The organism is Enterococcus salsurae (assembly GCF_054784955.1).
In genome coordinates, this window is the sequence record NZ_BAAHWY010000004.1 from 57,672 (window position 1) to 115,342 (window position 57,671).

General features: G+C 39.9%; 58 protein-coding genes and 3 pseudogenes (1 of these 61 only partly in view). 5 read left to right on the forward strand and 56 right to left on the reverse strand.

Features of this window, described 5'->3' with window-relative positions; all coding sequences use genetic code 11:
- The 5 genes and pseudogenes from ACYVRS_RS10400 to ACYVRS_RS10420 all read right to left on the reverse strand — a co-directional run.
- Nucleotides 1–100: the 5' portion of a DUF624 domain-containing protein gene (locus tag ACYVRS_RS10400; protein ID WP_005470262.1), read on the reverse strand. The gene continues 521 nt to the left of window position 1, outside the view; 100 of the gene's 621 nt are visible here — the first part of the coding sequence; its start codon is at nucleotides 98–100; its stop codon lies beyond the left edge, outside the window.
- Between the two features lie 72 nt (nucleotides 101–172).
- Nucleotides 173–1,060, reverse strand: coding sequence for a carbohydrate ABC transporter permease (locus ACYVRS_RS10405; RefSeq protein ID WP_005470260.1), 888 nt, complete (start codon nucleotides 1,058–1,060; stop codon nucleotides 173–175).
- Between the two features lie 20 nt (nucleotides 1,061–1,080).
- Nucleotides 1,081–1,995, reverse strand: coding sequence for an ABC transporter permease (locus ACYVRS_RS10410; protein WP_005470258.1), 915 nt, complete (start codon nucleotides 1,993–1,995; stop codon nucleotides 1,081–1,083).
- 87 nt (nucleotides 1,996–2,082) lie between these two features.
- Nucleotides 2,083–3,747 (reverse strand): type 2 periplasmic-binding domain-containing protein, encoded by a 1,665-nt coding sequence (locus tag ACYVRS_RS10415; protein ID WP_461203319.1) that lies wholly within the window; start codon nucleotides 3,745–3,747, stop codon nucleotides 2,083–2,085.
- 285 nt (nucleotides 3,748–4,032) lie between these two features.
- Nucleotides 4,033–4,594 (reverse strand): annotated as a pseudogene (locus ACYVRS_RS10420) (IS3 family transposase); the annotation flags it as partial.
- A gap of 870 nt (nucleotides 4,595–5,464) precedes the next feature.
- Here ACYVRS_RS10420 and ACYVRS_RS10425 point away from each other — a divergent pair.
- Nucleotides 5,465–6,016, forward strand: coding sequence for a hypothetical protein (locus ACYVRS_RS10425; RefSeq protein WP_461203320.1), 552 nt, complete (start codon nucleotides 5,465–5,467; stop codon nucleotides 6,014–6,016).
- Complete coding sequence (locus ACYVRS_RS10430; protein WP_461203321.1) at nucleotides 6,016–6,393, forward strand: hypothetical protein; 378 nt, start codon at nucleotides 6,016–6,018, stop codon at nucleotides 6,391–6,393. The genes ACYVRS_RS10425 and ACYVRS_RS10430 overlap by 1 nt, the downstream gene beginning before the upstream one ends.
- A 31-nt stretch (nucleotides 6,394–6,424) precedes the next feature.
- On the opposite strand, the gene ACYVRS_RS10435 is transcribed toward ACYVRS_RS10430, so the two are convergent.
- From ACYVRS_RS10435 to ACYVRS_RS10560, 26 genes and pseudogenes are all read right to left on the reverse strand, one after another.
- Complete coding sequence (locus ACYVRS_RS10435) at nucleotides 6,425–6,853, reverse strand: hypothetical protein (RefSeq protein WP_461203322.1); 429 nt, start codon at nucleotides 6,851–6,853, stop codon at nucleotides 6,425–6,427.
- Nucleotides 6,854–7,013: 160 nt separating this feature from the next.
- Nucleotides 7,014–7,199 carry a hypothetical protein gene (locus ACYVRS_RS10440; RefSeq protein ID WP_461203323.1) on the reverse strand — a complete coding sequence of 62 codons (186 nt, stop codon included), beginning with the start codon at nucleotides 7,197–7,199 and terminating at the stop codon, nucleotides 7,014–7,016.
- Between the two features lie 36 nt (nucleotides 7,200–7,235).
- A complete protein-coding gene (locus tag ACYVRS_RS10445) occupies nucleotides 7,236–8,129 on the reverse strand; it encodes an SDH family Clp fold serine proteinase (protein WP_368787025.1) in 894 nt (297 codons plus the stop codon).
- An 874-nt stretch (nucleotides 8,130–9,003) separates the two neighbouring features.
- Nucleotides 9,004–9,228 (reverse strand): annotated as a pseudogene (locus tag ACYVRS_RS10450) (Rha family transcriptional regulator); the annotation flags it as partial.
- 15 nt (nucleotides 9,229–9,243) lie between these two features.
- Nucleotides 9,244–9,486, reverse strand: a complete 243-nt coding sequence (locus ACYVRS_RS10455) for a hypothetical protein (RefSeq protein ID WP_461203324.1) — start codon at nucleotides 9,484–9,486, stop codon at nucleotides 9,244–9,246.
- A gap of 228 nt (nucleotides 9,487–9,714) precedes the next feature.
- Entirely contained in the window at nucleotides 9,715–10,029 is a 315-nt protein-coding gene (locus ACYVRS_RS10460) for a DUF771 domain-containing protein (protein ID WP_422718408.1), read from the reverse strand.
- A 23-nt stretch (nucleotides 10,030–10,052) separates the two neighbouring features.
- A complete protein-coding gene (locus tag ACYVRS_RS10465; protein ID WP_171917909.1) occupies nucleotides 10,053–10,253 on the reverse strand; it encodes a hypothetical protein in 201 nt (66 codons plus the stop codon).
- 194 nt (nucleotides 10,254–10,447) lie between these two features.
- Nucleotides 10,448–13,321, reverse strand: coding sequence for a phage tail spike protein (locus ACYVRS_RS10470; protein ID WP_461203325.1), 2,874 nt, complete (start codon nucleotides 13,319–13,321; stop codon nucleotides 10,448–10,450).
- A 17-nt stretch (nucleotides 13,322–13,338) separates the two neighbouring features.
- Entirely contained in the window at nucleotides 13,339–16,311 is a 2,973-nt protein-coding gene (locus ACYVRS_RS10475; RefSeq protein WP_461203326.1) for a phage tail tape measure protein, read from the reverse strand.
- Between the two features lie 124 nt (nucleotides 16,312–16,435).
- Nucleotides 16,436–16,573 carry a DUF2292 domain-containing protein gene (locus tag ACYVRS_RS10480; protein WP_422718407.1) on the reverse strand — a complete coding sequence of 46 codons (138 nt, stop codon included), beginning with the start codon at nucleotides 16,571–16,573 and terminating at the stop codon, nucleotides 16,436–16,438.
- 50 nt (nucleotides 16,574–16,623) lie between these two features.
- Complete coding sequence (locus tag ACYVRS_RS10485) at nucleotides 16,624–16,881, reverse strand: hypothetical protein (RefSeq protein ID WP_461203327.1); 258 nt, start codon at nucleotides 16,879–16,881, stop codon at nucleotides 16,624–16,626.
- Between the two features lie 724 nt (nucleotides 16,882–17,605).
- Nucleotides 17,606–18,205, reverse strand: a complete 600-nt coding sequence (locus ACYVRS_RS10490; RefSeq protein WP_461203328.1) for a hypothetical protein — start codon at nucleotides 18,203–18,205, stop codon at nucleotides 17,606–17,608.
- The gene (locus tag ACYVRS_RS10495; protein ID WP_461203329.1) at nucleotides 18,205–18,663 is read right to left on the reverse strand and encodes a hypothetical protein; all 459 of its coding nucleotides are present in this window, start codon (nucleotides 18,661–18,663) and stop codon (nucleotides 18,205–18,207) included. Before ACYVRS_RS10495 ends, ACYVRS_RS10490 begins: the two co-directional genes overlap by 1 nt.
- Nucleotides 18,664–18,928: 265 nt before the next feature.
- Complete coding sequence (locus tag ACYVRS_RS10500) at nucleotides 18,929–19,075, reverse strand: DUF2292 domain-containing protein (RefSeq protein ID WP_404997565.1); 147 nt, start codon at nucleotides 19,073–19,075, stop codon at nucleotides 18,929–18,931.
- 87 nt (nucleotides 19,076–19,162) lie between these two features.
- Nucleotides 19,163–19,672: a hypothetical protein gene (locus tag ACYVRS_RS10505; protein ID WP_461203330.1), complete on the reverse strand. Its 510-nt coding sequence runs from the start codon at nucleotides 19,670–19,672 to the stop codon at nucleotides 19,163–19,165.
- A gap of 1 nt (nucleotide 19,673) precedes the next feature.
- Entirely contained in the window at nucleotides 19,674–20,090 is a 417-nt protein-coding gene (locus ACYVRS_RS10510; RefSeq protein ID WP_461203331.1) for a hypothetical protein, read from the reverse strand.
- Between the two features lie 104 nt (nucleotides 20,091–20,194).
- A complete protein-coding gene (locus ACYVRS_RS10515; protein WP_461203332.1) occupies nucleotides 20,195–20,998 on the reverse strand; it encodes a replication initiator protein A in 804 nt (267 codons plus the stop codon).
- The gene (locus ACYVRS_RS10520) at nucleotides 20,995–21,237 is read right to left on the reverse strand and encodes a hypothetical protein (protein ID WP_461203333.1); all 243 of its coding nucleotides are present in this window, start codon (nucleotides 21,235–21,237) and stop codon (nucleotides 20,995–20,997) included. The genes ACYVRS_RS10515 and ACYVRS_RS10520 overlap by 4 nt, the downstream gene beginning before the upstream one ends.
- Nucleotides 21,234–21,434 carry a hypothetical protein gene (locus ACYVRS_RS10525; protein WP_461203334.1) on the reverse strand — a complete coding sequence of 67 codons (201 nt, stop codon included), beginning with the start codon at nucleotides 21,432–21,434 and terminating at the stop codon, nucleotides 21,234–21,236. The genes ACYVRS_RS10520 and ACYVRS_RS10525 overlap by 4 nt, the downstream gene beginning before the upstream one ends.
- Before the next feature lie 2 nt (nucleotides 21,435–21,436).
- Complete coding sequence (locus tag ACYVRS_RS10530) at nucleotides 21,437–21,715, reverse strand: hypothetical protein (RefSeq protein ID WP_461203335.1); 279 nt, start codon at nucleotides 21,713–21,715, stop codon at nucleotides 21,437–21,439.
- Nucleotides 21,712–22,020 (reverse strand): hypothetical protein, encoded by a 309-nt coding sequence (locus tag ACYVRS_RS10535; protein ID WP_461203336.1) that lies wholly within the window; start codon nucleotides 22,018–22,020, stop codon nucleotides 21,712–21,714. Before ACYVRS_RS10535 ends, ACYVRS_RS10530 begins: the two co-directional genes overlap by 4 nt.
- A 50-nt stretch (nucleotides 22,021–22,070) precedes the next feature.
- Entirely contained in the window at nucleotides 22,071–22,199 is a 129-nt protein-coding gene (locus tag ACYVRS_RS10540) for a hypothetical protein (RefSeq protein WP_461203337.1), read from the reverse strand.
- Between the two features lie 17 nt (nucleotides 22,200–22,216).
- Entirely contained in the window at nucleotides 22,217–22,894 is a 678-nt protein-coding gene (locus ACYVRS_RS10545; protein ID WP_461203338.1) for a Rha family transcriptional regulator, read from the reverse strand.
- Between the two features lie 159 nt (nucleotides 22,895–23,053).
- Nucleotides 23,054–23,356 (reverse strand): hypothetical protein, encoded by a 303-nt coding sequence (locus ACYVRS_RS10550; RefSeq protein ID WP_461203339.1) that lies wholly within the window; start codon nucleotides 23,354–23,356, stop codon nucleotides 23,054–23,056.
- A 164-nt stretch (nucleotides 23,357–23,520) separates the two neighbouring features.
- A complete protein-coding gene (locus ACYVRS_RS10555; protein WP_208773475.1) occupies nucleotides 23,521–23,829 on the reverse strand; it encodes a hypothetical protein in 309 nt (102 codons plus the stop codon).
- A gap of 18 nt (nucleotides 23,830–23,847) precedes the next feature.
- The gene (locus ACYVRS_RS10560; RefSeq protein WP_208773474.1) at nucleotides 23,848–24,054 is read right to left on the reverse strand and encodes a helix-turn-helix domain-containing protein; all 207 of its coding nucleotides are present in this window, start codon (nucleotides 24,052–24,054) and stop codon (nucleotides 23,848–23,850) included.
- 145 nt (nucleotides 24,055–24,199) lie between these two features.
- On the opposite strand from ACYVRS_RS10560, the gene ACYVRS_RS10565 reads away from it, so the two are divergent.
- Complete coding sequence (locus ACYVRS_RS10565) at nucleotides 24,200–24,820, forward strand: helix-turn-helix domain-containing protein (protein ID WP_461203340.1); 621 nt, start codon at nucleotides 24,200–24,202, stop codon at nucleotides 24,818–24,820.
- A 98-nt stretch (nucleotides 24,821–24,918) separates the two neighbouring features.
- A complete protein-coding gene (locus tag ACYVRS_RS10570) occupies nucleotides 24,919–26,061 on the forward strand; it encodes a site-specific integrase (RefSeq protein ID WP_461203341.1) in 1,143 nt (380 codons plus the stop codon).
- A 97-nt stretch (nucleotides 26,062–26,158) separates the two neighbouring features.
- Here ACYVRS_RS10570 and sufB read toward each other — a convergent pair whose 3' ends face one another.
- The 16 genes and pseudogenes from sufB to tgt all read right to left on the reverse strand — a co-directional run bounded on the left by sufB (nucleotide 26,159) and on the right by tgt (nucleotide 41,681).
- A complete protein-coding gene (gene sufB, locus ACYVRS_RS10575; RefSeq protein WP_054115912.1) occupies nucleotides 26,159–27,550 on the reverse strand; it encodes a Fe-S cluster assembly protein SufB in 1,392 nt (463 codons plus the stop codon).
- 45 nt (nucleotides 27,551–27,595) lie between these two features.
- A complete protein-coding gene (sufU, locus tag ACYVRS_RS10580; protein WP_461203342.1) occupies nucleotides 27,596–28,087 on the reverse strand; it encodes a Fe-S cluster assembly sulfur transfer protein SufU in 492 nt (163 codons plus the stop codon).
- The gene (locus tag ACYVRS_RS10585) at nucleotides 28,065–29,309 is read right to left on the reverse strand and encodes a cysteine desulfurase (protein WP_461203343.1); all 1,245 of its coding nucleotides are present in this window, start codon (nucleotides 29,307–29,309) and stop codon (nucleotides 28,065–28,067) included. The genes sufU and ACYVRS_RS10585 overlap by 23 nt, the downstream gene beginning before the upstream one ends.
- Nucleotides 29,306–30,610 (reverse strand): Fe-S cluster assembly protein SufD, encoded by a 1,305-nt coding sequence (gene sufD, locus ACYVRS_RS10590; protein ID WP_312542162.1) that lies wholly within the window; start codon nucleotides 30,608–30,610, stop codon nucleotides 29,306–29,308. Before sufD ends, ACYVRS_RS10585 begins: the two co-directional genes overlap by 4 nt.
- Nucleotides 30,611–30,623: 13 nt before the next feature.
- Complete coding sequence (sufC, locus tag ACYVRS_RS10595) at nucleotides 30,624–31,397, reverse strand: Fe-S cluster assembly ATPase SufC (protein ID WP_054115908.1); 774 nt, start codon at nucleotides 31,395–31,397, stop codon at nucleotides 30,624–30,626.
- Between the two features lie 226 nt (nucleotides 31,398–31,623).
- Entirely contained in the window at nucleotides 31,624–32,160 is a 537-nt protein-coding gene (locus tag ACYVRS_RS10600; protein ID WP_461203344.1) for a GNAT family N-acetyltransferase, read from the reverse strand.
- A 35-nt stretch (nucleotides 32,161–32,195) separates the two neighbouring features.
- Nucleotides 32,196–32,678 carry a hypothetical protein gene (locus ACYVRS_RS10605; protein WP_461203345.1) on the reverse strand — a complete coding sequence of 161 codons (483 nt, stop codon included), beginning with the start codon at nucleotides 32,676–32,678 and terminating at the stop codon, nucleotides 32,196–32,198.
- 189 nt (nucleotides 32,679–32,867) lie between these two features.
- Complete coding sequence (gene adhE, locus ACYVRS_RS10610; protein WP_054115896.1) at nucleotides 32,868–35,459, reverse strand: bifunctional acetaldehyde-CoA/alcohol dehydrogenase; 2,592 nt, start codon at nucleotides 35,457–35,459, stop codon at nucleotides 32,868–32,870.
- 239 nt (nucleotides 35,460–35,698) lie between these two features.
- On the reverse strand, nucleotides 35,699–36,193 hold the full coding sequence (locus ACYVRS_RS10615; RefSeq protein ID WP_461203429.1) for an NUDIX hydrolase: 495 nt from the start codon (nucleotides 36,191–36,193) through the stop codon (nucleotides 35,699–35,701).
- Nucleotides 36,194–36,343: 150 nt separating this feature from the next.
- Nucleotides 36,344–36,454: pseudogene (locus tag ACYVRS_RS10620) on the reverse strand (type II toxin-antitoxin system RelE/ParE family toxin); the annotation flags it as partial.
- Nucleotides 36,444–36,773, reverse strand: a complete 330-nt coding sequence (locus tag ACYVRS_RS10625; protein ID WP_461203346.1) for an AbrB/MazE/SpoVT family DNA-binding domain-containing protein — start codon at nucleotides 36,771–36,773, stop codon at nucleotides 36,444–36,446. The pseudogene ACYVRS_RS10620 and the gene ACYVRS_RS10625, both read right to left, overlap by 11 nt.
- 146 nt (nucleotides 36,774–36,919) lie before the next feature.
- Nucleotides 36,920–37,867, reverse strand: coding sequence for a glycosylasparaginase (locus tag ACYVRS_RS10630; RefSeq protein ID WP_461203347.1), 948 nt, complete (start codon nucleotides 37,865–37,867; stop codon nucleotides 36,920–36,922).
- On the reverse strand, nucleotides 37,852–39,216 hold the full coding sequence (locus ACYVRS_RS10635) for a Sapep family Mn(2+)-dependent dipeptidase (protein WP_461203348.1): 1,365 nt from the start codon (nucleotides 39,214–39,216) through the stop codon (nucleotides 37,852–37,854). The genes ACYVRS_RS10630 and ACYVRS_RS10635 overlap by 16 nt, the downstream gene beginning before the upstream one ends.
- A 12-nt stretch (nucleotides 39,217–39,228) precedes the next feature.
- Nucleotides 39,229–39,948 (reverse strand): GntR family transcriptional regulator, LSA1692 subfamily, encoded by a 720-nt coding sequence (locus ACYVRS_RS10640; RefSeq protein WP_312499387.1) that lies wholly within the window; start codon nucleotides 39,946–39,948, stop codon nucleotides 39,229–39,231.
- Nucleotides 39,949–40,105: 157 nt separating this feature from the next.
- Entirely contained in the window at nucleotides 40,106–40,453 is a 348-nt protein-coding gene (gene yajC, locus ACYVRS_RS10645) for a preprotein translocase subunit YajC (RefSeq protein WP_054115891.1), read from the reverse strand.
- Between the two features lie 82 nt (nucleotides 40,454–40,535).
- Nucleotides 40,536–41,681 carry a tRNA guanosine(34) transglycosylase Tgt gene (tgt, locus tag ACYVRS_RS10650; RefSeq protein ID WP_054115890.1) on the reverse strand — a complete coding sequence of 382 codons (1,146 nt, stop codon included), beginning with the start codon at nucleotides 41,679–41,681 and terminating at the stop codon, nucleotides 40,536–40,538.
- Between the two features lie 196 nt (nucleotides 41,682–41,877).
- Between tgt and ACYVRS_RS10655 the strand changes: the two genes are divergently transcribed.
- Nucleotides 41,878–42,585, forward strand: coding sequence for a DUF975 family protein (locus tag ACYVRS_RS10655; protein WP_312542155.1), 708 nt, complete (start codon nucleotides 41,878–41,880; stop codon nucleotides 42,583–42,585).
- Nucleotides 42,586–43,020: 435 nt separating this feature from the next.
- On the opposite strand, the gene queA is transcribed toward ACYVRS_RS10655, so the two are convergent.
- The 9 genes from queA to ACYVRS_RS10700 form a co-directional block, all read right to left on the reverse strand.
- Nucleotides 43,021–44,052 carry a tRNA preQ1(34) S-adenosylmethionine ribosyltransferase-isomerase QueA gene (gene queA / locus ACYVRS_RS10660; RefSeq protein ID WP_312499383.1) on the reverse strand — a complete coding sequence of 344 codons (1,032 nt, stop codon included), beginning with the start codon at nucleotides 44,050–44,052 and terminating at the stop codon, nucleotides 43,021–43,023.
- A 75-nt stretch (nucleotides 44,053–44,127) separates the two neighbouring features.
- Nucleotides 44,128–45,513 carry an alpha-L-fucosidase gene (locus tag ACYVRS_RS10665; RefSeq protein ID WP_461203349.1) on the reverse strand — a complete coding sequence of 462 codons (1,386 nt, stop codon included), beginning with the start codon at nucleotides 45,511–45,513 and terminating at the stop codon, nucleotides 44,128–44,130.
- A gap of 21 nt (nucleotides 45,514–45,534) precedes the next feature.
- On the reverse strand, nucleotides 45,535–47,298 hold the full coding sequence (locus tag ACYVRS_RS10670) for a glycoside hydrolase family 35 protein (RefSeq protein ID WP_461203350.1): 1,764 nt from the start codon (nucleotides 47,296–47,298) through the stop codon (nucleotides 45,535–45,537).
- An 88-nt stretch (nucleotides 47,299–47,386) separates the two neighbouring features.
- Entirely contained in the window at nucleotides 47,387–48,766 is a 1,380-nt protein-coding gene (locus ACYVRS_RS10675; protein WP_461203351.1) for a glycoside hydrolase family 1 protein, read from the reverse strand.
- A gap of 19 nt (nucleotides 48,767–48,785) precedes the next feature.
- Nucleotides 48,786–50,981 carry a glycoside hydrolase family 3 N-terminal domain-containing protein gene (locus tag ACYVRS_RS10680; protein WP_461203352.1) on the reverse strand — a complete coding sequence of 732 codons (2,196 nt, stop codon included), beginning with the start codon at nucleotides 50,979–50,981 and terminating at the stop codon, nucleotides 48,786–48,788.
- A 9-nt stretch (nucleotides 50,982–50,990) separates the two neighbouring features.
- Nucleotides 50,991–54,005, reverse strand: coding sequence for an alpha-mannosidase (locus ACYVRS_RS10685; protein ID WP_461198810.1), 3,015 nt, complete (start codon nucleotides 54,003–54,005; stop codon nucleotides 50,991–50,993).
- Nucleotides 54,006–54,072: 67 nt separating this feature from the next.
- Nucleotides 54,073–55,701 carry an extracellular solute-binding protein gene (locus ACYVRS_RS10690; RefSeq protein WP_461198883.1) on the reverse strand — a complete coding sequence of 543 codons (1,629 nt, stop codon included), beginning with the start codon at nucleotides 55,699–55,701 and terminating at the stop codon, nucleotides 54,073–54,075.
- A 58-nt stretch (nucleotides 55,702–55,759) separates the two neighbouring features.
- Entirely contained in the window at nucleotides 55,760–56,674 is a 915-nt protein-coding gene (locus tag ACYVRS_RS10695; RefSeq protein WP_054115882.1) for a carbohydrate ABC transporter permease, read from the reverse strand.
- Nucleotides 56,675–56,685: 11 nt separating this feature from the next.
- Complete coding sequence (locus ACYVRS_RS10700; protein WP_396174006.1) at nucleotides 56,686–57,624, reverse strand: ABC transporter permease; 939 nt, start codon at nucleotides 57,622–57,624, stop codon at nucleotides 56,686–56,688.
- Between the last annotated feature and the right edge of the window lie 47 nt (nucleotides 57,625–57,671).

Here is a 57,671-nt window from a genome sequence, read left to right on the forward strand (position 1 = left end):
GGATACTCCCTATTAAAATACATAAATTGAGAACGAACAGACTCCACAACTTCATCAAAAGGTTATAGACGGGTCCATCTATTCGAAAAAAAGAATTCATAGGTTTACTTCCCTTCTTCTTAGGTTCTTATCGAATCCATTGACTTGTTTTTCAATTATCTCATGATTAGAATTATTCTTTTACAGCCCCAACAACAATTCCCTGTACAAAATATTTCTGTAAAAAAGGATAAATCACCAACAAGGGGACAATCGCTACAATGATTTTCGCTGCATTCAGATTACGATCTGAAACAGCTAATAAACTTTGTAATTGTTCTGATGTCATGCCGCTTGCATTTTGCAAAGTTTCTGCAATATTGACAGACAGAGATTGAATGTACGTCATTAATGGGTAATTTTCAATTTTTGTCATATAAATCAAACCACCAAAGAAATCATTCCAGCTCCCGACAATACTAAATAATGATACAGTTGCCAAAGAAGGTAAAGATATGGGAATGTATATCTTACGCAGAACATCAAATGCATTTGCTCCGTCTAATAATGCAGACTCTTCCAAAGATTTAGGTACCCCTCGAAAAAAATTCATGACTAAAATGACACTGCCAATAGGCACAGCACCCGGTAATATTAACGCCCAGATACTATTGATCATTCCCAGATTACGTACAATCAAGTAGGTCGGTATCATCCCGCCATTAAAGAGCATCGCAAAAACCATAAATCCCATAAAGAAACGTCTAGTCCGAAACACTTTTTTTGATTTTGATAATGGGTAAGCTAAGGTGACGATCATCACTAAATTAAGGACCAAAGCAACAAATACACGAAAAACAGAGATCCCAAACGAACGCCAAAACTGTGTATCGTTAATGATTCTTTCATATGCTGCCCACGTGAGATCTACTGGCCAAAGTCCTACTTTATTCCCTGCAGCTGCTTGGGAGGAACTTAGGGACAGCGCCAGAACGTTTAATAAAGGGACCAAACAAGATAGTGTTAATAAAATAACGATTAAATAAATCACAAATTGTCGAATACCGAATTTCTCTCTCATCTTTTTCTCCTCTCTATGAATTAAAACATAACCCGATTTGTGGCTTTTTCAGCTGTTTTATTCGAGACATAAATCAAAATCAAACCGATAATCGACCGGACAAGTCCTACTGCAGCCCCTAAACTATAATCACGTCCGATTAACCCAATTCTATAAATGTAAGTATCCAAAACATCTCCACTAGCATAGACTGGTGGTGAATATAAGTTGTAAACTTGATCAAATCCGGCACTTAAGATACCTGGTAAAGCCAAGATGGTCATCAAAATAATAAAAGACATCATGCCTGGAATCGTCACATGTTTTACACGTTGCAACCAACTAGCGCCATCCATTGTTGCAGCCTCATATAACCCTGGATCAATCGATGTGATTGCCGCTAAGAAAATAATAGAGTTATAACCAAATCCTTTCCATACATCTGTCCAAATCAACAAATGTGGAAACACAGCATTGCTGCCCAAAAAGTTAATTCGGTCCAAGCCTAAGCTTTGTAACACTTGATTCACAGTACCATCTAAATTAAATAGATTGAGAATAACTGATGCCAAGATGACCCATGATAAGAAGTGTGGCAAATAAACGATTGTTTGCATGGTTTTCTTCATCCATTTGACGCGAATCTCATTCAATAAAATGGCAAAGATAATCGGAATAATGGTGTTCAACACAATTTTCCCTACTGCGATAAAAACCGTATTGTAGGTTACTTGCCAGATATCAGGCAAATTAAAAATATAGATAAAATTATCTAGTCCAACAAAATCCGAACCCAAAAAGCCACGCGCTGGAACAAAATCTTGAAATGCCATAATTAAACCAAACATTGGCGCATACGAGAAGATTAGTAGAAAAATCATTCCCGGCGCAATCATTGCTAGAAATAACCACTGATCTTTAGAAAACCACTTCTTTTTTGTTGCAAGCTTTTCCATAAACTTTCTCCTTATTTGATAATTGATAATATAGTAGAGCATTTGCAGCAATGAACAAATGCTCTACCCAAAATTTAGAAATGACCTTTATTCATCCGCGAGCTTTTGCATTTCTTCTAAAATCGCTTGTCCACCCTGACTATTCCAAGTCTTCACATATGAATCAAAATTATCCAAAGATTCTTCCCCTGTCACAAATTTGATAAACGTCTCTTCTTCTAATTTTGAAATTTGGGCACCATTCCGCTCACTTGCTTTAATGGTTTCAAATGTCGTAAATGGCGTGATTTCATTATAGATATTCTCTTCCCGTACACCGTTCATCACATTAGTTACAGCCAATAATCTCGACGCATAGACCGCCCAATCTGTTGGATCTGCAGTGCTCGGATCATCAAGATAGGTTTTAATTTTTTGTGCATTGTTTTTTACTGTGAAACTTGAAATATCATCAATATCTATCTCACCTTCAGCCGCTTGAGAAGCTTCCACTGCATCAGATATTTCACTTAAGTTTTCGAACATTTCAATATTCATTGGACGTACTGATCCGTCTACAGATTTTTGCGCATAGGCATATATTTCAGGATACTCTGTTTCCATATCGGTTGAGTTTGGTACTTCATCAAACAATAAATTGATTATTTTTATGGCTAATTCTGGGTTTGCAAAATTTTTATTAACAACTACATAGCCGCCTACACCTGGTTTGCTCACACCATTTACTTGACCATCACTACTCTCAATTGCATAAGGCGTGAATGCTGCATCAGGGTTTGCAGTTTTTGCTTGAACCAAAGCCCAATCAGATAAGTGCCAAGGGCCAGGTATAATACCAAGTTCTCCATTAATCATCATCGCATTGATGTCGTCGTATGTTCGCGTACCAAATTGATCATCTAAAATTCCATCGTCAAATAGTTGTTTTACGTAGCTCAATCCTTCTTTGGTTTTGGCAGTATTTGACCCGTAAACCAACTGACCATCTTCCCCAACTAAATAATTTTTAGGAAATGAATCAAAGGCATTGAATATCGCAGTTGCTGTATACCCAGATCCTCCATGACTATCGGAAGTTAGCCAATTGGCAAATGCGAGACCTTGTGTTTTCCCTGTTCCTCCTGCATCTTTGTCTTTGAAGGTTTTGGCCGTTGATTCTAGCTCTTCCAAAGTAATGGCATGATTGCCATCTTCGTCCAATTGGACATCCAAGTCATCTAACCAATCTTGTCTAATCCAAACCAAATTAGGACCAAAATCATTCGCAGTGCCTGGTAGTCCCATAATTCGATCGCCTATTTTAGCAGAATCAATTTGGACATTGTCAAAAGAATTGTATATATTTTTGATATTATCACTAGCGTATTCTTCATAAACATCTGTTAAATCAGCAATCAAATCATTGTCAGCCAATTCCTCCATCTCATCTCTGCTGACAACCATTACATCTGGTAGATCGCCTGAAGCAATGGCAAGCGACACTTGTCTGGTATAATCATCACCATTTGCCCCAAATGCACTCTCAATACTCACACCTAGCTCTTCTTTTATCAGTCTTCTATAAGCATTATCTGCATAAGAGTCTCCATCAGGGAGTTTGGAGTTTGGCTGCGTCTGTTGACCCACTGTCATGACAATATTTCCATCGGTATCTGTTTTTGCTTCTTTGTCTTGTTCGCCACTGCATGCTGCAAGTAAGACAACACTACTCAATACAACTGAACCGGTCAAAATTTTATGCATCTTTTTCATTCGTAATACTCCTTTTATTTGGTTTACGTAATCGTTTACGTAAATAACTAAAAAAAATGAGAAAATACTACTAACAAAACAACGTAAACGTTTACTCTATAATAGTATCATTGTCTATACGAACTTGTCAATAACGCTTTCATTTTTTTGTTTATTACAGATATATATCTATATCGGTATCACTAGTTAAAAATATAGTGATTTAGAGACTCCATCATCTCCTGTCAAGGGCAGTTTAAAATTGTGGGTTTGGGGGTGCGGATGTTTTTCTGGACCATTTTTAAAAATACATCTTTGTTTCTTCCGATATTGAAGAGGACTTAGTCCTCCTAAAGTTAACTTGATCCGTTTATGATTATACCAGTGGATATAGTTATCCAATTGGTTTATAAACTGATTGATTGTTGTGTTTTTCCAGTCACGTTGATAAAACACCTCGTTTTTTAATCGTCCAAAGAAACCTTCATACACTAAGTTATCTGGTGAGCACCCCTTTTTAGACATGGAGCGAGTCAAGTTTGCTTTGTTCATTCGCTCGATCCAATCTGGCCATCGATAATGAGCCCCACGTTCAGAATGAATGATTGGACGCTCTTGACCTTGAAGGGTAGAGCTCAGCTCGTCCACAATATAGCATAGCACTCACTAATTCTGCGTCAGGATTTGTTTCAATGGTCCAACTAATAAAAGCTCCATCGTAGCAATCGACAAGCGGGAACAAATAGATTTTCCCTTCAGGAATTTTAAACTCAGTAATATCTATTAACTATTTTTCATTTGGTTTTTTTGCTTTGAAGTTACGATTCAATAGATTTGGTTGTACAGGAGAAATCTTCTGAGCATACGAATGGTTCGTGCGTAATATTGGCCATATTCAAAATAATAATCCACGGCTATTCGTTTTTGTTCTTCAGAATACTTTGATTTTTCCGGTGATTATGATGAAGCTTCCCAGATAACAAATATTCATTATACCATTGACGTAGTGCACCAACGGACGGATAGCTTAATTTCCAAATGGTAGCAGCATAAGAACAATGATATTTTATATTTTCAATCTTAAAAAAAGTATCTTATCTTTATTTCCCCTATACATTTTCGTTTTCCTCTGAAAGGTTTTCATTACTTAGATCATTTTTACCATGACAATCTAACTATCCATTTCTCAATGGTGTTACTTTTGATGTTGCTTTCCTCAAGTCCTAACAAAAAAAGCCAGAAACGCCTTCAAATAGGCATTTCTAGCTTAATCAATTCCATTACCCCACAGACCCTTCCATATAAAAGAATGGGTTTTGTTAATCGTGATTAAGTGCAATTAACACTGGTGTAACAGGTTTTAACTGATATTTTAACATCATTAGGAAATTATAAATGTAAGTACATACACTTACAAACGCACTTACAATTTTATCCACCAACGCCAATTAGAATAGATATCAAAAATCCGATATCACAGCTTCGATATTAAATACATACTAATATTTGGCAAACATGTAAAAGTTATGTTTAATATACCATAACCGGCATAGTAGTCAAAGCCTTGCAACGAGCGCTTAATAAAAATAAGCTACCTTGGTAAACAAATAGCCCTTACTCGCTTGAGTAGGGGGCTTTTTTACGTGGGAAATACTACCTTAAAAAAATATTGATTAGAGTGTCAAAAATTGATATGATATATTGAGTATTCCAACAAAATTTATAAAGGATCCTTCTAATGAGCAAATTTAATATTGATGAAATATCAGTTAGTAATACTAAAATTATTTTAACTCTTGTTACTAGCGTAGCTTTAGTTATAAATGCTTTTACTTCAAATAATTTGTATTCTCTTTTTTTTACAGCGGTTTCGCATTGTACTTCCAACGCACTTGCTTTTTATGTTGTTGATCCGAAAAGTGATTCAGGTAATAACCGTAAAGCAAGAATAATTAACATATATATAATTACAGGAGCTATCCTTCTAGTCTTGCTATTTATTCACTCTAACTTTAAAAATGAAATTGCTAAGAATATCTTGTTTTGGATATTCAAGTTATTGGTTATGGGCGTTTCTTTTGTTGCTCCAAGCTATGCAATTAAAGACGATGATGATTTAGAAAGTTCTGAGATAAAGAAAACAAAACACAGAGTACAAAAAATTAAAGAAACAAACGCAAAGGAAAAAAAGTTTGCTAATAGAAATAAAAATGTTAAAATGAATCAAGATACAAAAGAGTTTATTGAAAGCACTGATAATAAGGATACAAGAGAAGGGAGAAGACGTTAATGGAACTGGTTCTAATAACTGCCACCTCTTTACTTGCCTATTTTGTAGTTCTGAGTAGGAAAACTTTTATGCAATTTAAAAAAAATAATATCAAGTCAAATTTTTTTGTTTCTGCTATTTTGACAATATTTATATTTACAGTACATGTACAAATAGCCTGGGAAAAAAAATCGGATTTTAAATTTGTCAAGTTCGTTTTCAAACAATTCTTCCTTAGGTTTGATATAGGTTTAATTGTACTCGTTGAATTAGTAAAAGAAGACTTTGTAGTTAATCGAGTAAGCGAAGATAAAGAGGCTCGTGGACTATTTAGCTGGATTAAAAATTTCTCTATGCGGAATCAATATACTGACATGATTGAGGCATGTTTAGCGTAAAGACCCTAGCGAAAGCTAAGGTCTTTTTTTATTATTTCCATTCACCTGTTCTCAAGTCTAATAATTCTTCCAATTTAAGAACAGATTTAAAGTTTTCATTGTATTCATTATTTCTTGTCTGCTCGTCGAGCTTAAAAGATAAATTGTAATAATCACCATTTTTCTTTTTTGGTATCAAATTATTTTCTATCAAGAAATTGATTATTTTTTTATGCTGATTATAATCATCGATTTCGAGAAAGAAGCATGCAACTCCATTACCATCTTTACGTGGCATACTACTTAATTTAGCAGTCCTAACAATTCTTTCGACAACACTTCTTTCGCAATATGACCTTATCGTCTCTCGCTCATCAAAAAATTTAAAGAAAATCATCCATTTTCCTGTTTTTAATTTATCCATTTTTTCTCCGGAAGTGAAATATTCCCAATTAGCTAAAACTACGTTCTCAATTTCCATGTATTTAACTCCTTATCAGTATTTCAGCCGACCACCGACTGATAAGAAGAGTATAATATTTTATACACACGAACAGAAAGAGAACAAAGAAACCCCTTACTCTTGCGAGTAGGGGGTGTTTCTTTATAACTATAGTCACTCATAACTACAAATTAGCATATTATTTGCTTTTAAAGTTATACGCGTTTGAATTTTGACGATTAGTCAGCGATTGAGCAGCCAGCATATTTGTAAGTGTTCCAGTATTGATGGTACTTCTAACAGTACTAAAAGTTTTTGGACTTGATTTGACATTCACTTTTTTATAAAGAGATAGTATTTCTTCTGTCGATATTAATTTAGTCATGCGGATTCATCCTTCCTTTATTAATTATAACAAATATTAGAGAGATCTTGAAACAAATGACTTACTAGCAGATTCGATTATTTTATCAACATCACCATTCTGTAGCAAAATAATTGTAGCATGGTGTACGGATAATATTCTATCTTGAAGGTCGTTGTCATCTTCCATTTGGACAATTTTTAAACCGATATTTTTACATGTGTCTATATCAAAGTGTCTATCATGCGTTTTCGAGTTTTTGTGCTCATTTAAAAATCTAACAATTGATTCAACTTTTTCAGTATCTTCTCCTAAAAACATATTTGACTGCAGCCACTCTTTTACTAAAACATTGGATAGTTCAATAGCATCAATTGCTGACTTCATGAAAGCAGCAGGATATTGTTGCAACTTTATTGCCCAATATTGTGCACTAGATGGATTAGTTTGCAGATCTTCCTTAGCTTCTTCGAACTCTGATTGAATATTGTAAGCTGGAATACCTTGAAATTGTGGATCAATAGGGCCTAAACTTGATTGATACCCCATAATAATTTCTTTAGAAGCGCAAGCAATCATTGTACCAGCAGACATTGCCATATGAGGAACAATAACACGAATGTCATTTTTAAATAAGAAACGCAAATACTTAACAATTGATTCAGCTGCAGAAGGACTTCCACCGGGAGTATGTAAAATTAAATCTAAGCCTTTACGTCTGTCCATTCCATGTACAGCGTTCATAAAACCTTCCATATCCCCATCTTTTATTGAAAGGTTATTACCTTGCTCTCGCTCGTTAAAAGCTGAATAGTAAGAAATAACATTTCTTCCAGTATACTCTTCAAGCGATTTTATATATTTTCTTCTTATCCCATCAAAATCGGGCGAGTTTGTATTTGGATCAATTGTTGTTAATAGTTCATTTAATAAGTGTTCCCAACTTCCCATCCTAAGTACACCTCTCTTTATTATTATTATTATTATTATATATTGCTAATATGTTATAAAACAATAAGAACTTTTGTTCTTTAAAATACAAAAGAAACCCTAGCGAAAGCTAAGGTCTTTTTATTTGCCAAACATTAATCTCTTACTTTTGCGAGTAGAAGGCTTTTTTGTGAAAAAAATATTTTTTACTAGATTTTCCGGCATTTCACTTGCACAAAGTAAGTAACTACTATAATATTTAATATGCAACATGAACAAAAAAGAAGAATGCTAGGATAAGATGAATTTTTGGGGAAGCCATCTTATCATATCTAGCACTCTTCTTTTTTATTTTAGCACTCTTCTTTTTTAATAGATATTATTTTTTGAAATTATTTATCAATAGGAGTAATATTCTAATTAAGCAAGAATTACCTTTTTATTCCTAAACCACTTTAACGCCACTTCCTTTTGGGAGTGGTTATTTTATTTGTCCATCAGGACTATATTCCAATTCCGGATCATACTTCCTCAGCACTCCCGTCTGCGATCTAAAGTGGTCACTCGCCATCCTTTAGCATAGACACTGCAACGATTAAATGGTCTAACTTTTTCCGCTACACCGGTATACTAAAGTAACGCTCCCCTATGCTGTCCATCTATTTTCAAAATTAGTAGTATGAATGTCTATATTTACAACAAAGAATTTCGCTAATAGATTTTGCCTTCAAAAGATATTGATTGCTGGTCTTCACAACTTTTATTTTCTTAACTTCTAAAGAATCCTAAAGTCTACAAATATTTGAATAAACTAAAAAATGCAACTGATCAAGAGTTAAGACAGGAATTTCCATTTGACGGTTTAGATACAAGAAAAGCGATGAGCGATACCATGAATAGTGAATCCATCACGGTTCATAAAAACAATTCGATATGGCTGTTTATTCTGAGGATGGACATAGGTATCTTCCCAGAATAGGTCTGCATACTTTTGTGCAAGCCCCTCTTTTAGATCATCAATCGCTTTTAAAACTGCTCGGTGTTCTTTTCCGAAACTTTCAACAACTTGTAAACTAGTTGTTACCGCTTGTTGATCTTTCATGATTACTAATTCATTCATTTTGGATCCTACTTTTTATCTCTTATATTTATTTGCCGCCCGCCAGACTAAGAAATTGTCAAATAATTGAATGTTGATGATCGGTAGATTCGAAGTTACCAATCTATAGCCTTCTTTAAAATCTTTGTGTTCCTTGAATTCTTTGAGTAACTTTTGAAATAATGATTTGTGTTGCTGATAACCGAAGTAAACCAAAGCTTCATCTTTAGCCATCCACGCCTGTGGCACCTCGATTGTTCTCGCTAGTGTGATTTGCATATTAACCCTCCTAAAAAATTTTGTTTTGTTTAACATCTCTAGGTGAATTCTATTATTTTATATGTGCTTCATTTTAACACGGGTGATAAACTGGCTTGCCGACAATAGCCAACATTTTGAAAATCATTTTTTGTACTGTCTTTTGTAAATAAGTTCTAGTAAATTCCAACTATTCATCGATATAGATTTGCTACACTTATTTCAAAACTTTCTGCAACGCTCAACGGACTATTTAAGTATGTTTGAAAAATTTTCTTCTAAGAATCTCTTTGTTTCGCTTGCTAAAAACAAATAGCTGTCTTTTCCGCCTGTGGGATATTTGACAAAGCCACCATTTTTAACATCTATTTTTCTTCTGTAACTAGGATGATTAAGGAAGTTTTCGATTAACCAAGATCTTTTCCTGTTGACCCTCTCCATCACATCTTTTAAAGTCCACCATCTACCTAATTCTTCATTAAGTATAAATCTTTCATATTCCACTTTTGAAATGATTACGTAGTCTTCTGGTATAACAATTTTTGCTTCGAGATACTGCGTCATACAAAATCCCTCCTCCTCGCTAATTATTTGAATAAATCCCAGAAACTAAAAGTTGTTTTCTTGTACACTTTGTTTTTGACAGATTTTGTCGGGGATTTAGCAAAACCTACGCCTTTCTTTCCATACATAGGATTAATTGACTTTTTTACTGCTCTTTTAGCTTTGCCTGTGGTTCTGGCAGATATAGATTTTTTGATACTTGGTTTTCTCATTCCCATTTTCATCTTTAAATCCTCCTAAAATCATCTATATGAATACGCCTTTATCTCATTTTTACATGTCAAAACCTTTCTAATTTTAAACGCTTACATAATAACTATACCCTAATTAATGCACATAATCTATATTGCAAATAATTCCTCAAAAATTTATATAAAGAAAAAAAGCAGTTAACGAGTTCTTCGCCAACTGCTCTCTATCAAAAATCAATATGTTCGCGCGGATTGATAAAATCATCCGAACTTGGCCAAGGCCCATTTGTAAAAAACTGGAAATGTAAATGCGGACCAGTGCTAGGCCCCGTTGTACCCATGTTGCCTATTTGCTGTCCTTGATTGACTGTATCGCCTACAGAGACTCTCAATTGGCTTTGATGGGCATAGCCAGTGTAAAGTCCATCAGCGTGCTTGATAACCACGTAATTTCCATACCAATCCGGATAACTACCAGCTATAACAACTTCACCTGCAGCAGCTGCGAATATAGGTGTCGTAGCGTTTCCGTTTACTAAGTCTATACCGTTGTGTAATGAATATGCTCCTGTGATTGGATGTATTCTGTATCCGAACTCGCTTGTAACAGTTACAGGTTTACTGATTGGCACTACATAGCCGGTACTTTCGTTTACTTGCACATACTGTCGGATCATTGCCGCATAGTGGAAATTACCACCGTTTAGATATAAATAAGTACGTCCATCAGCTTGTGACACAGCATTGACATAAGAGTACCTTTCTCCAGTTGTATTACCTAACGAAGGCGCAACTACATCACGAGAATAGACTTCTGCAAGGTCAGTAGTGTTTTTACCGCCTCTGTTTGCTAGCCAAGGTATATACGCGCTACCAAAGTTATACCCTTGCATCACGCCCCAAATATCCACATTTTGATTTTGACCGTTTTTGATTTGTTCGGCTAAATGTTTGCAACCTTGTTTTACGGATGCTTCACCACTCAAAGTGTTCGGTGCTAAACCAGCAGATTCCGAAGATTGCATGATATCGTCTGTTCCGTTTGTGCTAGGGTTTTCAACCATGATTAAGGCATAAGCCAAACCGATATAATCAAATATACCGTATAACTTCGTATATTTCTCTAACCACGCAACTATATTCGCGTTTCCTGTGATATTGCTACCAATGTTTATTGGATCGTATGTTGATCCACTTGGACCCACGCCACCACCAGAACCGCCAGGATAAACTTGTTGACCGTTTAACTTTAATTCTCCACGAATATCAAAGTTGCCGGACAGCGTCATGTTCCCTACAAAACGCATATCAGAATCTATGAAATACATTCCTTTGTCTTTACCTAAAACTATGCCTTTTCCTTCTGACGTAGAGATTAAAATATAATCTCCTCCACTGTCTGAGACAATTTGCAAAGCTTTCCCGTCCATATCAGCCAGAATAGGTTGACCATTTTCCGACCCCACAACTAACTCTGGAAAAGGATTGCCTGCAGTACCTATGGTTCCCACGCTTCTTGAGCCACTCCAAAACTCCATACCACGCTTAGTTAATTCCATGATTTTTTTACCATCATTTTCAACAACTAAAGCACCAGATACCAATTTGAGCATGTCTCCCAATTTGTTGAATGACGTTTCAAAAATTTCTGCCATTATTGTTCCGGCTTGGATAAAATCGGCGTTAAACTTGCCGTCAATAGTCCACGCAGTCTTAAACTCACTCGTGTAGAAATCGCCGTCTATAAATCCAATCCCATCCGAATTAGCAACTAAGAAATGACTTGACGTTTGAATAGAATCGCCATCCATCCACACCATTTGAAAAGGTTGTCTGCTCTCTCCTCGTTGCGGATGATTGGCTGGATAATCAGATGGAGACATCAAAATAACCGCACCGCCATGAGCACCGCGTATGATATCTGATTGCCATTTGCTGATTTCGGTTGAATCATAAAATGTCATTTTGGTTTCGGCTAGATTGGTTACGCTGTTTTGAAGATTTGAAGATTGTCGAATACTCGAGTTATTTAAATTGTCACCAAGACCAGCTTCTGCTTTGCCCGTAATACGGTCTAGTTTCACGCTAAAGACTCTTGTCTTATAGTGGTAACCTTTGTCCGATCGATGTATCGGAACAGTGTTACCGATTGAATCAGCACCTAAAACGGTTGTTTTAAACTGAATCAACGGACGAGAGTATTCAACTAGATTTTCGTAAGTCTCTCGTAATAATTCTTTGGCGTCTTCAATGTCTTCGAGAATCAATACTGTTTCTCTTTTGCGCTTTGTTCCACTTTTGGTAGGCATTCCGTAAAGAGTAGTCATTTCTGGATATTCAAGCCAGTTTTGACCCTTAGGTTTATCTAAAGGATCGCCGTTTGACTTCTTCCATTCAACGTCCGTAAACTCAATACGCCTGCCATAACCGTCTCCAACTTCCTCACCTTTACCACGTCCGATAATAGAGGTGTAGAGTTGAGAGCGATCTCGCTGACGGACTACTTCTAAGGCGTTTGATCCATACACAAAGCGCTTATTACTCACTACACCAATTTGCTTATAAATCTCAATCCACTTATCGGTAATTTTGTTACCAGTTATCGTACATTTAAAAAGAATCTCGCAGCCGAATGTTTGTAATTGCTTTAACGCGTCTTTTACACTGATGTAATAGAACGAGCCAGACAATGCTGGTAAAGTTGGGTCTACATAACCAACTCGCCATTCATCGCTTGTAAAAGCAATTATTTGCTCTGCTACTTGCTTCATACCCTTGTTCTGTGGGCGTATATCATTCACCACAAAGGCGCTTAATTCGTCCACTGCAAAATTGATGCCAACAAAAGATAATCTTCCTCTAGGGTCGCTATCAGCAGTTATCTTGTAGACAGAAAACGAATCGTCCTCTTCACGAACAGCTGTAAAAAAAGCGTCTCTGATTTTTTCGTCGTCTAGAACGCTAACCGACAAAGTATCATTCATCAACTCGCTTTTATCAGCGGTAATTTCTTTCGTTTGGATACACTCAATTATTTTGTCTTCATGAACCACTTTGATCAACGCTTGTTTGTCGTTCAAGAAATAAATACTTTCGCTCAAAACTTATCCCCCTCCTTTTAAAAAACGATGTTAAGATTGGCTCCGCCGCCTTGCGCGTGACTAATATCCTCAACAAAAGCTTGAAACACTTGATTGCCTAACTGGATGTTAAACAATGCTGGTTTGCTGTTTGATCCGTAACTAACTTCGTGCTGCACTTGCGTTTGAATCTGACTATTGACTGCCGAGATACGATTGCCAATGTCCATGTTTGAAGCACGGTCAGCAATTTGAGAAGATGCTCGGTCAACATACCTAGCGCCGTCTAGCATACCGTCAGCTAAACCTTGAGAAGTAAACATACCCAACTCAGCCATAACACGAGAAGGAGAGTGGATATTTAGAATGTCTTTGATCTTCCCTGTAATCGAACCAGCAATATCTTTTACCGCATTCTTGACGTCTTCAATTTTGCCTTTAATACCATTTACTAGGCCATCAATAATATCCTTACCAATTTGTAATAAATCAATCTGCTTGATTTGATCGAATGTTTCTTTTACTTTTTCGATAGCATTGCTAACGCCTGTTTTCAGGTCTTCCCAAGCCTGTTTAGCGCCGTCAACAATACCTTTGGCAGTATTTATCACCGCATTCTTTGTATTCTCCCACGCAGTCGCTATGCCGTCTTTAATCGCATTCCACATATTGATTGTGTTTGTTTTTGTAGATTCCCACAGATCAACGAAGAATTGCTTCACGCTATTCCAAGTGTCGATAGCGCCTTGTTTCAAGCTGTTCCAAGTTTCGGATAGCCATGATTTCAAACCATTCCATGCGTCAATAGCACCTTGTTTGATACTTTCCCAAGTGTCTGAAAAGAATTGTTTGACAGAGTTCCAAGTGTTGTAAGCAATTGTCGCTATTTCAATTAACACATTGTTAATCGCTGACTGGATACCCGCCCACAAGACAATCGCTATTTCTCTGATTGTTTCAAAATAATCAATGAAAATTTGAACAAATGAGCCCCATATATTACCTGCAGATTCTACAATGTTGTTCCAAACACCAATCATATTGTTTTTGGCTTCTTCCCAACCGCCAGATATAAGCGAGGTTACGAATAAAACTGGTGCTAGGATGACGTTTTTTAGGATAGTGAATACATTTTGTGCGATAGTTACCAGGTTATTCCAAGTGTTCTGTAGGAAAATAACCACACTTTCGAATGAGAAAATGATAGTTTTGATCAGATAACCGAAACGGCTATTGATAGCGTCTGCTATTTTTCCAACAATCTTAGAAACTGTTGATTTAATGCCGTTCCACAAATCAGCGAACCAACCCGTAACGCTATTCCACGCAGACACAACACTATCTACCGCATCATCGAATACTTGCTTTGTGCCTTCCCACATTACAGCAGCCGAATCTTTGATACCTTGCCATAAATCAGCAAACCATTGTTTCGTGTCTGCCCACGCTTGTTTAACGCTCTCTACGGCGTTCTTAGCGCCTTCCACCATACTTGTCCATGATTCTTTAACCCATTCAATAGCAACGCCTACCGCTTCTTTTATAGCTTCCCACATACCAATAAAGAAGTTTCGAAACTCTTCACTCGTGTTCCAGAAGTAAATGAACGCGGCTATTGCTGCTGCGATGGCTACTACAATTAGGATAATGGGATTCGTACTTGCTAATGAACTGAAGAATGTTTTAAGACCTCCCGTAACTGAAGTTATTGCTTTCCCTAATTTAGGAATGTCAGATTGCAAGAATGCCAAAGCTACTTTAAAATCTTGTATTTTCAGAATGAGCGTTCCTATAACAAGTAAAACAGGCCCGATTGTAGCAGCTAATAAACCAAATGTAATGATGGCAGTCTGCATCCACTTAGGAGCAGAAACAAACTTCTCAGCTAATCCGCCAATATAATCAGCTACTGCACTGATTGCTGGCGCTAAAATATCCTGGATGACGATCGCTGCAGATTCAAATGCACCCAACATCTGTTCGATTGAAGAGTTCATATTATCCTGCATCGTTCTCGCCATTTCGTCAGCTGCACCATCTGATTCCTCTAAAGACTTAGTTAAGCTTCCTAGTGAATCGGGACCTTTGTCGATAAGTGCCATCATACCGGAAAGCGATTCTTGTCCATACAATGTAACCAACGCTTGGTTTTTCTGTTCTTGTGTTAATCCATCGAACGAATCTGAAAGCAAAGCAATCTGTTCTTTCAAAGAAATCATATTGCCTTCGCTGTCGTAAAAAGAAACTCCTAAATCTGCCATCGTGTCACGCATAGCTTTTGTAGGTTTTGCAATCCTAGACAATGCGCCACGTAATGTTGTACCCGCTTGAGATCCTTTTACACCTGCATCACTCATGATACCGACCGCAGCTGCTGTTTCCTCAATAGACAATCCCATCGCTTTTGCAACTGGGGCAATATATTTCATTGCTTCACCCATGTCAGCAACTTCGGCATTGGTATCTGCTGCTGCTCTTGCAAATACATCAGCGACATGCCCAGCTTGATCTGCTTCTAGTCCAAACCCTCGCAATGCAGTTGCGGCATTCTCTGAAGCTAATGCTACGTCACCACCAGAAACGGCGGCTAAATCTAATAGACCTGGCATGGCAGACATAATTTCCTGTGCATCAAACCCGGCAGATGCTAGGTTTTCCATTCCGTCAGCTGATTCTTTCGCACTGAAGGCGGTTTTAGCACCCAAGTCAATCGCTTGGTCTCTTAATTCTTCAAAAGAATCGCCAGTTGCGCCAGATATTGCTTTAACACGGCTCATTTGTTCTTCAAAATCGCCACCAACTTTGACTGCAGCGGTTGTGATTCCCAATATAGGAAGAGTGACCGCCTTTGTCATCGTCTTACCAGCAGACGTCATGATATCACCTACAGCAGACATGGTACTTTTAGTATTATTTTTGAATTCCTCTACTGTGCTAATGGCTGCCTTAAATGTACTCCCAAAATCACCATCGGTCGCTTTCAAATAAGCCTCTACACTGAATTGTTCCATATACTTCACTCCTTTCATTCATTTATTTAAACGTCAAGAATTGACGGTTAAACCAAAAAAAGAGGACATGAACATTACAGGATTAAACCTGCTTTGTTCATGTCCTCTAACTTAATTAGTCAGACTATTTTAATCTCTCTGTTGTAGTAATATGTTTGCTGACAATTTTTCCATCTTGAATTTTTAAGATAATTTCTCCAAACGATGGTAATGGTACATCTATTTTTCTATTATCTTGAATTATTATTACTTGGCTTTCCATTGTTCCCTCCTGTGATATTAATTATATTTTGACAGCGGCTTTCCTGACGCTTACCCACTTTCCGGTAATCTATAGACACCTTTCAATATTACTTCTCGCTTAAATCTCTTTTTGTAGATTGTTTGGGCTAATACAATTGCATAGTAAACAGCTATATTTTTCTCCGCTAGATATTCTTTCTCTTTTTCTAGTATAAGGTTCTTTACAGCCTTTTTACTCATATTTATCAACGAGTGTTCCATGATTTTTAATTGATCAGAATATTGTTTTTCCATTGCTTTTCTTACTTGTTCGCTGGTGTAATTCAAAAAAATCGCCTCCGTTAATAGAATTCTAAATTGGAAAAATGAAAAGCACCCTTTTTAGGGCGTCAGAAATGTCAGAATAAACTTTTTGGATTGATTGTTCAGATTGCATGTTTGGACCTCCTAATAAAGTGAATAGTCAGCCTAAACTATTCACCTGCCTTCGTGCTTACTCCCCCAATGGATACAGCGTGATAAGGTGAACAGTAGTGCATAGTTTGACCCAAATTCCTATTCTTTTATATATTTTTCCTTTATTACTTTTTTATTTACTCTTTTATATTAACTATTCACTACTATTCACTTTATATAAAAAAAGTAATATAAATATAGTAATAGCAAGGGTTTGAAGGAGTGAATAGTTGAATTCCAAACTATGCACTTACCCTTCACTACTATGCACTTTTCTGTTAATTGGTATAGACTAATTAAAAAAATTTCGGATTCCTTGGTAATAGATCACAAGAATGGCGGAAATTTCTTTTTTAAGGACTCCGATAATTCCGTTTTTGTTTAAATCTGAATAGCTTTTTAAAATATTTTTGCCTAGCCAAAACCTTATCGAAACCTTATCGAAAACTGCGATTGTTCAAAACTGTTTTGCCATCCTTGAAAATCCCTATATGTCTTTTTTTGTCACCAAAATAAATACCAAAATCAATCGCCAAAGACTTGTGAATCAAACTCTTGTAGTAAAATGCAGTAAATTACATAATCGACTTAGAAATTAATCAAACCAAATATCCACAAACTTTATACACTCGTCTCGCGGCTCCATTTTCTCAAGTCTAAGATACATTTTAATTTGTCTTCCTTGAGGAGAGTTTTGCTTGAATTTTTTCGCTTTTGATCTATCTAGAGTAAAAACAAAAGAGTCTGGATCCGCACGCTTTCCCTCGATAATTTGATAACTCTTCAAATAAATAGTTCTTACACCTAAAATGTATTCTTCCAGGCTATCAGCATCTATTTTGATGAACTCTTTTCTCAGTCGATTGATAATAGCTTGCAGTTTTGCTTCTGACTTACTCCTGATTTTTCTATATTCAAGTACGGATATTCCTCTTCGGTCAGCCAATACTTTATCTGTTATAGGTATATATGTTCGATAACCGTTATAAGCATAAGTAAAATTGGCACCTTGTTCAGTTTCATAATATTTCTCAGAAAGAATTAAAACATCTTCTTTAGGCAACTCTTTTAAAGCAGCAAATAGTAGACGAGCATACCCCTTGGCATTGCCATCGCCTAAATGATTCCTATTTACCACAAATGCCTTCCATTGTGTGAGTATCCACTTTGGACGAATCTCGAAATCATAACTCACTATCCAAACACCTCCGCCATTATTGATATATCGGAAAATAAATCGTCCGTTAGCTCAACCTTTTCTTGCGGCACTTCCCATCCATATCTGAAGGCCATAGCCGTTTCTATTTCTTCAATTTCTTCCAAAGCAGCATCCTTGAGTTCTTTAGAAGCATACCCTTTTATTAGGCTCTCAGCTTCATTCTGAGACAATGTAGCTAGGAATTTGGAGAAATACTTGGCTCTTGTGTGCCACCGCTCTATCTGCCTATCAATAAGCATTTCAGCTTCTGCATTATCTGAAACGATAAATTCGATTTTAGGTGCATGAGTGTGTATGGAAATTTCATCATAGGCAAGGTGAGTAGCTAGGGTACGATTATAGATTTCTTGTCTCAATGAAATTTTCCTTCTAATCAATTTTTGGATTTGCGAATCAATATCTAAATATCGGCCTAAATTATATTCTTGATCCATACTCACCCTCCCTTTGATATTTTTGCGGTTTTGGTCGTTGGTCTTGCTTGGAATTGTCATCATCAAGGACGGCGCTTGCAGCACAACCGCTTATTTAGTTTTCAATGATCAATGGAATAAAAAAAGCGGACACAAGACATTTCCTCAATCGGGAATTTTGTCTCGCATCCGCTGGTTTTTCCTAGTAGGATACTAAATATGTTTATGTGATAATTATACCATATTTCGCGATTCTTTTGTATCTAAAACCTTGATAAATCAATGTTTATTTACCTACGAGATTGATTTCTTTTGTTTCAAACCGAATAACTCTACCTTGTTGTACGATTAATTTTACCTCTCCATAATTAGGCAATAGAATTGCGGTTTTTGCATTTTTATCTTCGGACTCAATATAAACTTTGTCTTCCATTTTCTACATTCCTTTCTCAAAAACTTCATATGCTTAACAAGAAAACTGACCCAAACTTGACAAAACTTGATATCCAATACATAAAATTCAATCATTTTTTTTAATCAAAAATACTCGCCTCGTATTTTCAGGTAACGACTCAATCAATTCTTTAGGCAATGTGATTTCGCCATCAGTTGTATCCTCGCCAAATAACTTTGCTGTAATCGAAAATTGCTTGCCTCCATTTTCCACCAGTAACTGTCCTGTATTTCTTTCACGCCAACCAGGATCATTTAAATCATATTCCCATGTATTTAAGTGTGCCTTGTTCATAGTTTTAACTGTATCAAGCATAGAATAAGCTTGGGCTTCGTACAGCAGATTGCTCTCCGTTACTTCTTCTTTAGTTCTAGCTATCCAATATCCCATAGGATCCGCTTTACTTGCACCGATAGGAATGCCATTCTTTCTTAATCTTTTGACCGATATTTTCAATTGCTTATAAGTTTGATTAGTTTGCTTAATGATATCCTTCGCCAATATCCTATTGTGAGTTGAGTGTTGCTTGATTATACCTAGTACCAAAAAATCTGTTTCTGTCAGATTAGGTTTCATCTTATACCACTCCTTCTATTTCATTCTCGATAACTTCCTCAATTGCGGCCAGTAAATTTATTTTCTCACTTGGAACCATGCCATAATAATTATTGGTTACTGAATCAAGCTTCATCTCATTTTCTTCTTCGCGGAAATTAGAATACCAAGACTTTTCATGCGAGTTGATATCTTGCAGCAATTGAAATATTTGCGCGATCAACATGCTTTTATCCATTTTTTCCAACTTACCAAGTTCTTTAACTAGGTACATATTTTCTACCTTTTCATAAATATTGAGTACAATCGTTGTTTTTAACTCTTGAAAGGTCAGGTCTTTTATTAATAGTCTATCGAACTCTTCTGTTTTCCTGTATTCGTGGAAAAACGCTATTGCTAATTCTCTGCCTAAATTTAACTGCAGTTCATCTATATTCATGATATTCCCCTCTCATTTGATTTCAATGGTGATGCCTATGAAGTTAGGACAATGTCCGGACACAAGTGGACAAATGTCCTGACGTATGTCCAAACAACTCTATTTTATTCATTTATCATTCCAGCTATCACACCAGCCTCTTCAGTACCTGCAAAGAACCTATTTATATTGCCATCACCAAAGTTTTCTTCTTCAAAATATCGCGAAATCAACTCTCTCCAATCCCACAATTCCAGATAGTCCATGTATCTGATCATCACCTCTACCTTAGTAAGCTGCCTTTTAGTTATTCTGGGATGGAATTCTTGTAAAGTATCTTTATACTTCTCGGAATATCCAACGATTACATTAATAACTCGTTCGGCTTGCTCATCTTTAAAGTTTAATCCTTTGATAATAGATTTATAATCATGTATGAAATAAGTAGTCGTGGGCTCTTTTTTCTCAGAAAAAGAGTTATCCTTGTCGTCGTCAAGGTTATTGTTTTTTTCAGTATTATTAATCTCAGTATCATTAGGGTTAAAACTTTCAACTTCTTGAAGTTCAAAATTTGAACCTCCGTATTTAATACGGCATACATATATTTTGTTCGGCTTATTTAACCCTTGTCTCTCCTCGATGATAAGTTTGGAATCAGCCAATTCTTTAAAGGCTTTCACTGCAGTCGGCTTTGATATATTAAGGATTCTCATGATGTTTTCTCTTGTAAACAGCAGAAATATTTGACCGAATTCATCAACCCAATTATTTTTTCTAGATAACTCCTTACGATCTAGCAACATTGAATAAATGACTTTTGCATTCAGTGACAACCCTTTATATAAGTCACCTACAATCAACTCTTTAGGCAATTGATAGAATCGATGTGAGTTTTCTTCTGAGACAGTGTAAACATTATCGTATTTCATATGAACCCTCCAGATTTTGGATAAAGTGCATCAGAGACTACTTGTATTTGTTCTCGGATACTTTCTAACGCTTCGCCTATTTCGCCAAGCGCTCCGGTTCCTAAATGTTTATTTAAAGCAAATGTATCTTCAGTTACTCTTGAGTATTCGATATTCTCAATAAGCCGCTCAATGATTTTTAAATCATTTACTCTTGCTGCAAGGCTTTGGGAATTGGCTAACAAATTTTTGTCTTTCATTTGGCTACCTCTCCAATAGATTTGTCTTCTAACTTCTTATAATGTATTTCAGCATATACAGTCAAACATTCTATTTGTGCAATAACTTGGTTTGCAGCATTTAAATTATCAAATTTAACATCGCGTACCTTTTCATTCAGTGATTCTAATGCCGACATGATTACACCTGCTTCAACAACGAATTCATCTAAATACATATTCAATTTTTCTCCTTCACTAAACTAATCATTTGACTATGAAGAGAATCAAGATCAGTAAATATTTTCAACAAATCAATATAGAAGTTTTGGAAAACAGACCGTTGAGAGTTGAACTCATTCATAATATTTAACGCCTGGTTGGTAACATCTTCCTTAGTACCATCATTTTCATATTTCGTAGAAAACCAGTTATAAGTTAAAACCAATCCATCTAACCTTGAATCAAATTGGCCAATGAGATCTTCAAGTTCAAAAACGCTATCGCTAATTTTACTCATGACTTTGCACCTCCGAAACTTAGCTTATAGTCGTACTCGTCATACTGCATAAACAAATTGACTAAACAAGGTGCAATGATCAGCAGTTTTATTAGGGGAGAAACAGCTGCGCCAATCATAAAAATAGTAATCAATAATGTAATTCTTCTGTTTTTCATCGTATTCGCTCCATTTTTCTTTGAATTTTTTTCGAATCTGTTATAATGGAGAAAAGAATATAGGTAAATAAACCTATTGTGTTGCCTTTTGCTAATTCCGCCAAGAATTGTATAGCAAAGGCTTTTTTCTTTTCTCCAATCATTCATTAATCCTCTCTTTCAGAAATCTCCTTAGCTTGCAGCATTAATTCAAAAGCCTAGTTGAAGGTTTCTTTATTAGTGATATCTTCAATCATATTATCTGAATAACTTTCCAACGCATCGCCATCTTGAATAGATTGCAACTTTGCGATGATTTCTCTTTTCAACTCGTGGAATCGCTCCATCTTAAATCCCCCTTCGTTTAAACTGCTTCTTTTTCACTCACAGGCATTTTAAGTGTCGTTTGATAAATCACACCATTGTTTCCCAGAACAGCTTTAATCTGATCGTAAGACATGCTTAGAGTGATCATGATCGCTATTTGACTTTCTCTTACGCTAACTGCTTCCAGTTCTTCAATTGAAAGGTAGTCCATTAGTGAGCAATTCTTAACTATATTTCGCGCTTTCTTGATTTGCGTTGCATTAAACCCTATAGCTGACTTGTAGCATAGATTTGTATAGTGTTTATAGAAGTGAGGCGATAAATCTGCTTTTTTTATGGCATCAGTCATAGATAAGCGAACTTGCTTACCAGCACTTCGTAAGGCCTGCCGAGATAATTGTTCGTGCTTCATAGCAAAGAATTGTTTCACTAACTCTTTTTTGAATGCTCTTACTGGTTCGGTATTATCCAAGTATGTTATGAGCAGCGTTGCTTGTTCCTCGTTTAAGTGATAGATTTTTCTCGGTCTACCTCTACCGTCTAATTTATGGATTTCAAATCCAATAATTCCGAACTCTTCTAAATCTTTTGCATAGTCTCTGATTAACCGAGTTACAGAATGATGAGCGACTTCTGCATGATCCGCAATAATTCTACTTGTTGTAAAAGGTTCTTCGTTCATGTTGTCAGATTCCAAAAATACTAACTCGTTCATTGACCCACCTCCATATATTCGAAATACTTTGAATACATTCTAATAACAACATTTCTTCCGTCAAATGGACAAATGCCAATTCGTTCATTAATTGAACAAATCTATTTGTACATCAGATGCACTTCTTCCAATCTTCATACCACCAAACAGATATCATTTTCATTCCAAATCAATTCCTAACAAGCCTGCCAGCGTTTCAACAATTGCATACACTTGATACTGAAGATCCCCAATCTCAAAATCATCGACGAACTTTGCTTCTGTTAGTTCGTACAATTCTCTTAGAAGGCTTGTAGCGTTCGGCGCTTCAGGCATTAACCCTTGGTGTTCCACCTGCTCATTCAAAGCGTCATAGACTTCTGTTAAAGTTTTGCCATCGATATTTGCCAACTCTTTTGCTGCTTCTTTTGAAATAACCTCGCTTAAAACTTTTTCGATTGCTTTATTTTGTGTGATTTCCATTCTTCTTTTCTCTCCTTTTTTTGTCCTACTAATCTATCAGCTTTGTATTTTTCGGCATTTGAAATGTCGCTATATTAACCTTCAAGACTTATTGCAAGCATTTTGTAAGTGCGCTTTGTAAGTGCTTCTTGTCGAAATCCATTCTATTTTGGCGTTGGTGGTGTTTATTTTGATTTTAGATATTTAATAATGTCTGATTTGAAAAATACTTGTTTCCGTTCGCTCAACATCCTTCCCCTCGGGAAGTTTTGATCGGCTAGTAACTCTTCAAGGTAAATTGCTGAGATTCCAAGCCATTTTTGCAACGCCGCTTTAGTTGTTAAGATGTCCGAATCAACTTTGCTTGCGTTTCTCGCCGCCACAATTGCCTCTACGATCGTTTCAAACACACTATCGGATATTTGTTTCAACTGCTCATTAGAGAGCGAGTGAGACACCTCTAGTTGTAATTTGGGCATTTCAGTCATTTTCACCTAATCATCTCCTTTTTATTATTCTTTATAGCTTTTTTCATTTATCAACCAATCAACTATCTTTTTGAATACACTTTTACGAACCGCATAAGTTTTCTCATTTTCTATTCTCCCTAATGTAATTCTGCTTATTCCTATCTCACCAGCCGCTTCTTCTAATGTGATATTTTTCCTAGCACGCTTTTCTCTTAACTTTGCGCTCATCTCTCTGTCCAGCTCAAACATAAAACCCACACCTCGCTTTCAATTTGGAAGTATGCACTAATAGTAAACTTTCAAATTGAAAGTGTCAAGAGTAAATTTTCAATTTGAAAGTTTTTCATTGTGTTTAGCTTCAAATAAGCTATAATACCTATTAGGAGGTTTAATAATGAACAGGATTAAAGAACTACGTAATAAAAAGGGAATCACCTTAAAAGAATTAAGCGGCATTTTAAATGAGAAATATTTGTTAAAAGTATCTGATGGACAATTGTCAAATTACGAAAATGGAAAGCGAAGCCCCAGAAGTTCTAAGGTATGGGATTCTTTAGCAGAATTTTTTGAAGTTCCTGTTTCATATTTACTTGGATTAGATAAAGATAGAACACCTATAGCAGATACGAATTCCTTTGGTGAGTACGATGAAGAAACTATAAAGTTGTTAGCTAAGTTAAATAAAGATACAGATGACACTACTCATGTTTTTTTAAAAACATTAATTGAAAAATTTGTGTTGATAAGAGAAAACAAAGAGGATAACTTAGACTATGAATTTGAGTTAAATACATTCCGAATATTGATATTAACCATTTACTCTAACTATATTGCTGAATTAATCCAAAACTATTCAAGTACTAATTCAATCGATATAAATGAAATGGTGATACCGAAATCCGATCTGGTTACAGAAGAAGATCGAAAAAGTATTGTAGAATTGAATAAAATCCTTCCTTTTTTACCGGTGGAAGCTCTTGAGGGGATTATAAATCTAGAGAACACTGATGATTGAATAGGTGTATTAGAAATTGCAAGTGTTTGATCTAAAGCATTTAGACTTACCTTTCATATCTACTCTAATTGGCGTTGGTGGTAGATAGGAGTAAAAACATGACAAAGATACAGAAGTATATAAAGAAAGACGGATCAGCAGCGTACGAGTTCAATGTATATCTAGGCAAGACAGATAATGGAAAGAACATATATCGAAGAAGGAGAGGATTTGCAAATAAGAAACAAGCGCAAATTGCTTTGTCCAAGATAATTGAGGAATACGAAAATAACGGCTTATCAAATAAGCCTACTGTTATCACATTTAAGGATTTGTATGATAAATGGTTGGCGCAGCATAGACTCAATGTAAAACCATCCACAATAGCATTGAATAGGCGCTTTGTTGAAGGACATGTATTGCCATACTTAGGCGATGCCAAGCTTGCTTCTATAACAGTTATCCAATGCCAGGATTTGGTAAACAAGTGGTTCAAACAAGGTTATAAACAATACAACTATTTTCGTAAAGTCACTGCTCAAATTATGCGGTATGGTGTGGCCATGGAGATTATGGATAGCAATCCAATGTCCAAAACGATTCTTCCAAGAGCCAAAGAAGAAGAGAAAAAACTGCAGTATTACACTAAAGATGAACTAGCACATTTTTTTGATTGTTTAAAGGCATTTGGTAACTTTAAGCAATATGCTTTTTTCCGCTTACTTGCATTTAGTGGTGCCAGAAAATCAGAGTTACTTTCTTTGCAGTGGAAAGATATTGATTTGACTACCAAAAGTGTTTCGATAGGCAAAACACTAGCCCTTGATGAAAATACCAATATTATTATTCAAACCCCTAAAACAGCTTCTAGCACACGATCAATAAGCCTAGATGCTGAAACAGTGAAAGTTTTGGCCAAGTGGAGAACAGTACAAAGAACAGACTATTTGAGCATGGGTTTCAATACTTCTAGCGATGATCAATACATTTTCACCAATGAGCGCAATGAATTGTATTATCCTCAAGTTGTGAATGACTGGCTAAAGTATTTGATAAAGAAGTATGATCTGAAAATAATATCTCCACACGCTTTCAGGCACACTCATGCAAGCTTATTGTTGCAAAGCGGCGTTCCTGTAAAAGAAGTCAGTGAACGATTAGGTCATAAAGATGTGAAAATCACGCTAGAAATTTATACTCATGTAATGCCTGAAGAAGCAGAAAAGACCGCTGATAAATTCGCCAATTTTGTTGGCTTTTAATCAAAAGCACTTACAAAAACACTTACATTCATAGTTTTAAGCAAAATAAAAAAGCTAGAATCCTTATACATCAAGGGTTCTAGCTTCAAAACAGGTGTTACCCCACACTACCTTCCATCTCATAACTAATCAACCGGTTCAACTCAACCGCGTATTCCATCGGCAATTCTTTCGTAAATGGTTCTACGAAGCCCATGACGATCATTTCGGTGGCTTCCCCTTCTGATAAGCCGCGGCTCATCAGATAGTATAATTGTTCTTCTGAGATTTTTGAGACTTTGGCTTCGTGTTCAAGTGACACTTGGCTGTTATGAATTTCATTGAATGGAATGGTATCGGATTTTGATAAGTCATCCATGATGATCGTGTCACATTCGATATGCGAGATGGAGCCTGTGCTCTTCTTACCGAAAGTAACTTGTCCGCGATAGTTTACTGCACCGCCGTCTTTAGAGATTGATTTCGAGACGATTGAGCTGGATGTGTTTGGTGCGTTGTGGATCATTTTGGCACCTGTATCTTGGACTTGGTTCGCTCCTGCAAAAGCAATCGACAACATCGTGCCGCGGGCACCTTTGCCGTCTAGGTAGACACTTGGGTACTTCATCGTGGTTTTAGCCCCTAGATTGCCATCGATCCATTCGACTGTCGCACCTTCTAGCGCTTTGGCCCGTTTGGTCACAAGGTTGTAGACATTGTCAGACCAGTTTTGAATGGTCGTATAGCGGCAATAGGCATCTTTCAACGTAAAGATTTCAACGATGGCAGCATGCAAGCTATTGGTTGAATATGTTGGTGCGGTACAGCCTTCAACGTAATGAACGCTGGCCCCTTCATCAACCACGATCAATGTCCGCTCAAATTGTCCAGTATTTTCGGCATTGATCCGGAAATAGGTTTGCAAAGGCACGTCGACACGAACGCCTTTTGGCACATAAATAAAGGTGCCGCCAGACCAAACGGCTGAATTGAGCGCGGCCAATTTATTATCTGTTGGCGGCACTAATTTTGAGAAGTACTGTTTGAAGATTTCAGGATACTCCTTTAAGGCTGAATCGGTATCCGTAAAGATGATCCCTAATTTCTCAAACTCTTCTTTCATGTTGTGGTAGACCACTTCTGATTCGTACTGGGCTGAAGCACCAGCTAGGTATGCACGCTCGGCTTCAGGAATCCCGATACGTTCAAACGTTTCTTTGATTTTATCTGGCACGTCATCCCAATCGCGGGCTGGACGGTCACTTGATTTTTGATAATATTTGATGGCATCGAAATCGATGTCAGATAAGTCAGGTCCCCAGTTTTGCATAGGCATCTTATTGAATGCTTCTAATGATTTCAAACGAAAATCGAGCATCCATTCTGGTTCTTCTTTGACCCGTGAGATTTCACGGACGATGTCTTCAGTCAAGCCTTTGCCAGTACTAAAAACTGGTTCTACGTCATCGTGGAAGCCAAATTTATATTCTTCTAATTCAGGTACACCCATGATTCTCACTCCTTTGATTTGTGACTAGGTGATTGTATGATCAGTCTATTCCGTCGGTTGCTTGTCTTCATTTGAACAGTGCAGTTGACCTGTGGTTGCTTGTCCTTGATCGTCTTGGATGGCTTTTTCCAAGGCCTTCCAAGCCAATGTTGCGCATTTGATCCGCGCAGGAAATTTCGCTACACCACTTAACATCGATGCATCCCCTAATTGATCACTGTCTGGGACATCATGTCCTTGGACAAGTTCAGAAAATAAGCGTGACAAATCTCCTGCTTCCGCCAAGGTTTTGCCGATGACGGCATCGCCCATCATTGACGCGCTGGCGGTACTAATGGAACAACCTTCACCCGTGAACGCGAGGTCTTTGATGGTTTCTCCTTCAACAGCAAGTTCCAGATGAATCACATCGCCGCAAGTTGGATTATTCAATTCGACTTTGTAGGTTGAATCTCCCAATGTGCCGCGGTGATGGGGATGACTGGAATGATCCAAAATCACTTGCCGGTATAAATTATCTAAGCGTGTCAGTGCCATATTGAAAAAACTCCTTCGTTAGCTTAATGGCGTCAACCAAACGATCGGCGTCCTCTCTTGTATTATACAGGTAAAAGCTTGCCCGTGCAGTTGCCGGCACTTGCAAATACTGTAGGAGGGGTTGGGCACAATGGTGACCAGCCCGTACAGCGATGCCTTCCATATCTAACGCTGTTGCCACATCGTGGGGATGAATGCCCTCAATATTGAACGCAATTACACCTGTTCGCTTGGCAGCTTCTTGCGGGCCATAGATCGTTAACCCTTCAATGGCTTGCAATTTTGGCAAGACATAGGCAACGATTTCTGCTTCGTGCTGATGGATGGCGTCTAAGCCGATTTCTTGCAAGTAATCGACTGCCGCGCCTAATCCGATTGCACCGGCAATATTTGGTGTGCCTGCTTCAAATTTCCAAGGCAATTCTTTCCAAGTGCTGTCTTGCAAATGAACGAAATCAATCATTTCTCCGCCGAATTCGACAGGCTCCATTTGTTCTAGCCAGGTACGTTTGCCGTATAAAACGCCTGTACCGGTAGGGCCGCACATTTTGTGCCCAGAAAAAGCATAAAAGTCACAGTCCAGTGCTTGTACATCAACGGTCATATGAGGCACTGCTTGGGCACCATCCACGACCATGACTGCCTGATTGGCATGAGCCAATGCCGTTAATTCGGCAATTGGGTTAATCACACCTAGCACATTCGAGACATGGGCAATCGATACGATCGCTGTTTTTTCGGTGATTTGTTTTTTGGCATCTGCCATATCCAGTGTACCCTCTGGGGTTAACTGGATGTATTTCAGAGTCGCCTTTTTTCGTTTGGCCAATTGCTGCCAAGGGATGATATTCGAGTGATGTTCCATATAGGAAATCACGATTTCATCGCCTTCTTTGACAAATTGATCGCCAAAACTGCGAGAGACCCAATTCAAGCCTGTAGTCGTCCCTCTGGTAAATAGGATTTCTGCCGTTTCTTTGGCATGGATAAATTGACGGACTTTCTCTCTAGCTGCTTCATAAGATTGCGTCGCCCGTTCTGCTAGCGTATGGACGCCTCGGTGGACATTGGCATTGTCTTGATGATAATAAGCGGCCACTGCATCTAGAACAGCTTCTGGTTTTTGGGTTGTTGCCGCATTGTCAAGATACACCAGTGGTTCATCATTGACGATTTGATCCAAGATGGGAAACGCTTGTTTCACTTTATGGCTATCGATCATGCAAGCAACTTCCCTTCAATCACTTCTACCAATTCTTGTTGGACTGCTTTCACAGGAATCGCGGTCAAAACAGAACCTAAGAACCCACGGATGACCAAACGTTCTGCGTCTTCTTTGCGTAGACCACGACTCATTAAATAGTACATTTCTTCTGGATCGACGCGACCAACACTGGCCGCATGTCCTGCAGTGACTTCGTGTTCATCGATCAAAAGAATCGGATTGGCATCTCCGCGGGCTTGATCAGATAGCATCAACACACGACTTTCTTGTTGTGCATCTGCACCTTTAGCGCCTTTTAAAATATGACCGATTCCATTGAAGGTCAATACGCCTCGTTCACGAATGACCCCATGCTGTAAAATATGGCCAATTGAATGGGGTGCTTTATTGGTCACGCGGGTATCGATCCCTTGTGTCTGTCTGCCGGCACTGATAGCCACAGCTTTGACTTCAGAATGCGCCCCTTCACCGACCAAATCAGAATCAAAGTCAGCCACGACATCGCCATCGTTCATGACACCGATCGCCCAATCTACCATTGCATCTCGCAAGATATAGCCCCGGCGATTCATGTACGTCGTGATATTGACGCCTAATTGATCGATTGCTGAAAACTTGACCTTTGCGCCTGCTTTGGCAATCACTTCGACGACAATATTGCCTGATAACTTTTTGGCTTGATCGCCTTTTGTTTGGAAACGTTCCAAATAGCTGAACTCACTATGTTCATCAGCGACGATCAAGACGTGTTTGAAGAAATGTGCTTGGCTATTGCCATTATGGTAGAAGATAGCTTCTAAAGGTTCCTCAATAACCACATTCTTTGGTACATATAAAAACAATCCGCTATTCATAAATGCTGCATGGGCTGCCGTCATTTTGTCTTCGTCAACTGGCACAGCTTTAGACATATAATATTGATTGACTAATTCAGGTACTTCCTGCAACGCAGTGAATAGATCTGTAAAAATCACGCCTTGGTCAACCAAATGTTGCGGCAATTGTTCAAAAATCGTTGTTTCTTCATATTGGACAACAGTTGGATGGCTATCCATCTCATCAAAGGCAGGCACAGCATGCGCAATTGCCTCTTCAGAAATCGTCTGTCCACCAGTTAAGGCTGTTTCATCGATATTAAACAATGGCCAACGTTCGTAACGAACCCGCTCGATTTTCGGGAATGGCAATTCATCCACTTTTGCTAATGCCGCTTGCCGGATTTCCAACATCCATTCAGGTTCTTCTTTCAATGCCGAAAAAACGTTGACTTGTTCAAGATAATCATGTAATTTTGCCATTTACCTTGCCCCCTTACGCTTCTTCTTCTTTGTAGTCGATCCCTAATTCTTTACTGATCCCTGCATACCCTTCTGCTTCTAGACGTTTGGCCAAATCAGCAGAACCTGTCATCACGACACGGCCTTCCATCATGATATGCACAACATCAGGTGTGATGTAATTTAATAACCGTTGGTAATGGGTAATGATCAACGCGCCAAAACCTTCACCGCGCATTTCATTGACCCCTTTAGCTACGACTTTCAATGCGTCGATATCTAACCCAGAGTCGATTTCATCTAAGATCGCAAATGTTGGTTCTAACATCAACAATTGCAAGATTTCGTTCCGTTTCTTTTCACCACCAGAAAAGCCTTCATTCAAATAGCGTTCTGCCATTTCTTCCGGCATATTCAATAGGTCCATTTTTTGGTCTAATTTTTTCAAGAAATCCATAACAGAGATTTTGTCATCTTCATCACGTTTGGCATTGATTGCTGCCCGCATGAATTCTGCGTTGGTGATCCCTGGAATTTCACTTGGATACTGCATCGCTAAGAACAAGCCTAAACGCGCCCGTTCATCAACTTCCATTTCCAATACGTTTTCACCGTCAAACAAAATTTCACCTTCAGTGACTTCATAGTTTGGATTGCCCATGATGGCCGCTGATAAGGTTGATTTACCTGTTCCATTTGGTCCCATGATGGCATGGATCTCTCCAGTTTTTAATACTAAGTCAACGCCTTTTAAAATCTTTTTGTCTTCAATTTGAACGTGTAGATTTTTGATTTCTAAAACTGACATGCTATTCCCTCCAGTATCTTGTCTTTCTCACTATTCTAGACCAATTGAGAATGAACTTCAAACGCTATTCTCGCATTTGTCGATTTAATTCTATCTCTTACATTAGAATTATTATAAACTAAAACAGCCGATTCGCCAAGAAAATTCGTGATTCAAAAAAAATGCACACAAATCAATGATTTTCCGAAAAAAAACGGCATATCCAGTAGAGGATATACCATTTGAATTAGTTATTCAGCCATTCTTCCCGCAAAATCCCGTATTTAACGGAATCATAATATTCACCTTGCCAGAAACGAACTTTCCTAATTTGTGCTTCTTTCAGCATCCCAAGTTTTTCTCCTAGTTTCATCATCCGATGATTGCCAGACCACGTGGTATAACCGATTCGCTGAATAGTCGGTTCTTGAGCAAATAAATAGGTGAGCCACTGACGGATCGATTGACTGCCCACCCCACGATTCCAAAGATTGGGATCATAGATGGCAATACCGAAATCCAGCCATTGATGCAGATCGTTGTCTTCCCAATAAGCGGTCACGATGCCAACTATACGGTCATCCGCATAAATAGCTTTACGCAAGAGATTGTCCAGACAATTTTTCCCAAATCCGCTGCGAAAATCTTCCCATGTCAACACAGGATCTTGAAAATACGGCCCATCCCAGTTCATCCATTCTAAATCTGCTTTCGGACCATAGCTGACGGACCAAAGTTCGCTAAGGTTGTCTTCTGTGATTGGTTTTAAGGTGATTTGTGTCATTGTATCCCTCTATTCTATCTAGAAAAAGTTCCTGGTTATTTGCCAAATAATCGTTGAAAAAATCCTGGTTTATCCGCAGTCTCTTGAACTGAAAGTTGTTGCAGCGGATGATCTTTCAGCTTTCGTTGAAAGGTTAAATTATCTTGTAAAAGCAATCCGTTCAATTCTACGATACCATTCAAACTGGCAATCGTTCGCCGCAACTCGCCACCTTGCTGACCATAGAAGTCCGCAGCTTCACTTTCTTCTTGTGCCGAGAGGATTCGAATAAGTTGTTGCAATGTCTGTACCTGTTCACCGAGAATAGCAGATAATCTTTGGACTGGCGGTGCTTCAACTTGGACTGGCTCTTCATAAACAGTCACTAAAGATAAACTATCCGCGTAATCTTTCAAATCAAAAAGAAAGGTTTGGCTTTCTTCCTCTTTGGTGATCGTCGTTTGCATCAATTGTTTATGTACCGCTTCCAATTCTTTTTGTTGCCGATTTAAATCCGCTATCAATCTTTCTATTTCCATGGGCGACACCCTCCTACTGATATAGTCTATTGTTACGTTTTTCTTTGGATCCGTCAAGAAAACCTCAGAGAAATACAAAATCCTTTCTTTGCGCTTGCGCTTCATCATGCCTTTGCCTCTTTGATCACTCATAAAAAAAGCCAGCCCCTTAGCAGCTAAGATACCGCGGGGCTGGTTTTAGTCATTTGTTTAGCCGTTGTAAGCATCCACAATGATTTGTTTCAATTCAGAAATCAATGGTTCTTTTGGATTTGCTGTTGTACATTGGTCTTCATAAGCCAATTCAGCCATCCGATCAACTGTCGTATCTAAGGTTTCTTGTGTCACACCTTGTGCTTTCAAGTTCATGTCGATTCCCACAGATTGACCTAATTCATACACAGCAGTTGCCAAAGCATCTACTAGTTCAGCTGTGGTTTCACCTTTAAGACCCAAGAATTTCGCAATGTCAGCGTAATCTGTATCTGCACGGAAGAAATCATATTTCGGGAACATTGCATGTTTTTGCGGATCTTTCGCATTGTAGCGAATAATATGCGGTAAAAGAATCGCATTTGTCCGTCCGTGAGGAATGCCATACTCGCCCCCGATTTTGTGGGCAACTGAGTGACAAATACCTAAGAATGCATTGGCGAAGGCCATACCAGCCATTGTTGACGCGTTATGCATTTTTTCACGAGATTCCATATCAGGTGTTTTGACAGATTTTTCTAAGTAGTCAAAGACCAACTTGATTGCTTGTAAGCTTAATCCACGTGTGTAGTCAGATGCCATCACTGATACATAAGATTCAATGGCATGTGTCAAGACGTCCATCCCAGTATCAGCTGTGACAGAAGCAGGAACGGACATCACGAATTGTGGGTCAACGATCGCTACGTCTGGTGTCAATGCATAGTCAGCCAATGGATATTTCACGTGTGTTTCACTGTCTGTAATAACGGCGAAAGGTGTCACTTCAGAACCTGTACCAGATGTCGTTGGGATACATACAAATTGTGTTTTTTCTGGTTTATCGATCTTGTACGTCCGTTTGCGGATATCCAAGAATTTTTGTTTCGCGCCGAAGAATGATGTGTCTGGGTGCTCATAGAACATCCACATGCCTTTGGCCGCATCCATCGCTGAACCACCGCCCAAAGCGATTACTGTATCTGGTTGGAAATCAACCATCATTTTTGTGCCAGCATAAACTGTATTTGTTGAAGGATTTGGTTCTACATCTGAGAACACTTCGATTTTGACATCATTTTTGCGGCGTGCAAGAACTTCTCGCACAGTATCACAGTAGCCAAATTGAACCATACCTGGATCGCAGACGATCATGACACGCTCTACGTTTTCCATTTTTTCAAGATACATCAAAGAGTTTTTTTCAAAGAAAATTTTTGGTGGCAATTTGAACCATTGCATATTATTTCTCCGTTTCGCTACAGTTTTCACATTGATCAAATTGACAGCTGATACGTTGCGTGATACTGAGTTCTTTCCGTATGAACCACAACCCAATGTCAATGATGGGATCATTTCATTGTAGATATTACCAATACCGCCTTCTGCCGATGGTGTATTGACTAAGATCCGGCATGCTTTCATTCGTAAACCGAATGCCAAGTGCAAGTCTTCGTTTTCACTATGAATCACGGCTGTATGGCCTAATCCGCCTAAATCAAGCATCGCTTCACATTTTTGGAATGCATCTTCTGTGTTGTTGGCTTTGATCATCGCCAAGACTGGAGACAATTTTTCACGTGATAATGGATAATCCGCACCTACGCCATCTAATTCAGCAATCAATAATTTTGTGCCTTCAGGTACTTTGATGCCTGCTAATTTGGCAATATCCATTGCTGAATGTCCAACGATTGCTGGATTCACGGCATATTTGCCTTCATTCATCACTGCATCTTCTAATTTTTGCAATTCTTTTGGTTTCACCACATAGACTTGATGTGCTTCAAATTCAGCTTTGACTGCAGCATACACTTCTTTATCAACGATCACTGCTTGTTCAGAAGCACAGATCATGCCGTTATCAAATGTTTTTGATACGATCAAGTCGTTCACAGCGCGTTTTACTTTTGCTGTTTTTTCGATATAAGCTGGCACGTTACCTGGTCCAACGCCTAAGGCTGGTTTACCAGTTGAGTAAGCTGCTTTGACCATGCCCGCTCCACCAGTTGCCAAAACGATGGCGATGCCTGGATGGTTCATCAACAAGCCAGTCGCTTCGATAGATGGATGTTCGATCCATTGGACACAATTTTCAGGTGCGCCCGCTGCAACTGCAGCATCTCGCACGATCCGCGCAGCTTCTGCTGAACATTTTTGTGCAGATGGATGGAAAGCAAATACGATTGGGTTACGGGTTTTCAATGCGATCATTGCTTTAAAAATCGTTGTTGAAGTTGGGTTGGTCGTTGGGGTTACACCACAGACCACACCAACTGGTTCAGCAATTTCAATCAAGCCTTTTTGTTTGTCCTCATTGATCACACCAACAGTTTTGTCGTGTTTGATGCTGTTCCAAATGTATTCTGATGCATACATGTTTTTGATTGCTTTATCTTCGTAAATACCACGGCCAGTTTCTTCAACAGCCATTTTTGCAAGCGGCATATGTTTGTCTAACGCAGCCATTGCCATTTCATGCACAATGTGGTCTACTTTCTCTTGATCAAAACTTTCCATTTCTTTTAATGCAACGTTTGCTTTTACAGCCAAATCGTCGATCATGCCTTGTACGTCGATGGTTACTTCTTTTTCCAATGTCTTAGCCATTGTTGTTCCTCCTAGTTCTTAAACAAGTTTTTATTTGTTAAGTACTTCACATATAGAATGATACAGCATCTTTTTTTATTTGTAAATAGTTTTTTTGTGATTTTTTTCACAGTTTTTAAAATATCTTCAAATCAAACGTTTTCATTCTTTTGTCTATCCTATAAAAAACCGGAACTGCGCAAAATGAATATAAAATCACATGTGTTTTATTGAGCAAACGATACTACTTATGTCTCATGCTATTTGTCAAAAGAGCTTTCTGATAATACTTCCCAATCTTTTAATCTACAACTTTCTGCGCTGAATATTCCTTTTTTACTATAAGCTAAAGCTTTCAGTACTGGTAAAGAGGCATTCTTCTCGTTTAAATCGGCCAAAGGTACATATAAAGCGCCGATAGAATCTTGTCCTTCAAAATCGATGGTTGTCTCACAGATATCTCCAATCAGTTGGTCAATTTTATAAAAAACGCAGATATGATTGTTCTCCGTTGTTTCTTGATATGTCCATGGATACAAAAAATTAACCACACCCAATTGATGCCACTGTGCAACTTTTGCCCCCGTTTCTTCTAATACTTCTCGGCACAGTGCTTCTTCCAGCAATTCCCCCATTTCTAAACTGCCGCCTGGCAAATCATAACGATATTGATAAGGTCCGCCATTCTTTTTTATCACTAGGAGCTTCTGATCCTTGATCATAATGCCATAAACCCCAAATGCTGTATGTTCTATTTTTTCCGCCTGCTTTCTATCGTTAAAGAAGCATCTAGAACAGCAAACATAGCTGTTCTAGAGTTCTTATATTTTTTCGGTTATATCATCAAAGCATCTGCTTAGTAAAGATTCTAATGAAAGTCATTTATCTATTTACTCATTTTCTTCTATTGCGATTTCATCATATATGAGCGCTATAAATTTTTTCTTTAGTTGCTTCTCCTTTATTTTTTTCAGATATTTTATGACATGTTTTGAAGGTATCACTTCATAGGTCAAGTTCTGCCTCCAGCGCCTCCTTTGTCATAGGGCGAGCATCTGTATATGCTTCTTCAGCAATGGCGTGAAATGAAGCCACTATTTTTTCTTTGCGCTCTTTGAATGCTGCTAAAATATCTTCATGCTCATATCCCTCTGCGATGATATCCGTTAAAATCTCTTCACCAAAATCGAAAAAACCTTTTGCTGGTTCTACAAATTCGTATAGAATACCATTGCCTACTAGTTTAGGCTCTACTGCCACGCCACTGGGAATATTGAAGTCTTTGGGTACGGTCAACATAATTGAGTTTCCTTGTTTTCTGGTCTTGGTGATCATCTTTATTCCTCCCCTGTCATTAGTAATGTCTCTGTCATTACATTATACCATCACGAGGAGTCATTACAAGTAATTACATAAAAGCTGATCTATTTTCTCTATAAAGAAAACGACCACGTCTATTTGCAATCACCCTTCTTCCCATTTTAAACTGGCGCTTTGATTCTCGCTTCGTACGCATCTAACCATGCTTGTGTGATGGGTTCGATGATCGTGGTTTGGTTGGGACCAGGTTTAGCCATAAATATCGCAGGTGCTTGTTGTTCAGTTGCCACGCTAAAGGTGAAATCCACATTGGTGGCAACGCCCCACGCCCCTTGGTTGTTCATCGCAATCAGCGAAAATGCCCCTGCTTTTCCTAATCGTTCCCGCAACTGCTGATCAAAGTGATAGACTGCTTGATCACACGCTTCTTGAGGTGTCGACCCATTGCCCATTAATCGAACGATTTCATAGGACAAGCATCCTTTCATCAAATCTTCGCCTAAGCCTGTGGCTGCGGCACCGCCGATGGTGCTGTCTGCATAAAATCCCGATCCTGACAACGGAGAGTCCCCTACACGTCCAGCCTTTTTCATAAAGAGACCTGAGCTGGAAGTCCCCACAGCCATGCGTTGACTTTGGTCTAGTGCGACCACACAGACAGTATCATGACCATCATAGGGGTTCAATTTCTTGTCGGCAATTTCTGCTAGACGTTTTTGCCAGATCTTTTTGGCACGTGGTGTCAGCATGTTCTTGCGAGGAAACCCTTCATTCATCGCATATTTAGTCGCACCTTGTCCGACTCTAAAGCTGTTAAAGGTGTCGACACTTAATTTGCGCGCCACCGAAATCGGATTGGCCACATCTGTGATGCCCGCAACAGCACCGATTTGAAAGGTATCGCCGTCCATAAATGCCGCATCTAATTCAACGATTCCTCGCTCATTGGGTAAGCCGCCATATCCCACAGATTTATAGTATGGATAGTCTTCGACATTACAGATAGCTGTTTCTACAGCATCTTTACAATCCCCGTTATCTGCTAAAATAGCTTTTGCTGCTAAAACCCCATCGTGCGCCATACGCCAAGTTGCTATTGTTCCCCACATATATTTTCTCCTCCTATAAGGACTTCTTGCGTCCCTTTGTTGTTTTCATTCTTGATCAATGCAGCCATTGCATGCATATAGATGTTTACGTTTGATTGAAGATCTGTTACAGCCATGTATTCATCTTCTCGGTGTGCAATGCCTTTTTGTCCTGGAAAAGACGGACCAAAGGCGAGAATGTTAGGCACTTTACGGGCATATGTCGCTCCGGTAGTGGTCACAGGGGCCAAATAAGTACCTGTGACTTGACCATACACCTCGGATAACAGGCGTGCCCCGCGGCTCTCCTTGTCGCGACAAATACTAGGTATGCTTCGCACCACTTCGATCTCTGCCTGTTTGGGCAGATGCTGTCTGATCGCTGCTAGAACTTGTGCTTCCTTTCGCGCAACAGGATACCTGACACTCACATCCAAAGAAAGGCCTTCAGTTGTTTTTTGCAAAATGACTGGTGTCACTAAAGAGGCTTCTTCTGTGGCAGAGAATGTGTGAAGACCAATCCCTTCCCCGGTATGTTGTGCATGAAGTTTTTCTGCTATCCATGCACATGTGGTACGTGCTGCTTCAGATAGACCAGCTTCTTGTTGGAGTTTTTTGGCCAGTATCGTGATGGCATTCTCACCTAATTCAGGGGTATTGCTTGGTGCGCGTCTGCCTTTCGCAGTCACAACGCGCTCCGCCACAGTGACCCTGAGCTGATCTGGAACATGTGCTCGAGACTGATCCCCTTCGATCGTTCCCAAAAGTAATCGATCTTGCGTGGATAACGGAAATGAGAGTCTTACTTGTAAAATTCCACGTTCGCCGTAGACCACAGGGTATTTGCAATCTGGGGTGAACCCAAAACTAGGTGCTGATTCTGCGGCAAGATAAGCTGGGATATCGGACATGCCGCTTTCTTCATCTGTGCCAAACACAATCCGAATCTTGGTGCTTGGCACGACCCCTAATTCCTTAAGCAATTTCAAGCCATATAGACAGCACATGATTGGCCCTTTATTATCCAAAATCCCGCGACCATATAAATTACCCGTTTTTTCCGTCAAATCAAACGGCGGAACTGACCATCCCTCCCCTGTTGCGACGACATCTAGATGGCCAAAAACACCAATATAATCAGTGTCTGATGTGCCCCATTCTACATAGCCGATTTTTTGATCGATCATTTTTGTCTTAAAACCATACCCTCGGCCTAAGCGTAAGACTTGTTCTAACGCCTGTTTAGGTCCCGTGCCATAAGGGGCATTTTTGGTAGCAGCACCTTTCACACTGGGGACTTGCATGATACGTTGCAAATCAGCAAGAAATGCGGGCCACTGCTGCTTAATGATGTGCTCAAATTGATCCATTCTTTACTCCTTTCATGTCCTGCGACTATTGATTTGTTTGAATGTATATTTATCACCACGGTAATAGGAGGTTTCGTACATGACCGGTATCCCGTTCGCAGCATACGTCATCGCACGCAACAGAAGGACAGGATCATTTTCTGTAATGGACAGTAAGCGCGCGATTGAAGCTGGACATTTGATTGCTTCAATTTCTTGTTGGGCATAGCCTATCGGCTGTTTTTTTTCGATTGCTTCGTACAGTGAGCCTGAAAAATCAAACGTTTCTTTTTCAGCTGACAACTGCAGACTAGGAAGATAAATATTTTCTAGCGTCATTGGTTCATGATCTAAAGAACGTAGGCGCACCAGATGAACCATTGGTATGTCTTCCGATTCGGAAAATAGTTGCTTGATTTTATCTGGTACCGTCGTAGATTCTTCTACCTGCAAGACAGTGGTCTGGGCTGTTTTCTGTTCCAATTGCGCGCGCTCCGAGAAACTTTGCAATCCATTCGCGCCACTTTGGATTTTAGCCAACTGCATGACATAATTGCCTTTGCCTGGATGTTTGACGATGCGTTGCTGCTGAATCAGTCCTTCCATCGCTTTTCGGATCGTGAGGCGGCTGCATTGGAATGTCTCCGCCAAAGCATAGTCTGAAGGTAGTTTCTGACCAGCTGGATAGACCCCCGCATCTATTCTGGCTAAAATCCGGTTTTGAATTTCTTGGTAGATTGGTTGCGTACTCATTTGCTTCACCTTCTTCTGTTGCATCTCATATCTTGCAACTTATTTTGAATAAGAATCATTTCTTCTATTCTTCACAAAAACAGTATATACCATTTAGTATATACTGCGCTAGAGGTTTATAAAAAAAAGGAATGCCATTGGCATTCCTTTTTCATCATTATTCTTTTGTTTCGTCTTGAACATCTGTTGTTTCTTCAACAACATCCGCAGGTTCGATCGTTGTTTCAACAGAAGATTCCACCATTCCTGGTGTAACCGTCCGAATTGCTGAACGATCAAATTCTAAGAAGATGCCTTCGCAATCGATCACAACTGTGCTTTTTTCAGTGTTGATCTCAGAAATCACGCCATGAAGTCCGCCAATTGTTACCACACTGTCGCCAGCTTTCATATTTTCAAGCAAGTTTTTGCGTTCTTGTTGTTGTTTCTTTTGTGAGCGACTCATGAAGAACCACATTGCCACTAAAGCAACCAACATAAAGATCATTGGTAAAGATTGTGCCATTTTTTTCACCTCGATTATTATTCTTTCCTATAAATACTTTATCAGAATCAACTTTATTTTCCTACCGTTTTGACGATAAAGTTTAGAAATTCCTTGCGTTTTCTTTGTTGAATCCATATTCTTCAATAAAATGTTGTCGAAACTCTAATAAATTGTCATCCATGATCGCTTGACGGACTTGTTTCATCAAGTTCAACAAGAAGTAAACATTATGGTAAGACGTCAAACGCATGCCGAAAGTTTCATCACATTTGATTAAATGACGAATGTACGCCCGTGAGTAATTCTTACAGGTGTAGCAATCACATTTTTCATCAATTGGACGGAAATCACGGGCATATTGCGCATTTTTCACGACCAAGCGACCTTTAGAGGTCATGCAAGTCCCATTACGCGCGATCCGTGTCGGTAACACGCAATCGAACATGTCCACACCACGTATGACACCATCAATCAAGGAATCTGCCGCCCCAACACCCATGAGGTAACGGGGTTTGTTTTCTGGAATCCATGGAGTAGTAAATTCCAACACACGGTTCATTTCAGCTTTTGGTTCGCCGACTGATAATCCGCCGATAGAATAACCTGGGAAATCCATGCTGATCAAATCTTGCGCACTTTGTTTCCGCAAGTCTTCAAATCCAGCCCCTTGGATGATCCCAAATAGCCCTTGGCGATCAGGATTGGCATGGGCTTCTAGTCCCCTTGCTGCCCAACGTGATGTTCGTTCAACTGATTTTTTGACATAATCATAACTTTCATCAAATGGGGGGCATTCATCAAAACTCATCATAATATCTGAGCCCAATTTATTTTGGATATCAATTGCTTTTTCAGGTGATAGGAACATTTTTGAGCCATTCAAATGATTTTTGAAATGGACGCCTTCTTCTACGATATTCCGCATATCTGCCAACGAAAAGACTTGGAAACCGCCAGAATCAGTCAAAATCGGTTGATCCCAATTCATGAATTTATGTAAGCCGCCTGCTTCTGCTACGATGTCTTCTCCTGGCCGCAACCATAAATGATAGGTGTTGCTTAAAATGACACCGGCACCCATCTCTTTTAATTCTTCTGGTGCCAATGTTTTGACGGTTGCCAAAGTGCCAACAGGCATAAACATCGGGGTTGGGAATGTGCCGTGAGGGGTGATCAATTCTCCCAAGCGTGCACCGGTGTGTTTTTCTTTTTTGATTAGACGATAACGAATGGCTGGTTCTGTCATTCATTTCCCTACTTTCTTTATATACTCAAGTTACTGTGCAACGCTATCTATGATAAGCGCTATGCTGTTAATTTGCAAGGAAGTTTAAGGAATCTATCCCTATTTTCTCCTAAGAATGCGAATCAATCTCTTCTTTTTTTTGAAGATTTAGTGAATGTTTGCTATGATGTTATTTATATTGAAGGGAGGTTTTTTTGTGAAATCGATTGGTGAATTAAAACGTGAAGCAAAGCAAATGTTGCAAGGCCGATGGAAGGACAGTGTATTGATGTGCTTAGTCCCTACATTGATTGCCATCGCCATCACTGCTGTGCTGGTTGTTGTAGCTGTTATTCCGCTGATGGCACTAATGAATAGCAACGGCTCTATAGACGCGTCTACGGTGGAAACAGCGAGTTCTACAGGTAATGGTGGCGGTGGTCTGATCAACGGGTTGTTTGCGGCACTCTTTGGTGCAGGGATTTCTTGGACATTTTTGGATATTCTTCGTGGCAAACGCACAGAGATCAAGCCATTTTCTGATGTTTTCCGCGGCTTCAACGGCGCATTTGTCCTAGGTATTATTGTCATTTTCATTTTAACAACTATTTTTACAACGTTATGGACTTTCTTGTTCATCATTCCCGGCATCATCAAGGCGTATGCATACTCACAAGCCTATTTTGTTTATTACGATACGTATGAACAAACGGGCATGCGTCCAGATTTCCTCAGCTGTATCACTGGCAGTCGCCACTTGATGAATGGCTATAAAGGAAAATTGTTCTTGCTTGATTTGAGTTTCATTGGTTGGCATATATTGGCGCTGTTTACATTGGGTATTGGCTATTTATGGTTGACACCTTATATAAGCGCCACAAAGGCGGCATTCTATGAAAATCTGCCAAAACAAGCACTCGCTTAAAAGACCGTCGTAACGGTCTTTTTTCTTTGGCAAGCAAACCATTTGCAAGCGTTTCCTAACCATGGTATATTATGAGTGTAAGGAAGGTAGCAACTCTGATGGTGGTTACGTAATAAACGCAAACTCAATCTACAAAAAGTTGTTGAACGTACAAGTTTCACCTAGTATCAAACGTGTAAAGTAACAAGAAGAACCACGTAACAAAGATCGAACATTTCCATATCGACAAATGATACGTCTCATTTTGTATCAGAATACACGAAACATGTGTAAAGTTGTAAATGAAACAAATTTTCGAACCATTGCTTTGCATGTAACATCAAAAGCGACCACCACTTATACCTTCCTCAAGTATGAAGCTGGGCGACAAAAAAGCAGTTCTAAAGTTGAGAAATCAGCAACTTAAGAACCGCAATTGTCGCTCAGTTTATTTGTTTATTTCAAGAACATCGCATCGCCAAAACTAAAGAAGCGGTAGCGTTCATCGATGGCATGTTGATAAGCTGCTAAAGTCAAATCACGTCCAGCAAACGCACTGACCAACATAACCAATGTAGATTTTGGTAAATGGAAATTGGTTGAAAAAGCTTGTACGACTTTGAATTCATACCCTGGGGTGATAAAGATACTCGTCCACCCACTATCGGCTTTGATTTCGCCATCAAATTTGGTTCCGATCGTTTCTAAGGTACGAATAGAGGTTGTCCCTACTGCGACGATTTTTCCGCCTTTGCTGCGTACGTCATTCAACTGTGCCGCCGATTCTTCCGTCAAACGATAAAATTCGCTATGCATCTCATGATCCGCAATATTGTCCACGCTCACAGGTCGAAACGTGCCCAACCCAACATGGAGGGTCAAATACACGAGTTTTACACCTTTGGCTGCGATCTCTGCCAACAGTTCAGGAGTAAAATGCAAGCCTGCTGTGGGTGCAGCAGCTGAACCATTTTCTTTCGCATACACAGTTTGATAGCGATCAGGATCTTCCAAACGTTCTTTGATATAAGGTGGTAACGGCATCTCTCCTAATGATTCTAAAATCTCTAGGAAAATGCCCTCATAGCTAAAGCGAATGATACGTCCACCATGATCCAATTCTTCCTCAACGACTGCCTCCAGACGCCCATCTCCAAAAGTAATTTTGGTACCGACTTTGGCTCTTTTGGCTGGCTTGATCAACGTCTCCCAGCTGTCCCCTTCAATGTTGTTCAGCAGCAAAATTTCTAGGTGTGCTCCTGTTTCTTGTTTTTCGCCATATATACGGGCTGGCAAAACACGGGTATCATTCATGACCAACGCATCGCCAGGGTTCAATTCATCAATGATGTTATAAAAGTGCTTATCTTCAAAGCCACCCGTCTCACGGTCTACGACAAGCAAACGTGAACTTGAACGGTCGCTTAATGGGGTTTGGGCAATCAATTCTTCTGGTAAATCAAAATCAAAATCTTCAGTTGTTAACATATCTTTCCTCTCTTCCTTTCATCTGCTCGTCTATTTTAGCATGTTTTTGGTTGAAAAGAAAAAGAAGACTGCTGATTAAAGAGAAATGGTCCGCACTTCTTCGATATGGTAGTTTCCTCTACTCTTCAGGATGCGGACCTCAAGAGACGTAAGCGCACGTTTAGGAAAACGAACAATGCGCTGGTACCCAATCGCATTTCCTGTTGCCAGCAATTCGTCTTGCCCATCCACTTTTGTATAAATCTGATAGCTTTCGATTTGTTGGCCAAATGAAATCACCTCTTTTAGCGAAACCCCGCTGAGTTCGACTGGTTCTGCCCATTCAAACAGCAACTGTGCTGGTTCTTGCGGTTGGACAGACCGATACGTCTGCGTGTTTGGATCAACAATAAGATTGGTCAACTGGCACGTAGCTGTTGGCACATGGTTTTCCTTCTTCAATGCATTGATTTTCTCGCCTAATTCATTCAGTACGATCAGATCGTTTGGCGCCATCAATCCGTTGGGCATGGGCGGCACATTTAGCAAAAAGGTACTATTGCCGCCGACCGCCTGCTGATAGATCGTAAATAATTCTTCACTGCTGCGCAGCGCCTGGTCTTCGTGGGCATGATAAAACCAACCAGGACGTATTGATGTATTGACTTCTGCTGGGTACCAAACGAGTTTCCCCTGATAGGCGGCCAAAACGGTTTGGCTGCCTAGATCTTGTTGGGCTGAATTTGCTCTGCCAAAGGTGCCGTCATCCACTTTTTGTGATTCCGCCATCGTGCGTTCCGCCGACAATAAAGCTTCTGGCACCACGCTCCATTCATCTACGCGTGTATGCCCAGCCTCATTGCCAACCCAACGTACATCTGGACCACAGACCGCCATGACTGCTTGCGGCTGTAATTGACGCACACAATCAAAGTAACGTTGCCAATCATAGCGTTGTTGTTTGCCTGCAACCTCACCATTTGCTCCGTCAAACCAGACTTCAAATATATCACCATAATGCGTCAATAATTCTGTCAGCTGCGCAATGTAGAATGCATCGTACGCTTCTCCGCTTCCATAAACAGGCGCATGCCTATCCCATGGCGATAGATAGATACCAAATTTCATGTTTTCTTCGGCACATGCCTGTGAGACCTCTGCAACCAAATCACCTTGCCCATTTTTCCAAGGGGTATTCTTGACTGAATAGGCGCTTGTTTGTGTCGGCCATAGACAAAATCCATCGTGATGCTTGCACGTCAAAATGATTCCCTTCATGCCTCCTTGCTTCAGCCCTTTGACCCACTGTCTGCAGTCTACAGATGGCGGATCAAATAGCGCTAACGAATCCTGACCATCCCCCCACTCTTTGTTCGTCATTGTATTCATCCCAAAATGAATGAAGCCGTAAAATTCAGTCTCTTGCCAGTCGATTTGACGTTTGGATGGACGAATCTGTGATAATTCTTGTACAGATACCATATATTGCTCCTTTCAGTTTTTTTATTCGATGATAGGTGTCTGACTGAAAGTCAGCTCCGTCACCTGGATACCTTCTGTCTCAAAAACAATAACCTCATTGTCTCCTTGCTGCCAAAAATAGGCTGGTGCATATAAATGCCTCACCGGTCCTTGCCAATAGCGTCCAATATGATGACCATTGACAAAAACGACCCCTTTGCCTAACGTACGACAATCCAAGAAGGTATTCTCAGGTTTATCTAGGTGGATCCATATTCTATAAAAGCAAGGTGTACCTGATAGGGTCTCTTTGCCAAAATCGATTTTTTGCAACTGCTCAGGTGATAGCTCTAATGAATAATGCTGCCAATCTGATAGGTATTGATTGTCATCTAGAACGCCGCCACGTATTCCTTTTCGCTGGGTAGGCGAAATCAGTTTGAGACCGTAATTGTTTCTTCCCATATTTTCAACGAGTAGATCTAACTGACTGTATGGTTTTGACAAGTGCAATGACACGCTTTCACCTATTTGCTTTTGGTATTGTGTCGCCACGCACTCGTGGTCAAGGTACCATTGAATACGATCGCCGCCTTCTACGATTTTCAGCGTACTATGACTAGCAGTTTTCTTGAGGACAGTGCGATATAGAAGATAGCCGAATTGCTGTCCCAATTTTTCCATTGGCAAGGAATAGTCGTTTCTGACCGGTACGCACATCTCATCTATGACTGAAAACAAGCTGACCGCATCATGTACTGGCTGTGTGTCAAAGGCAACTATATTGGGTAAAATAGGCGCTTTAGTGTCCGCACTCGGCACTTCTTCTTGGATGACTTTTTGGATCGCATCGTATTTTTCAGTTGGTGTACCCCATTCAGTAAGGAGAGCATCATAATCATAGGAAGTGATTTGTGGATCGTTGATGTCCCCTGCGTCTGAACAGCCATTATAAAAACCAAAATTGGTCCCGCCACGAAACATGTACAAGTTGATACTGCCTTGTTTCAAGGTTTGTCGGACTTCCGTTGCTGTTTCCGTTGCGTCTCTGCGGATGATTGGCTTGCCCCAATTACTGAACCAGCCATCCCAAAATTCCATGCACATCAAAGGTCGATCGATTCCCCGTCTGTGTTGATACGCCCTAAGTGCTGCAAATTGGCCCGACGCATCTGATCCAAAGTTGACTGTCGCAAGAATTTGGTTATCTGACGAGGTCCCCGCTTCAAGTAACTTCTCAACACCCCCATCAGAAGTGAACAAAGGCACATCGAAATAAGTTGCCAGCAACCCCGCTAGCCATGACAAATATTGTTGATCTGTCCCAAAAGAACCGTATTCGTTTTCCACTTGAACCATCAATAGCTTCCCGCCTTTAGTAAATTGATAGGGAACCAACTTGGGCAGCAAAACGGCATAATAGGCTTCGATGGCTTTCAAGTAGCCTGCATGCTGCGAACGAATCCGCATACTATCATCTGCCAACAACCAAGCCGGCAAGCCGCCAAAATCCCATTCCGCACAGATATAAGGCGATGGTCTTAAAATAATATATAGCCCTAGATCTTGCGCCATCGTCAAAAATGAGGTGATGTCTGCGATCCCTGTAAAACAAAAGACGCCTTTCTTAGGTTCGTGCAGGTTCCAAGGTACATAGGTTTCTACGCAATTCGCACCTAATGCCACTAAATTTTGCAACGTCATCTGCCATTCTGAAGGCGCCAGACGGTAATAATGTACGGCCCCAGATATCAAACGAATCGGTTGATCATCTATATAAAATTCTTCTTTGATGTCAAATTTCATTTGCGCTTTCCTCTCTTTCCACATGTGTACATTTTAAAACAACCTTGAGAATGCATAGTGACTTCTCAAGGTTGTTTTACTTTATAGGTCAATCAAATCCATTGTGTGCGATGACATCTGCCATCCAAAAACTGATTTCTTTCGGTGTCCGTGCATAACCGTTGGTCAAATTAAGACGGTAATAGCCATAGCGGTTCTTGTACGCATTCAACCAACTCCAGCAATCCGTGAATGTCCACATATGATAACCAAAACAAGGCGAACCTTCTTCGATGGCTTGATGCAGCGCTTTAAGATGGTCTGACACAAAGTCTATGCGATACGTATCCTGAATGATGTCGTGCGCATCCATATATCGTTCCTCTTCAGACACCCCCATCCCATTCTCGGAAATAAACCATGGAATATTGTGATAGCTTTCTTTCAAACGCATCGCAATATCATAAATACCTTGCGGATAAATTTCCCAGCCACGGTGGGGATTGATTCGTTTCTCTGGCCAATCATATCCCCGGAACAAATCTCTAGGGCCTGTGATTGGTCGATGCGGACTTTGTGGGGCTTGCACACGTAACGGCTGATAGTAGTTGCAGCCAACGAAATCGACCGTATTTTCTCTGAATATCGCGTGATCATTTATGTCCGTTTCAGGAGATAAATGTGCCTCTTTCAAGATTTCCACAAGTTCAGCTGGAAAAGTCCCTTTGACCGCGCAGTCCAGAAAGCTGCGAATATACAGCAAATCAGCCCATCTCGCAGCTTCAACATCTTCTTTATTCTGACTTTTTGGATAGACAGGAGAGAGATTCAAGATAATCGAAATTTGCCCATCATTGTAAGGATTGTTGCGGTATGCTTTGACCGCCTTTGCATGGGCCAGCAAAGTATGGTAAGCCACTTGGATCGCACGCTTAAAATCTTGCACTTTCGGCCAGTGGGCATCACCCATATAGCCGCATTCGATATGTACCAGCGGCTCATTGAATGTCGCCCATTTTTTGACAATGTCCCCAAAGCATTCAAAAGCTGTTTTGGCATAGAAGGCAAAATGGTCTGTCGATTCCCTTGCTTCCCATCCACCTTTTTCCATCAGCCACCATGGCATATCGAAGTGAAATAAATTAACGATGGGTTCCACGCCATTGTCGATCATTTCTTGAAAATAATCCCGATAAAAAAGAAGAGCTTTGGGGTTTAATGTCTGACCATCAGGCAACAAGCGTGTCCAAGCAATCGAGGTACGAAAAGAATTCATCCCCATCGCTTTCATATTCGCTACATCTTCTTTGTATTGATAATAGGTATTCGACGTATGTTCAGGCCCCACGCCATCGAAAAATAACTCTGGCTCCATCTCAAACCATTTGTCCCAGGTAGACGGGCTTTTTCCATCTACATTTGCTGCACCTTCTGTTTGTGGCGCTGAGGCTGCTGCGCCCCATAAGAAATCTTTGGGGAATGTATACATTTGTTTCTCTCCTTTTGCGTCATGCCGTTGTGACGTTGAACTTCTCACAAAAAATAATAGTATTCTCGGCTTCGACTTGTAATGTGAATTCTGGTGTTTCCGTTAATAGACTGCCTTGTAAAAGGGAAGACAAGGGGATCCGCAATGAAAATGTTTTTGATCCTTGGGCTGGAATCATTGATTTAGTAAACCCGCACAGTGCTTTGACTCGTGGTATGACATCCGTTGTATAATCCTTGAGATATACTTGGATCGTTGTACTGCCATTCATTGCAGACGGATTTTCTGTTTCTCCCTCTATTTCAATGCAACCATCAAATAGTCTAACAGAAGTAATAACAGAGGCAACTGCGCCATAGGTCAATCCATACCCAAATGAATATTTAGGCCGACCGCTTTCATCTAAATAATCCTCTTGAAACGCTTGCTTGCGATAATTATAATACACAGGCAACTGGCCTTCCGTACTTGGGATAGACACAGCAAGATGGCCACTTGGTGTGTCATCACCAAAAATTAGTCTACTGATTGCTTCCCCTCCATATTGGCCAGGATATCCACAATAAAGAATACTCGTAAAATACGATTCGATTGGCTCAATCAAATGTGGGCGACCGGAAATCATCAGACCAATCATCGGTTTGCCTAATGTGGCTAACGCTTTAATCAATGCCAATTGGCATGTCGGGATGTTTAAATGGGCCAAGTCGATATTCTCTCCACTTGTCATATCGTGTGATCCTTGGCGTGCTGCGCCGTTATCATCAAAAACTGTCCCAAAATCACGAATACTCGATCCACCCATCGTCACGATGATCGTATCTGAGGATTTGGCGATGGCCATCGCTTCTTGCAGCCATTGCGCATTGCCTTGTGTGATACCGCATCCTTCAGCCGCTTTGATCGTGAGGGATTCGGTTTGATACCTTTCCATCCCTTGACAAATAGTCACACACTCAGCGGCTGATTTGAACGGTGTGTAATCCCCTAAAAGATGGTAGATATTTTTGATATGTGGGCCGATCAAGGCTATTTTTTGTGGTCGATCTTTTGGGATCGGCAAAACTTGCTGTTGATTTTTTAACAGGACAATGGACTCTGTAGCAAGTTGCAAGACACTGGTTTTTTTGTCTGTTTTGGCACTCGTACTTGTTGAGACAGCATGCGCAAATAATCCTAGCTTTTCTTTTAATGACAATACACGGCGGACTGCTTGATCTAGAACATCCATAGTGACCAGTCCTTGATCGACCGCTTCTTCAAGCAAAGGATACACATTATCCCATAAGCTGACATCGATTCCCCTGGACAAGGCTAGCGCAGCTGCTTCTACAGGTGGCAGACGATCAGTTAAACGATCTAGCGCACAACCGTCTGCCATCACGATCCCCTTGAATTGCTGTTCCTCACGCAAAATGCTTTGCAGTAAATACTTATTCGTGTGGCAGGGTACCCCATCTAAATCATTGTAGGCGGCCATAAAACCAGCGGCTCCTGCAGCAACACCTGCCACCATTGGGGGCAAATGGATTTCTCGTAGTTCTCGATCACCTATGCTTACTGGTCCGGCGTTGTGCCCACCCATACAGGCCCCTTGAGCCGCCAAATGCTTCAACACAGCTATAACATTTTCGGTACCAAAATCCCCTTGTAAGCCGGTCACTGCCGCTTTTGCGAAGCAACTGGTAAGAAAAGGATCCTCGCTAAAGCACTCTTCTGTCCTTCCCCATCTGGGATCTCTCGTCACATCCAATGCAGAAACTAGCCCAACGTGAGCCCCTTTTTCACGTAATTCTGCTGCAACGATTTTTTGGACCTCTTCATAGAGTGTCGGATTCCAACTTGCGCCGACACTGAAGTTGACAGGTGTGGTCGTTGAATAAAGGGCTTGATGTCCATGGGGACACTCCTCTACAAGAAACGCTGGAATTTGTAACCGGGTATTGGCCTTTAAATAAGACTGGATCAGCTGAGACACTTCTTTTGCTTCTTCCAGATGCAACCCAGTGGTATGATTCCTGCCAGACCAAGGATCCGCTCGAAACACACCATAAATCCAGCCGATCGATCCAAATCGTTTCACTTCCTCTTTGAAGTAATCTGTCAAAACGATTTGCCCATTCACCTTCTCATACACTTGCCATCCATAGAGGCGTTGATTCAGTTGTCCAACTTTTTCTTGGAGCGTCATTTGTTTGAGCAACGCATCGATCATTTGCTTCTCCTATTCAAAAAATATTTTTATCGTTTGCACTTCATATGGCGCGAAAGCAACATGGATTTGATTTGCTTCCACGTGTAGCTCTTCCTCGTTTTCTTCTAATAAATTGCACAAAACAGCCCGTTGAATGGATTGCTGACTTTCTATCACAGCCTGTGTACGCCGGTTATAATATTCATATAAGCGAATGATCACGGCTTCTTCATCTTCGGCTTTTTTGATGGTATCTAAAAGAATATTCTCTTGTGGTACGTTGAAAAAGGCACCAGACGCTATCTTGGTTGCTGGGAGAGAAATGGCAGGCACATTCAAATCTAGTGCTTGTTCCATAGTATGTCCTTTCTTCCAATCTCCTTCATGGACATAGAGGGCGTACGTAAATTCATGATGGCCTTGGTCGGCTTCTGGATATGGATCAATAGCAGATTTGATCAAGGAAATACCTATTTTTTGAAAGGCTGTACTAAATCCATATTTTGAATCGGTCAAGACACTGACCCCATAGTCATCTTCCGACAAGTCAACCCACTTCTGGCCACAGCTCTCAAAACGAGCAACGTCCCAAGAAGTATTTTGATGGATTGCACGTTTTACATTGCCAAACTGAATATCGAAAGTCGCTTCTAAGGTATTCACAGCTATCGGCAGTTGCGCTTTCAAAAGAACATGGTGTTGATGCCAATCAACGGTGGTGTCAAAATCGATTCTGCCTGTTCCATGATAGAAGTGAATAAATTGCGTGATCTTTGATTGTTCAAAGGGACGTACAAGTTTGATGGTATCTCGAATCGGTCCTTGTTCCACAATTGCAGCCTCGCTGATTTGTGCTACTTGATATGATTTTTGCACATAATACGGATCAATATCCCACGCATCATAGTTCATCGGCAAGTCTTCGTATGCAACCAGCTGATTCATGACCTCCCCTTTTGGCAAGACGTCTCTTTGGTGTTTTTTGTCAAATAATGACACGATCTCAAACTGTGCATTAAATATGACTACAAAATCGGTTGTTTCAAAACGTTGTGGCAAAGTACGTACAGATTGCACGCTTTCTGCAGCCTGTAATCTGATTGGTGTAAAGGATAGGCTATCTGCTTGCGGCACTTGGACGATCAACTGGCCATCATGTGTCCTTTGAGAAGGCATCCCTATAGCAGTTTGCGCTGAAACAGGTAATTGCACGTGCATCGTTCTCTGAATGCCCAGACCATTGAACACCGTAAAGACATCTTTTTGTGCAGGATCTTCTGGGATCAATTGCTTGATCATTGCTTGTCCTTCTGCTTTCAGCCATGCATAGTCTTGATCTGTTTGCTGATAGACTTCTTCTATCGAGCTGCCTGGAAGAATATCATGAAATTGGTTCAGCAACAGTAACTTCCACATTTTCTCCAATGCCTTTCTTGGATAGTGATCAAACCCGCGAAGTGTATAGAGTTTTTCCAAGGTCTGCATCATATTTTCCCCTTGACGATTGTTTCTTTTATTTTTACCAATGGAGGTCAAGGTACCTCTATGATACTCAAAATATAATTCTCCATACCAAACAGGTGCTGCTGCCGCCTCGAAAGATTGTGCCAGCCGTTGGAAATAAGCCACGGCTTTATCCCCAGTAATCGTTGGCATACTCGGCAATGGTTGTTGCAGGCGTTTCTGACATTCCAACATATTTCTGGTAGGACCACCGCCGCCATCACCATACCCATAGGCAATCATGATCTCATCATGAATTTCTTTTTGCTGGTAGCGTGCAAAGCTGCCTTTGATCGTATATGGGTCTAACAATCCATTGTAGGTGGTGTAATAAGGGGTTGGACTATACCCTTCGCTGATTGTCGTAATAAAATGGGTCAAGACTTGACTGCCATCAATGCCTTGCCAATAGAATGAATCGTAGGGAATCTGGTTGTATTGATTCCATGATAACTTCGTAGTCATAAAGTAAGGTGTATTGGTTTTCTTTAACAATTGCGGCAAAGCGGCAGAATAGCCAAATACATCGGGCAGCCACAACATTTGACTGTCGATGCCAAACTCTTGTTTAATGAATCGTTTGCCATAAAGCAATTGTCTTACAAGGGATTCACCCGATGTTAAATTACAATCGGCTTCGACCCACATCGCACCTTCTACTTCCCAACGTCCTGATTGGATCTTTTCCTTGATTGCTTGGTACAGCTCCGGGTATTGCTCTTTGATAAATTGATACATTTGCGGCTGACTTTGCAAAAAAGTATAGTCTGGGAATTCGTCCATCAACTTCAACACTGTTTGAAAACTGCGTTCCCCTTTCTCGATGGCTTGCTGAACCGTCCATAGCCAGGCCAAGTCAATATGGGTATGGCCAATGGCCGTTACTTTTTCTGTTGTGACGTTTTCTTCCTGATAGCATTTTGCTAGTTCTGCTTGCGCTAACGTCAAACTATGATAAAAACGTTCACTGTAAGGACTGCAGAAATCCAAGATGTTAGCAGCGGTACTTAGATGCTGTTGATAAAATCTTTCTTCACCGCCAAACTTACGGATTGCCCGCCATGTTTCAAACAATGTTGTAAAATCCAGCCCTGTTTTTTCTACATCTGGGTCAATAGCAATCAATTGCAGATAAAGAGGAAATTGTTTCTCTTCCCTTCCAGAAAATAATTCTAGCCGGAAATCCATTCCCCGTTCATCCCATGAATCCAGCAGCACTTCGCGATGATTGACATCGATGGCTTGTACAAAAGATTCATTCAAATATACTTTCATTTGCGGATTGGTGGTGTTATCCCATTCGTTCAACGAAGTATAGATACGGATAGCCACTGTCTGTTCCTGCCAGTCCGCTGGTATATGGATGCGTCCTTTAAAAGTATAATATTGATTTTTGCTGCCGAAAAAAGTGCCCTGCGCATAGGGCTGCCATCCTTCTGATGTTTGCATGTCAACAGGAATAGCGATAGGTTGTTCTTTGATTCGAAAACTTTTTAATTTGATCAAGATTTTTTGAATACGTTCAAACTCAAAATTTGTCATTTTTCCACTTCCTGTAATAAAAAAAGCGGACTTGACAACGATTGTCCTCGCCCGCTTCTTCACTTTATTAGTTCGCTAGCCAACGATCATATGCTGTTTGATAGACCGCCACATAATCTTCAATGCCCATCGACTCAACAGTGGACACAAATTTATCCCAATTGCTTAAAGGTTCTACACCGGTGATAAATTTGGCTTCCATCTGTTCGATATACGTACTTAAGTCTGTTGCAGTTGCCGCCACTTGGTCATTTTCCTCTACTGTCAGGTACAATAATGGGAATGGCACGACAGCAATATCATTCATTTTGTCTTCTGTTTCTTGTGCTACCCAGTCACCAAAAGCATTGTCGACTTCATCATCTGGATTCACAAGGATCGCATACTCATCTGTTGTGTCTACAACGATATTTGGTGTCGTTAAGCCATAGGCAGGTGTGATTTTTCCTCGCTCGTCTTCCGTTTTGTCTAAATCAACGCCTTCAGCATAGACACGCACTTGGTCTCCGTTCGCATTTTCTGCATACTCCCAGAACACACCTTCAGGACCTTGTTCAATGTATTTCGACCCTTCTACTGAATAGAAGTAGTCCACCCATCTCATCGATGCTTCTGGTGAAGGATTGACATTTGTGACCGCAAAAGCGCCACGTGAAAGTCTTGGACTACCAGGAATCACCGCAGATGTCGACCATTCAGACGTCAATGGTTGGAACATCGGATCATTCATGGCTTCTGTTTCTGTACGTCCAGTCGTGAAGAAACTGAAATAATCAGCAAACAAACCCAATTGATCATTTTGCCCTTTGGCTTTCTTCTGCTCATCAGATTGACCATAGACTTCAGCATCCAACAGTCCTTCATCATATAGCTTGTTCATAAACGCAAGGTAAGCCTTATAGTTTTCGGAAATCGGTGTATAAGAGACCACATCATCATTCACTTGGATGCCTCTAGTCAAGACACCAAAAGCTGCCATAAGCCATACTCTTGTTGAATTCATGTCCACATCGGTCAACGGAATCTCATCTGCTGCGCCATTGCCATTCGGATCATCGTTCTTGAATCGTGTCAATAAGTCATACAGTTCATCAGTTGAGGTCGGTAATTTCTCTACGCCTAAGTTGTCTAGCCAAGTGCCGTTATACCACATAGGTCCTTGCCACCAAATCGATGTTGAATTCCGAGAAATCATTGGTAAAGAATAGATATGGCCATCCGGTGTGGTGATCGATTTCAAGATAGAAGGATCTTCTTGTGTAAGTGCGTATAGATTAGGCATAATTTCAGGTGTAATGTAGTCTTCCAATGCGACTAAGATACCTTGTGAGCCATAATCGATTTCCATTGAAGACGTCAGTGCATTTGAGCCGGCACCGTATACGATATCTGGTAAATCGCCTGAGGCAAATGCCAAGTTCAACTTGGTACTGAAATCAGCTGACGGTGGGGTCGTATAGGTCAAATCTATCCCCGTCAATTCTTGATAGTCTTGTAACGTGGGCATGTCTTCCCATTCTGCCATGCCCACGCCGGGTGCCATGATATTTAATGTTAGTTCTTCCCCTTCTTCAATGATTGGAAACTGACTATCATGGTTGATCTTGACGCTAGAGCCATTTTCCCCACTAGCAGCATCACTATTCGCGCTGCTATCCCCGCAAGCGCTCATTAACACTGTGCCGCATACAAACATTCCCAGTAAACGTACGATTTTCTTTTTTTCCAATTGTTTTTCCTCCTTATAAAATGAATCAACCTTTAATTGAACCGACCATCATTCCTTTTACAAAATATTTTTGTAAGAAAGGATACACCATAATAACTGGTAGTGATGAAACGATCATCACCCCATATTTTATTACTGCTGCTAATTGTTGCTTGCTGTAGAGCATATTCGCTACTTCAGCGGTCACATTGCTGCCCACTGTGTTGGATGACATATCTTGTAAAATCAAGATTTCTCTCAAGACCATTTGTAATGGATACATAGATTTATCAGATAAGTAAATCAATGCGCTGAAGAAGCTGTTCCAATGACCAACACCATAAAACAATGCCATAACAGCAATGATCGGTGTGGATAACGGTAGGACGATCTGCATGAACAAACGAAAATCTGAACATCCGTCTACGATTGCTGCTTCTTCCATTTCCCTAGGAATCGTTGACTGAAAGAAAGTACGCGTGACAACGACATTGTACACAGAGACTGCCCCCGGAATCACTAACGCCCAAACGGTATTCAACATACCCAGACTTCTGATCAACAAATAACTTGGAATCAAGCCGCCAGAAAGAAACATAGTGACAATCATAAAATTCGTAAACGCCCTGCGTCCATAAAAATCATCTCTCGATAAGGCATAGGCACAAGGAAGCGTGACAATCAGATTGATCGATGTCCCTAAGACGGTATAATAGATCGTATTGGCATACCCGCGCCAAATACTGTTATTCCCTAACAATGTTTTGTAGCCTTCCAGCGTGATCCCTTTTGGCAACAGCCACATTTCCCCAGAATTGACCATATGGGGATTTGAGATCGATGCACTGACGATATAAATCAATGGATATAAAACGACCACTAAAGCCAAGAATAAAAAGAAGTAAACAAACCCTAGAAATAATTTGTCGCCTCGTGTTTCTTTAATCAAACTCGTCTGCATGTTCTCACCTCCTATAACAAACTAGAATCACTTAAACGTTTTGCAACTGCATTGACCAAGATCAACAACGCGGAGTTGATCAGTGAATTGAACAACCCGACAGCTGCCGCAAAACTATACTGCGCATCCAATAACCCTTGCTGATAAACGAATGTTGAGATAACATTTGATGATTCCATATTTAATGGATTTTGCATCAGAATAATTTTCTCAAATCCGACAGACATGATGCTGCCAAAACTCATGATCAACAAAATAACCATTGTTGGCATGATCGTCGGTACATTGATATACCAAACCCGCTGGATCCTAGATGCCCCATCAATTGTCGCCGCTTCATGCAACTGCGTATCAACGCCAGAAAGGGCGGCTAAATAGATCACTGAACCCCAACCTGTTCCTTGCCAAACCCCAGATAAGACATAAATCGTTTTGAACCATTTCGGGTCTGTCATAAAATTGATCCGCTCCATGCCAATCAATTCAAGAAAGTGATTGATAATTCCTGTTGAAGGAGATAGAAACGCAATCACCATCCCCACCATAACAACCACCGCAATAAAGTTAGGGGCATAGGTAACAGTTTGCGTAATTTTTTTAAAAGGACCATCCTTGACCTCATTGAGTGCCAAAGCTAAGATAATCGGCAACGGAAATCCGACAACTAGGGAGTACACGCTGATCCCGACTGTATTCTTGATGAGATCCCAAAAGTAGTAAGAGTCAAAGAAACGTTGAAAATGTTTGAATCCGACCCATGGGCTGCCTAGAATACCTAAGGAAGGCATATAATCCTTAAATGCAATGATCACTCCATACATTGGTCCATAGGAAAAAATCAAAATAATGAGAAATGCTGGTAAAACAAATAAATACAGCTGCTTGCTTTTTCTGATCCTTATTTTTATATTGTCCAGTCGACTAGATGACTTCGGCTGACTTTTACTCATGCTTGCTGCTTCCATTGAAACTCCTCCTTCGCTCATGATTCAATTCT

Bases quoted from the DNA above. Each gene is read 5' to 3' on its own strand.
- ACYVRS_RS10405 (WP_005470260.1), bottom strand. From the start codon at position 1,060: ATGAGAGAGAAATTCGGTATTCGACAATTTGTGATTTATTTAATCGTT.
- ACYVRS_RS10410 (WP_005470258.1), bottom strand. From the start codon at position 1,995: ATGGAAAAGCTTGCAACAAAAAAGAAGTGGTTTTCTAAAGATCAGTGG.
- ACYVRS_RS10415 (WP_461203319.1), bottom strand. From the start codon at position 3,747: ATGAAAAAGATGCATAAAATTTTGACCGGTTCAGTTGTATTGAGTAGT.
- ACYVRS_RS10425 (WP_461203320.1), top strand. From the start codon at position 5,465: ATGAGCAAATTTAATATTGATGAAATATCAGTTAGTAATACTAAAATT.
- ACYVRS_RS10430 (WP_461203321.1), top strand. From the start codon at position 6,016: ATGGAACTGGTTCTAATAACTGCCACCTCTTTACTTGCCTATTTTGTA.
- ACYVRS_RS10435 (WP_461203322.1), bottom strand. From the start codon at position 6,853: ATGGAAATTGAGAACGTAGTTTTAGCTAATTGGGAATATTTCACTTCC.
- ACYVRS_RS10440 (WP_461203323.1), bottom strand. From the start codon at position 7,199: ATGACTAAATTAATATCGACAGAAGAAATACTATCTCTTTATAAAAAA.
- ACYVRS_RS10445 (WP_368787025.1), bottom strand. From the start codon at position 8,129: ATGGGAAGTTGGGAACACTTATTAAATGAACTATTAACAACAATTGAT.
- ACYVRS_RS10455 (WP_461203324.1), bottom strand. From the start codon at position 9,486: ATGCAAATCACACTAGCGAGAACAATCGAGGTGCCACAGGCGTGGATG.
- ACYVRS_RS10460 (WP_422718408.1), bottom strand. From the start codon at position 10,029: ATGACGCAGTATCTCGAAGCAAAAATTGTTATACCAGAAGACTACGTA.
- ACYVRS_RS10465 (WP_171917909.1), bottom strand. From the start codon at position 10,253: ATGAAAATGGGAATGAGAAAACCAAGTATCAAAAAATCTATATCTGCC.
- ACYVRS_RS10475 (WP_461203326.1), bottom strand. From the start codon at position 16,311: ATGGAACAATTCAGTGTAGAGGCTTATTTGAAAGCGACCGATGGTGAT.
- ACYVRS_RS10480 (WP_422718407.1), bottom strand. From the start codon at position 16,573: ATGGAAAGCCAAGTAATAATAATTCAAGATAATAGAAAAATAGATGTA.
- ACYVRS_RS10495 (WP_461203329.1), bottom strand. From the start codon at position 18,663: ATGGATCAAGAATATAATTTAGGCCGATATTTAGATATTGATTCGCAA.
- ACYVRS_RS10500 (WP_404997565.1), bottom strand. From the start codon at position 19,075: ATGGAAGACAAAGTTTATATTGAGTCCGAAGATAAAAATGCAAAAACC.
- ACYVRS_RS10505 (WP_461203330.1), bottom strand. From the start codon at position 19,672: ATGAAACCTAATCTGACAGAAACAGATTTTTTGGTACTAGGTATAATC.
- ACYVRS_RS10510 (WP_461203331.1), bottom strand. From the start codon at position 20,090: ATGAATATAGATGAACTGCAGTTAAATTTAGGCAGAGAATTAGCAATA.
- ACYVRS_RS10515 (WP_461203332.1), bottom strand. From the start codon at position 20,998: ATGAAATACGATAATGTTTACACTGTCTCAGAAGAAAACTCACATCGA.
- ACYVRS_RS10520 (WP_461203333.1), bottom strand. From the start codon at position 21,237: ATGAAAGACAAAAATTTGTTAGCCAATTCCCAAAGCCTTGCAGCAAGA.
- ACYVRS_RS10525 (WP_461203334.1), bottom strand. From the start codon at position 21,434: ATGTATTTAGATGAATTCGTTGTTGAAGCAGGTGTAATCATGTCGGCA.
- ACYVRS_RS10530 (WP_461203335.1), bottom strand. From the start codon at position 21,715: ATGAGTAAAATTAGCGATAGCGTTTTTGAACTTGAAGATCTCATTGGC.
- ACYVRS_RS10535 (WP_461203336.1), bottom strand. From the start codon at position 22,020: ATGAATGATTGGAGAAAAGAAAAAAGCCTTTGCTATACAATTCTTGGC.
- ACYVRS_RS10540 (WP_461203337.1), bottom strand. From the start codon at position 22,199: ATGGAGCGATTCCACGAGTTGAAAAGAGAAATCATCGCAAAGTTGCAA.
- ACYVRS_RS10545 (WP_461203338.1), bottom strand. From the start codon at position 22,894: ATGAACGAGTTAGTATTTTTGGAATCTGACAACATGAACGAAGAACCT.
- ACYVRS_RS10550 (WP_461203339.1), bottom strand. From the start codon at position 23,356: ATGGAAATCACACAAAATAAAGCAATCGAAAAAGTTTTAAGCGAGGTT.
- ACYVRS_RS10560 (WP_208773474.1), bottom strand. From the start codon at position 24,054: ATGTTTGAGCTGGACAGAGAGATGAGCGCAAAGTTAAGAGAAAAGCGT.
- ACYVRS_RS10565 (WP_461203340.1), top strand. From the start codon at position 24,200: ATGAACAGGATTAAAGAACTACGTAATAAAAAGGGAATCACCTTAAAA.
- ACYVRS_RS10570 (WP_461203341.1), top strand. From the start codon at position 24,919: ATGACAAAGATACAGAAGTATATAAAGAAAGACGGATCAGCAGCGTAC.
- sufB (WP_054115912.1), bottom strand. From the start codon at position 27,550: ATGGGTGTACCTGAATTAGAAGAATATAAATTTGGCTTCCACGATGAC.
- sufU (WP_461203342.1), bottom strand. From the start codon at position 28,087: ATGGCACTGACACGCTTAGATAATTTATACCGGCAAGTGATTTTGGAT.
- ACYVRS_RS10585 (WP_461203343.1), bottom strand. From the start codon at position 29,309: ATGATCGATAGCCATAAAGTGAAACAAGCGTTTCCCATCTTGGATCAA.
- sufD (WP_312542162.1), bottom strand. From the start codon at position 30,610: ATGGCAAAATTACATGATTATCTTGAACAAGTCAACGTTTTTTCGGCA.
- sufC (WP_054115908.1), bottom strand. From the start codon at position 31,397: ATGTCAGTTTTAGAAATCAAAAATCTACACGTTCAAATTGAAGACAAA.
- ACYVRS_RS10600 (WP_461203344.1), bottom strand. From the start codon at position 32,160: ATGACACAAATCACCTTAAAACCAATCACAGAAGACAACCTTAGCGAA.
- ACYVRS_RS10605 (WP_461203345.1), bottom strand. From the start codon at position 32,678: ATGGAAATAGAAAGATTGATAGCGGATTTAAATCGGCAACAAAAAGAA.
- adhE (WP_054115896.1), bottom strand. From the start codon at position 35,459: ATGGCTAAGACATTGGAAAAAGAAGTAACCATCGACGTACAAGGCATG.
- ACYVRS_RS10625 (WP_461203346.1), bottom strand. From the start codon at position 36,773: ATGATCACCAAGACCAGAAAACAAGGAAACTCAATTATGTTGACCGTA.
- ACYVRS_RS10630 (WP_461203347.1), bottom strand. From the start codon at position 37,867: ATGTGGGGAACAATAGCAACTTGGCGTATGGCGCACGATGGGGTTTTA.
- ACYVRS_RS10635 (WP_461203348.1), bottom strand. From the start codon at position 39,216: ATGGATCAATTTGAGCACATCATTAAGCAGCAGTGGCCCGCATTTCTT.
- ACYVRS_RS10640 (WP_312499387.1), bottom strand. From the start codon at position 39,948: ATGAGTACGCAACCAATCTACCAAGAAATTCAAAACCGGATTTTAGCC.
- yajC (WP_054115891.1), bottom strand. From the start codon at position 40,453: ATGGCACAATCTTTACCAATGATCTTTATGTTGGTTGCTTTAGTGGCA.
- tgt (WP_054115890.1), bottom strand. From the start codon at position 41,681: ATGACAGAACCAGCCATTCGTTATCGTCTAATCAAAAAAGAAAAACAC.
- queA (WP_312499383.1), bottom strand. From the start codon at position 44,052: ATGTTAACAACTGAAGATTTTGATTTTGATTTACCAGAAGAATTGATT.
- ACYVRS_RS10665 (WP_461203349.1), bottom strand. From the start codon at position 45,513: ATGGTATCTGTACAAGAATTATCACAGATTCGTCCATCCAAACGTCAA.
- ACYVRS_RS10670 (WP_461203350.1), bottom strand. From the start codon at position 47,298: ATGAAATTTGACATCAAAGAAGAATTTTATATAGATGATCAACCGATT.
- ACYVRS_RS10675 (WP_461203351.1), bottom strand. From the start codon at position 48,766: ATGTATACATTCCCCAAAGATTTCTTATGGGGCGCAGCAGCCTCAGCG.
- ACYVRS_RS10680 (WP_461203352.1), bottom strand. From the start codon at position 50,981: ATGATCGATGCGTTGCTCAAACAAATGACGCTCCAAGAAAAAGTTGGA.
- ACYVRS_RS10685 (WP_461198810.1), bottom strand. From the start codon at position 54,005: ATGACAAATTTTGAGTTTGAACGTATTCAAAAAATCTTGATCAAATTA.
- ACYVRS_RS10690 (WP_461198883.1), bottom strand. From the start codon at position 55,701: ATGTTTGTATGCGGCACAGTGTTAATGAGCGCTTGCGGGGATAGCAGC.
- ACYVRS_RS10695 (WP_054115882.1), bottom strand. From the start codon at position 56,674: ATGCAGACGAGTTTGATTAAAGAAACACGAGGCGACAAATTATTTCTA.
- ACYVRS_RS10700 (WP_396174006.1), bottom strand. From the start codon at position 57,624: ATGAGTAAAAGTCAGCCGAAGTCATCTAGTCGACTGGACAATATAAAA.